We start from the raw sequence: 57,671 nt of genomic DNA on the forward strand, positions 1-57,671 counted from the left end.
CGCCGTTTACTGGGGCTTCAGTTAATGCCTTCGCTTACGCTAAGCACCTTCCTTAACCTTCCAGCACCGGGCAGGTGTCAGACCCTATACAGCATCTTTCGATTTAGCAGAGTCCTGTGTTTTTGATAAACAGTCGCCTGGGCCTCTTCACTGCGGCCACCATTGCTGATGGCGTCTCTTCTTCCGAAGTTACGAGACTATTTTGCCTAGTTCCTTAGCCACGACTCACTCGAGCACCTTAGGATTCTCTCCTCGACCACCTGTGTCGGTTTTGGTACGGGTTGCTTCACTTCGGCTTTTCTTGGATCAGATTACACTACAGCAGCTTCGCCCGAAGGCTAGGCCTTGACTATTCCGTCAGTCTCCAGCAGCTACATCCAACCGTCCCCTTTTATTGTGAGCAAGTATGGGAATATTAACCCATTGTCCATCCACTACCCCTTTCGGGTTCGCGTTAGGTCCCGACTAACCCTCAGCTGATTAGCATGGCTGAGGAAGCCTTGGTCTTTCGGTGAGCAGGTTTCTCGCCTGCTTTATCGTTACTTATGCCTACATTTTCTTTTCTATCCGCTCCACAATACCTCACAGTACTGCTTCGGCGCAAATAGAATGCTCTCCTACCAGATATATCTAAAATATAAATCCATAGCTTCGGTAATATGTTTATGCCCGATTATTATCCATGCCGGACCGCTCGACTAGTGAGCTGTTACGCACTCTTTAAATGAATGGCTGCTTCCAAGCCAACATCCTAGCTGTCAATGCAGTCCAACCGCGTTGTTTCAACTTAACATATATTTGGGGACCTTAGCTGTTGGTCTGGGTTCTTTCCCTCTCGGACATGGACCTTAGCACCCATGCCCTCACTGCCGTAGAACATTTATTAGCATTCGGAGTTTGTCAGGAATTGGTAGGCGATGAAACCCCCGCATCCAATCAGTAGCTCTACCTCTAATAAACTTATATACGACGCTGCACCTAAATGCATTTCGGAGAGTACGAGCTATCTCCCAGTTTGATTGGCCTTTCACCCCTACCCACAGGTCATCCGAAGACTTTTCAACGTCAACCGGTTCGGTCCTCCACTCTGTGTTACCAGAGCTTCAACCTGCCCATGGGTAGATCACAAGGTTTCGCGTCTAATCCTACTAACTATGCGCCCTATTCAGACTCGCTTTCGCTCCGGCTCCGGTACTTAATACCTTAACCTCGCTAGTAAAATTAACTCGTAGGCTCATTATGCAAAAGGCACGCCGTCACAGCATTACGCTGCTCCGACCGCTTGTAGGCGTACGGTTTCAGGTTCTATTTCACCCTTCTATTCGAAGTGCTTTTCACCTTTCCTTCACAGTACTTGTTCACTATCGGTCTTTCAGGAGTATTTAGCCTTGGAGGATGGTCCCCCCATATTCAGACAGGATTTCACGTGTCCCGCCCTACTCATTTATCATCTTAATATGCCTTTCGAGTACAGGATTATCACCTTCTATGATTGTTCTTTCCAGAACATTCCTCTAAACATAAAAAGACTTTTGGGCTAATCCGCTTTCGCTCGCCACTACTTACGGAATCTCTTCGATTTCTTTTCCTCCGGGTACTTAGATGTTTCAGTTCTCCGGGTTTGCTCCTCTTGCGAGGTGACATATCTTCAATATGCCGGGTTGCCCCATTCGGATATCTGCGGATCAATTCGTGTGTGCCAATCCCCGCAGCTTTTCGCAGCTTACCACGTCCTTCGTCGCCTCTGAAAGCCTAGGCATCCGCCATACGCCCTTAACGATTTCTTTCCTATTGGTTACTCAAGCGCTTTATGCGCTCGGTTTTCTCTTTGTGATGTCTTTACCGTTAATGTCAATGATCTTAATGTCTTTCTTTTGGTTTAGTAAACAATTGTTGTTGTTGGCTCCAATCGTAACTTTTAAACTAAACCTCCAAAACTGTGGAGAATAAGGGAGTCGAACCCTTGACCTCCTGCGTGCAAGGCAGGCGCTCTAGCCAGCTGAGCTAATTCCCCCTCTAGGTGCTGCAGGCCTTACGCTATAAGCTTTAGGCGTATCGCCTACTGCTTCCAGCTTAATGCTTACCGCTTTAATTAGTAGTCTCGGGCAGGCTCGAACTGCCGACCTCTACATTATCAGTGTAGCGCTCTAACCAGCTGAGCTACGAGACTGTCTTTTAGACGTAAAAGATGATAGACTGATAGATAATAGACTAATTTCTTCGTCTTTCTCTCTCTGCTTTTATCTTCTTTGCCTCTCTCAATCCCTTTACTAATTTCTAGTGGGTTTTGTATTTTTAATATAAATCAACCAAACAAAAAACTAAAGCTATGCTTTAAGTAAGTATTTTGTATCTTACGATACTGATTTTGTTTAACGTCCTAAGACGCTCTAAAATGAGATGTTCCAGCCGCACCTTCCGGTACGGCTACCTTGTTACGACTTAGCCCTAGTTACCTGTTTTACCCTAGGCAGCTCCTGTTACGGTCACCGACTTCAGGTACCCCAGACTTCCATGGCTTGACGGGCGGTGTGTACAAGGCCCGGGAACGTATTCACCGCGCCATGGCTGATGCGCGATTACTAGCGATTCCAGCTTCATAGAGTCGAGTTGCAGACTCCAATCCGAACTGAGACCGGCTTTCGAGATTTGCATCACTTCGCAGTGTAGCTGCCCTCTGTACCGGCCATTGTATTACGTGTGTGGCCCAAGGCGTAAGGGCCGTGATGATTTGACGTCATCCCCACCTTCCTCTCTACTTGCGTAGGCAGTCTCACTAGAGTCCCCAACTTAATGATGGCAACTAGTGACAGGGGTTGCGCTCGTTGCAGGACTTAACCTAACACCTCACGGCACGAGCTGACGACAACCATGCAGCACCTTGAAAAATGTCCGAAGAAAAGTCTATTTCTAAACCTGTCATTTCCCATTTAAGCCTTGGTAAGGTTCCTCGCGTATCATCGAATTAAACCACATAATCCACCGCTTGTGCGGGCCCCCGTCAATTCCTTTGAGTTTCAAACTTGCGTTCGTACTCCCCAGGTGGCTAACTTATCACTTTCGCTTAGTCTCTGAAACTTACATTCCAAAAACGAGTTAGCATCGTTTACGGCGTGGACTACCAGGGTATCTAATCCTGTTCGCTCCCCACGCTTTCGTCCATCAGCGTCAGTTGTTGCTTAGTAACCTGCCTTCGCAATTGGTGTTCTAAGTAATATCTATGCATTTCACCGCTACACTACTTATTCCAGCTACTTCAACAACACTCAAGACCTGCAGTATCAATGGCAGTTTCACAGTTAAGCTGTGAGATTTCACCACTGACTTACAGATCCGCCTACGGACCCTTTAAACCCAATAAATCCGGATAACGCTTGCACCCTCCGTATTACCGCGGCTGCTGGCACGGAGTTAGCCGGTGCTTATTCGTATAGTACCTTCAGCTACCCTCACGAGGGTAGGTTTATCCCTATACAAAAGAAGTTTACAACCCATAGGGCCGTCGTCCTTCACGCGGGATGGCTGGATCAGGCTCTCACCCATTGTCCAATATTCCTCACTGCTGCCTCCCGTAGGAGTCTGGTCCGTGTCTCAGTACCAGTGTGGGGGATCACCCTCTCAGGCCCCCTAAAGATCGCAGACTTGGTGAGCCGTTACCTCACCAACTATCTAATCTTGCGCGTGCCCATCTCTATCCACCGGAGTTTTCAATACCGAATGATGCCATTCAGTATATTATGGGGTATTAATCTTCCTTTCGAAAGGCTATCCCCCAGATAAAGGCAGGTTGCACACGTGTTCCGCACCCGTACGCCGCTCTCAAGATCCCGAAAGATCTCTACCGCTCGGCTTGCATGTGTTAGGCCTCCCGCTAGCGTTCATCCTGAGCCAGGATCAAACTCTCCATTGTATGTTTGTCTGACTCACTCAAAGTTTTTAACGCTTTAGTTTTTCCTTACTTGGTTGTTATATTGTATGTCAATGATCTTTATATCTTTCGCTTTTCAACGAAGCAATCTCTCTGTCAGTGTCGCTCCGTATTTGCGAGTGCAAAAGTAAAACTTTATTTTTTAATGACCAAATGTTTTTGAAGAAAATTTTAAAGTTTTTTAAGTAACCTTAATTCTTCTCAAAACCTCAATCTCTATACTCCTGCGCTCCCTCTAATTGGGACTGCAAAGATACAAACTCTTTTTTAACCGGCAACTTTTTTTACAAAAAGTTTTAAAGTTTTTTTCGTCTGTTTCTTTTTTGAAGTAATATCGTTCCTGCCTATCTAAAGGCGCTTCTGCGCTACTGTTCTACTCTCGTTTTCAGTGGGGCAAAGATAGTAACTTCCTACAACGCAAAACAAGTTTATTGAACATAAATTTTACATTACGGTGATATTTGTTCCTAAAGGACTGGGTAGCAGGGGGAAAAATTTTAAACATTTGTTTGGAAGATCGGGGTGAGAGCGTGGGAGTGTGGGAGAGTTTGAGTGTTTGAGTGTTTAGGGGGAGAGAGGGATGATTCGGGGTGCGGGATGCGAGGATTTGGGGTAACTATGATCAAATAAGGTATATATTATATAGAGACCAAATTATATAAGAGAGCTGACTTTCTTCGACGAAGACTAAAGAGTATATTTATATATAATATAGAGCAATAAGATTTAACTCCTATACCTGTAATTAATTAAAATGTTTCGGCTCAGCTTAGGATGACATGCCTAATACTAACTGTTAAAAGGCCTTAGACATTATACTGGCATTTCACTTCCTTTCAGACTCTCGTAAAGAAGCTTGGATTCCTGCGGAATGACACAATGAGATAGAGATTTAGACTCACTAACCACCTTTCATAGAAATCAGAAATATTGAAAACGCAATACTAATGTTACTGCTCTACCCGGCAATCCGAAACCCGCGACACAATAACCTCAGCCCCTGTACCCTCTTACCCCAAAACCATCATTCATCATTCATCATTCATCATTAACGACTCCTACCCTAGCCCTGATAGTAATGGTTACCCCGCAGCTTGGGTTAGAGGGTGGGTGGGTTTTAGGTGTGGGGGCCTTCGGCTTCGCTCAGGGTGAGAGCGCTGGAATGCGCGGGCGCGAGGAGTATGAATGGATAGCAGGAAATAGCTCCTAATAAAGTTCGAGAGTTGGAGGGTTGGAGGGTTTGAGAGTGGAAAAGTTTGAGGGTTTGGAATGAAGAATTAAAAAACTTATTTCTTTCTGCATAGCTGATTCTTGCTTATAATTCACTTTTTCAACCGCAGTAATAGATGTAATAATGATAAAAAAGGATCAACATTTTTTTTGAATCCTTACATTTGTAGTCCATTCCGGTTTCTAAGGAATGAAATGAGTTTTATATGACAGACAGAAAATATAAGGAAACGGTACATACAGATAAAAACCAATACGAATATATTACGGTAGCCCATGACGAAAATAACGTCAGAATCTATACTTTGAACAATGGATTAAAGGTTTTTCTTGCTCAGAATTTTGATGCTCCGAGAATACAGACCTTCATTCCGGTAAGAACAGGAAGTAATAATGACCCGGCTGATAATACGGGGCTGGCTCATTATCTTGAGCATATGATGTTTAAAGGGACTTCAAAAATCGGAACTCAGAACTGGGAAAAGGAAAAAGAACTTCTTGATCAGATCTCGGCTTTATATGAAGAACATAAAGCGGAACAGAATCCTGAAAAGAAAAGGGAAATCTACAAGAAGATCGATGAAGTTTCCCAGGAAGCCAGCCAATATGCCATTGCCAATGAATATGATAAAGCGATTTCTTCTCTGGGAGCCAGTGGTACCAATGCGCATACCTGGTTTGATGAAACGGTTTACAAAAACAATATTCCGAATAACGAACTTGAAAAATGGCTGAAAATAGAGAAGGAAAGGTTCTCTGAAATTGTACTTCGCCTTTTCCATACTGAGCTGGAATCGGTGTATGAGGAGTTCAACAGGGCGCAGGACAATGACACAAGACTTGTGAGTTATGAACTTATGGATGCTCTTTTCCCGACTCATCCCAACGGGCAGCAAACCACGCTGGGAAAACCGGAACACCTGAAAAATCCATCGATGAAGGCTATTCACAAGTATTTTGATGAATATTATGTTCCCAATAATTATGCTATGGTATTGGTTGGGGATCTTGATTTCGATGAAACGATCCAATTAATTGATCAGTATTTTGGGACTTTACCTTATAAAGAGCTTCCTGCAAAAACACCCATTACTGAACAGCCTATTACAGAAGTTGTAGCCAGAACAGTAAAAAGCCCTACTACTCCACGTACTCAGCTTGCATGGAGAACAGATAGCTATGGAACAAGAGAAGCAATGCTGGCTGATATAGTTGCCAATATTCTCAGCAACAGAGGAGAAGCCGGATTATTGGATTTACACATTAACCAGACGCAGAAGATGCTTTGGGCTCAAGCCTTTTCTGTAGGACTAAGACAGTATGGATATTTCTCCATTGTTGCGGTTCCTAAGGAAACACAGACTCTGGAGGAAGCAAAGAATATGGTATTGGATGAAATTGAGCTGATCAAGAAAGGAGATTTTCCGGACTGGATGCTGCCAGCCATCATCAATGATTTCAAACTTCAGAGAATGAAAGGTCTTGAAACCGCCGAAGGCCTTGCCACCAATCTTTACGATTCTTATATAAAAGGAAGAACCTGGGAAGAGGAACTGAATGAAATGGATGAGTATGCCTCTTTCACCAAAGATGACGTAGTGAATTTTGCCAATGAGTTTTTCAAGGAAAACTATGTGGTTGTGAATAAAGAAAAAGGGGTAAACGACAAACTGATCAGAGTTGAGAATCCAGGTATCACTCCTGTTAAGATCAACCGTGATACGCAGTCAGAGTTTCTGAAAGAGATTTTAGCGGATAAAACTGAGGATATCAAGCCTGAATTTATTGATTATCAAAAAGAAATCGTTACAGATCAGCTTAACGGAAAGAAATTAAGTTTCGTAAAGAATAAATACAACGATATTGCTCAGGTACATTTCATTTTCTCTTTTGGAAGTGATCATGACAGAGATTTAGGGGTTTCAACTCAGCTTCTTCAGTATTTGGGAACTGATACCCTTTCGCCGGAGGATTTAAAAAAGGAATTTTTCAAAATCGGAATCAGCAATGATTTTAAAACAACGAACAATCAGCTGACCATCTCGCTGAGCGGACTGGAAGAGAATATAGAAAAAGGAATTGCCCTTCTGCAGCATTGGATGCGAGATGTACAGCCTGATCAGGAAATCTATAATCAGTTTGTGGGAACAGTACTGGAAAACCGTCAGGCCATGAAGAAAGATAAAAACCGGATTATAACAGCCCTGAACAATTATACAAAGCTGGGTAGCAACTCACGTTTTACGGATGTTATTTCTAAGGAAGAGCTTGAAAACAGCAGTGCTGAAGTTTTTACAGACAGAATGAAAAAGCTTTTCCAATATCCTTATCAGGTATTTTTCTATGGTAAAAATTTTGAAACCTTTACAAAATACATTGGTGAATACATAGAACCTGAAAGCCTTCAGATACCAGCTGCCAAACTGTATCCGGAACCGGCAACCGGAGGAAACGTGTATTTCATCAACTATGATATGGTTCAGATGGAAATGAGCAAGATTGGTAAAGGAAACAAGGTGAACCCGCTTCATTTTGGAAAAATCAATGTTTTCAATGAATATTTTGGAAGAGGGTTATCTTCCATTGTTTTCCAGGAGATGCGGGAAAGTAAAAGTCTTGCCTACTCTGCTTATGTTTCTTATGCCGCGAACTCGGAACTGAACCATCCCGATTATGTAACGACCTATATCGGAACCCAGCCTGACAAGCTTATGATCGCTGTAGATACCCTGAATGAACTGATGAACGAGCTTCCGGAAGTTCCTATTCAGTTTGAGAATGCCAGAAATGCAGCTTTGAAACAGATTGCTTCAACAAGGGTTACCCGAAACAATATATTCTTCAATACCTTAAGACTGCAGAAATTAAATATCTATCATGATTTCAGAAAAGATATTTATGAACAGATCCAGCACTTGGCATTTGAGGATATCAAGCATTTTTATCAGACAGAAGTCAAATCAATACATTTTAACACCGCTATTATCGGCAAAAAAGAGAATCTTGATATGGAAGCTGTCAACAAAATGGGGATATTTAAAGAAGTAAGTCTGAAAGATATTTTTGGACATTAAAAAACAAACCGCCTGATCATTCTATCGGGCGGTTTGTTTTTTTATAAGTAATGAATGATAATTGATCACGTGTAGCTCATCCTTCATCATTCATCATTCATCATTCATCATTCTATTACGTCATCATGCAATCTCCGTCACCATCCTGATAGTTTGGGTTAAAATGACCGGGAAGCAATTCCAAAAGATTTTTATGAAACAGGTACTCCCTTTTAAAATCACGTTCATAGATAGGGGAAAATACTTTTGACTGTTGTATTTCCCTGTTTAGTACGGTTTGATAAGAAGTAAAGCCTTTTACTTTATGACTCACGATGAAATACTGTAAAAACCGGATAACCTCATCGAAATTACCGTCCGTAAAAAGGTAAGGTATTTTAAGATAGCCATCACGGAGCTGCAGCAGAAAACAGGATGTAATCTTGTTATTTTTATTTAAAATTTTGATCCAGAAATATTTAAAGCTGTCGGCAAAACTTGAAAACAGGTATTTTTCATCTTTTTTGCCTTCCAAAACCCAGGGATTTTCTATAAAAGAATTGATTTCGTCTGCATTGCGCATCCCGGGAAACCTGTTCATAAAATCTGCACTTTCTTTGTCGATGTGATCCAGAACTTCATATTTAAAATCTGGTTTTGGTGCGGCCAGGTTCTTTATTGAGATCACTCCATTGGCGGCAGCATCCAGAATTTGAAAAAGAGGTTTTAACGGTTGTGTTCCCGGTTTCTTTTCAGGAATCATTTTGGTGGCATCGGTTCTGAAGTAGTAGCGTTTGCCATCTTTGGGAAAGACATATTCAAAAACACCCATAATATTGTAGAGTGCTTCTGCTTCTTTGGTAAATTCTGTAATGGCAATCCGGCCTTCGTATTCTTCAAAAACTTTTTTCAGCAATGCTTTCGCCGGTCTTTTTTTTCTGTATTCCGGGTTTACATACAGGGTACTGAGCCAGGCATAGCGGATTTCTTTTCCATCAATGATAAAACAATCCGGAAAACATCCCACATAACCGATCAGTTTTTCTTCATAAAAAGCAAGAATGAGAAGTGTATCATGATCTGATGCTTTTGGATTCTGAATATGAGACAGCGCACGGTGTCTAGTAACCGGAAGGAAATCATACTGCCGGAAAGCTCCGGAGGATATAAAATCTTCCAGTTCTTTTCTATTGAATGTTTTCAGCGTTATCATTTTCTCACAATCGTATTTTTATTCATCAGGCTTTTCAATCTGAAGTAAGCTGTTTCTTTTTTCAATATCTGTGCTCCGCTCTCTCCCATTTCCATTGGAATTCTTTGAAAGTTTCTCTTCACACTGTCCAGTTTTATACCGGCACACCCAAAGCTGCAGTAGATCTCTTCATTTTTATAAAGTTCATCAAAAAAATCTTTCTTTACTTCAAAATCGGTAAAAGGGAATGCAAAACTTTCGTACAAAAAGCCATTTTCTTTTAAATAGGCAAAAGTTCTGTCGGTTGTTGTCATTTGTTCTTTCAAAGACAAATCGCCATATTTGGGATGATCCCAGCTGTGCGAAGAAATTCCAAAACCTTTACGGGTCAGTTCCTGTAATTCTTCTGTATTTAAGTAAGGTTGATATTGTTTTGAATAGGCTTTAAAATCTACCTCAAGTTTTTCACCAAGCTGATCCAGAATTTCTTTTTCCTGATAATTTATGGATAAAATTTTCTTTTGTAAAACCCTTCTATCCAAATTTTTCAGCGACAGGATAAAATAAATTTCGGGATCTATGGTTTTTATTTTTTCAGCAGCATCGGCAAGAAGGCTCGCTTTGCATCTGAACATCATCTCTTTATTGTCTATGAAAGCCGGATTGATAAAATTACAGGCATATATTCCTTTTCGTTCCAAAATGGGAGCCGCAATATCGTAAAACTCTCTGAAACCATCATCAAAAGTTAAAAGGGCAATTTTTTTTGAAGGTTTAAAGCTTCCGGCCCTATAATCCTTAAACTCCTGCCAGTTCACAAACTGAAAATTACTGGCCATGTGATCCAGATCGTCTTCAAATTGCTGAGTAGTCTTATAACGGATCACATGTTTTAAATGAGGAAGTTCTTCGTCGGAAACACTGTGATAAAGAGGCAGACAGTAATCCAGCGGAAATGATTTTCCGATATTCCCAGTTTCAAAAGCTGCCAAAACATTGATGATCCTTTCTTTCATCCTATTGTAAATAAAAAAGAATCTATTCAAAATTAAATTCAAATAGATTCTTAAAGGTATAACTTTTAAAATTATTTTATGATCTTCATTTCATCAACAAGCCATCTTGAGTCTGCGAACTTATCAATGATGAAAAGGATATATTTTGTATCTACCATGATGTTTCTGCTGAAACGCGGATCATAGTTGATATCACTCATTGTTCCTTCCCACTGTCTGTCGAAATTCAATCCGACAAGGTTTCCGTTAGCATCAAGAGCCGGGCTTCCTGAGTTTCCTCCGGTTGTATGGTTGGTAGCAGTGAATCCTACAGGAACATCACCTGTTTTATCTTTATAGATTCCGAAATCTTTTTTGTTGTAAAGATCAATCAGTTTCTTTGGAACATCAAATTCGTAATCTCCGGGAACATACTTTTCCATTACTCCTGCAAGGTGAGTCTGGTATCCGTAAGAAACGGCATCTCTAGGAGTGGAACCTTTCACTTTACCGTAAGTTACACGAAGCGTTGAGTTGGCATCCGGGAAGAATTTTCTGTCTTTATCCGTCTTCATCTGCTGCGCCATGAATTTTTTCTGCAAAGCATCAATTTTTGCCTGCATTGAAGTGTATTGCGGATCTGCAGTTTTCATATAGGTTTCTTTCATCGAAACATATAATTGATAAATAGGGTCTTTCTTTAAAGTTCTGATCAGTTTATCCTGATTAGAAAATGCTTTATCAATATCAGCAGTTAAAGTTCCTCCGTTTACAGCAGTTCTTCCTGTAATGACAGAGTTTTTAGACATATCTTCTACAACAGGAATATTAGCGTTCTCATCTTTATATTTGCTGAATCCTGCCGGTAAAAACTGTGGTGCTGTTTTATTAACGTACAAAGCCAATAGTTTTGCAGTTACTTTTGCATCAAGCTCAGCACTGTAATCTTTATAGAAAGAAGTTAATTTCGTTTTCAGCTTTGATAGTTCTTTTTCATCCATTCTTCCTGCTTCTACAGACGCAACGAAATCATAATAATCACCAGCTAATTTCAAAGTCTCCGCATTTTTGATTACTTCTGTATAGTAAGCGTTGTTTAATGCATAAGGAGCCTGATCGTTGTACAGTTTATTCAGCTGATCCAAAGTAGTCTTGATCTCAGGATTTTTAGCGACCAAAGAACCTTCATACATTACTTTCTTTTCTACAGCATTGGATTTTTTCAATCCTTCTACTTCACCGATCCATTTTTTCCAGTAGTTGGCTACTGAAGCATATTTTGAAGCATATTTGATACGGGTTTCATTGTCAACACGCATTTTTTCGTCCAACGTTTTCAGAGCCACATCACGTACCGCAATTCTTGCAGGGTCAATATCTTTCATGATCTTCTCTACAGCGATTGCAGGAAGGTATTCTGTAGTTCTTCCCGGGAATCCGAAAACAAAAGTAAAATCGTTCTCGTTTTTATCTTTGATAGAAACCGGTAAATAGTGCTTTGGAACGTATGGTACATTGTCTTTTGAATATTCTGCAGGTTTGTTGTTCTTGTCTGCATAAATTCTGAACATCGAGAAATCTCCGGTGTGTCTCGGCCAAACCCAGTTGTCTGTGTCGCTTCCGAATTTACCGATGCTTTGAGGAGGAGCTCCTACAAGACGGATATCTTTATACGTTTCGATGGTATAAGCATAGTATTTGTTTCCATAATACATTGGTTTTACCATGATCGACTGGTAAGATTCAATTTTCTGAGAGTTTTTATACACCTCAATATTGTTGTTGATCTTTTTAGTAAGTTCAGGTTCTGTAAGATTGTCCGTACCTTCTAAAATAGGATCAGTAACTTCTTTTATATCTACAATAAAATCTACTTTTACTCCCGGATTAGGAAGTTCACCTTCTGTATTTTTTGCCCAAAATCCGTTTGAAAGAAGATCATTCTGAACGGTAGAGTGTGCCTGAATCTGCCCAAAACCACAGTGATGGTTCGTTAAAAGCAATCCTTTAGGCGAAATAATTTCTGCAGTACATCCGCCGTTAAACTGTACAACCGCATCTTTAATGCTTGGTTTCTGAGGATTGAAAATATCTTTTGCAGAAATCTTCATTCCTAAATCCTTCATTTCCTTTTCATTCAGCTCTGTAGGAATCCACATTCCTCCATATTGTTGCGCAAATGCCATTGCAGCTGGCAAAAGAAATACAGATAAAAGTATCTTTTTTGTCATAATCAAAATTTTGCCCCAATTTACAAAGAAAAATAGGAACAGGCTTTATAAAACGGGTGGAAAAGTTACTAAGAGTTCGTTTTTGGAAAATAGTGATGGTCAATAGTGAATCTTGCTTCACAAGTGAATAGTGAATTTTTATAATCAAACAGTAAGTAAATTCATTAAAAATTGACAAGCGGAGCGAATTGACTATTCACCATTGCTCAATCTGCTGTTCAATGTTCTTCTGGCTCAATTTTTGTTGATTGGAAGTAACTTTATTATTAAAAACATCCTTAAATTAATTATTATGATGAAAAGTAAAATGCTCATGTTGGGAATGGCATCAGCTCTGTTCCTTGCTTCATGTTCTAAAAAAGAAACCACTGAAACAACAGCGACTACAGATTCTGCTACGGCTGTACAACCTGTTGCTGCAGACAGCATCACTAAAGCTACTCCTACAGCTGCTGGTGATACGTCTGAAAATGCTCTGGACTGGGCCGGAACTTATGAAGCAACAGTTCCTTGTGCAGACTGTCCGGGAATCAAGACTTCTTTAACATTGAATGATGATAAAACATTCAGTATCACGGAGGAATATCTTGAGAGGAATTCAAAAAATCAGGATAAAGGCACTTTTGAATGGGATGCTACAGGAAGCATGATTACTTTAAAAGGGAAAACAGCCCAATATAAATATAAAGTGGGTGAGAATATGTTGATCCAACTGGATATGGAAGGAAAAGAGATCGATGGCCCTAACAAAGATCTTTATGTATTCAAGAAAAAATAAAAATAAAGGCTCCGGCCTTTATTTTTTTGCTCTTTTACGGTCTAAAACTGATACGCTTTAATTTTCGGATCATCCACCAGACTGCTGATGACTTCCTCATGATGGCTATTTTTTCCGGTAAGCCTCCATATAACGGTAAAGCTTTCCTGGGAATATTGCTGTTTGAGCATCTGATATCTTAAATGATTTTCTTTAAATATATTTTCACAATATTTAATATCCTGCGAGTCTGTTACGGCAATTTTGTATTCCCTTACTTTATTATAATTATCAATAAAATTCTGGAGATAAGTCAGGGCACTTAAAATAAGTAATACCAACGTTGTCCCCAACAATGCAATATAAACATAGCCGGAACCTACAGCCATTCCAATAGAAGCAGTTGCCCAGATAGTGGTTGCTGTGGTAATCCCTTCAATTTTATTATCGCCTTTGAAAATGACTCCTGCGCCCAGAAATCCGATTCCTGTAATAATATTGGCGGCAAGACGATCCGGATTTTCCACACCTATTTTTATAGAAAGTATCGTAAAAAGGCAGGCACCGAAGCAAACGAGAATAAAGGTCCTGAGACCGGCCGACTTATTACGGTATTCACGTTCAGCACCAATAAACAGTCCTAGAATAACTGAAATAAGGATCAGCAGCAATTCATTTTTAATAATATAATGGTCCTGAAGAAAATCCATCTTTTATAATTTAAACAGAGAATAAATTTACAATAAATCCTATTAAGGAACTATCTTTGCTGAGGAGATTTTGCGTTGCTGCCCCAAAAATTTGTTTCACGAAAAACTTTTGTAATGTTACATTTTAATTGCGGAAATTTTCTTGTATAAAAGGGATATTCATCAACACGGGAAAATGTCACTTAAAAAAAATCAAAAAAAATAATACTTATATACAATTATGGATAAAGAAATTTCACACTTCTGGTTAGGATATTTCAAGAATGAAGAAGATTTTTATAGCTTCATAGAAGAGGATGAAAACTACTATATAGAGGAAGAAACTGATGATCAGTATGTTTCCAGGTTTGCAGAATCACAGAGCATCAAATGGTTTGATGATGATTTTATAGAATATGGTTTTGAGGATGAAAGCCTTAGTCTTTATGATAAGTTTGCAGAGTATTCTTATGCTGACCAATGGCTTCCGGTTCTGGAAAACAAATTAAACGAACTCAGTCTGGATACGCCCGTAAATGCTATTATTTTTGCGACAAGATTTGTGATTCCTAATCCGGTTTCTGTAGAAAATGATGATTTTTCACTGCATTATGTGGGAGAAATAGAATACGATATTTAATAACCAAAGCAAAACTGCTTTCTCAACACCGGCAACAAGTGATTTCATGAGACGTGTGATCACTTGTTGCTATTTTTATACCTATAATGAGGATGAAATAAGGTTACATTAAAAAAATAAATCTATTTTAGCATGTAATGAATTTATATTCTACTCTACAAATCGGAGATTATCATATTAATCATTGTGAAGATGATCTTCTCATCAAAAAAATCAGTTCTGATAAGATTTTGTGTGCTGTGATGGATGGATGCTCTACAGCTATGGACAGTCATTTTGCGTCAACACTTACTGGAAAGATTTTACGTAAAATCATTATTGAAAACGGTTACAAGGCTTTATATGAAAAAGGCAGCCAGCAGAGTCTGGAAGAAGAGCTCAAAAAAATCATAAAAGGTTTATTCAATGAACTCAAATTTGTAAAAAATCATCTGATGCTGGACGAAAAAGAGTTGTTATCTAGTCTTATAATCCTGGTTTACGACATCACAAAGGACGAAGGATTCATCCTAACCATTGGTGACGGAGTTGTCTGTATCAATGGAAATATCACAGAATTTGACCGTAATAATAGACCGGATTATTTAGCTTATCATCTTTATGAAGACTTTGAAGAATGGTATCCCCGTCAGTCTCAGAAATTATTTTTTGATTGTCTGGATGATGTTTCCATTGCTACTGATGGTATTTTGAGCTTTTCAAAAATTAAAAAAACGAATTCTGAAGAAATGATCAATTTTGCTGAATATTTAATGATAGACCGTCAGAATAGCGAAACTGAAGAAATGCTTAACAGGAAACTAAAGCAGTTGGAACATCAATACGGAGTAAAACCTACAGATGATTTAGCCATGATAAGAATGATAAAATAATCCAGATATTTGAACATCATGAAAGAATTCAAACTTAATCAGTTCTACTCTTTTCTGAAGAGGTGGCTCATTATTACCATCTTTATTTCAGTGGTTACATTCTTACAATTTTACTGGTCAATGGGAACCCTTTCAGAACGTGTTTCAAGCGGCTGTATAGACTGTTCATTTTTTGAAGATGCGGTGTATATATCCCTTATAGCCGGTGGGTTCTTATCAATTGTCTTTTCTCTGCTTTTCTTTGTTAAAAAGATTGTCTTCAAGGCTTCAGTCGAATTCCTGTTCCTGATCTTTGTCTGGTTATTTTGGAACTACACCCTATTTGTAGACAGGGAATCTTCCTGGAGTACTTACGACTTCAATTCAGAAATCCAATATACAGTTTCACTTTCCTTTCTTCCTGTTACCGTACTGGGATGTTTATGTGTCATAATTTTACATTATCAGGAAATAAAAGCTAGATTTGTATCTTAAAAAACAAACCATTGAAAAAAATCTTTTCTACTTTACTTTTTGCTTCTTTAATTGCTTATTCATGTAACAAAACCAAAACACAGACTCCGAAAAACTCTTCGGGCATTATAAAAAAGGATATGGCACCAGTTCAGAAGGAGCAGTTGACAGCAGGAAAACAAGTCTCAGATTTTGTATCCAGTCAATATGAAATTCAATACGAAACCGAAGGTGATCTCAACCAGGACGGACTTCCTGATAAAGCATTGATTCTTAGAAAAAAAGACGACACTTTAGCACAGAGAACCATGATAGTCCTTCTAAAGAATCCTGACAAAACATACCGGTTATTTAAAAGTTCTGAAACCGTTCTTCCCGATGAATACAATGAATCTGGCTATAAAATACACGATCCTGAAGACATCAGTATTGAAAAAGGAACATTGAATATCAATCTCTATGATATCGGACCTTATGGTAATCAGTTCAGTAAATTCAAATATGTGAATGACAACCTGATTCTTACCTATATTGAAACGTATAATATGGGTGCGGGTTCCCACTCTGCCCTCTATTATGAGCCTATGAAAGGTAAAGTAATACTGGAAACGGTAAATACCATGGAACAAGAAATGCCATCAGAAACTAAAAAAGTACAGGTAAAAAAAGAAAGATTTTTATTTGAAAATGTTTCTCCTGATGATGTTGTCACCAATGTTTACAATTCTGTAGAACAAGAGTAAGCTGTCCAGTTCTAACAAAATAAAACTTCCGCCTACAAGACGGAAGTTTTTTATTTAAAGTATGATTTACAGTATTGATTAATGTGCTTCTAACCAGTTATCTCCTACTCCAATTTCTACCAATAGCGGAACCTGTGTTTTTAAGGCACTTTCCATTTCAGTTTTGATTAGTTTTGAGGCTGTATCAATCTCATCTACCGGAGATTCGAACACCAATTCGTCATGTACCTGAAGCAGCATCTTTGTTTTAAGCTGTTGCTCTTCAAGTTCTCTGTCTATTTTAATCATGGCAAGCTTTACAACATCTGCTGCACTTCCCTGAACTGGTGCGTTTACAGCATTTCTTTCCGCATGACCTCTTACCACAAAATTATTGGAATTAATATCTTTCAAATGACGTTTTCTTCCTAAAATAGTTTCAACATATCCTACCTGGCGTGCTTTGTTCACCTGCTCAGCCATGTACTCCTTCAGTTTCGGATAGGTTTCAAAGTAAGCTTCGATCATCTGTTTGGCTTCTGTACGGGATAATCCGGTTTGTTCTGCCAAAGCAAAAGCTCCTTGTCCATAGATAATTCCAAAGTTTACGGTTTTAGCCTGACTTCTCTGAGTTTTGGATACCTCAGCCAAAGGAATTTTAAAGAGTTTTGCGGCGGTAGAAGCGTGGATATCTTCTCCATCCTGAAAAGCTTTGATCATATTATCCTCTCCGGAAATCTCAGCAATCAAACGAAGTTCAATCTGTGAATAATCGGCAGAAATAATCTTCTTTCCTTCTCCGGAAACAAATGCTCCACGGATCTGCTGCCCTCTCACCGTTCGGATCGGAATATTCTGCAGGTTAGGGTTTACACTCGCCAAACGGCCTGTAGCAGCTGTAGTCTGTGAGAAGTTGGTATGTACTCTGTTATCTTTTTTCTCAATCTGTGAAGGCAATGCATCCACATAAGTTGATTTTAATTTCTGATAGGTTCTGTATTCCAGGATATGCTTGATAATTTCATGTTTTGAACTTAATTTTTGAAGCACATCTTCTGATGTTGCATATTGCCCTGTTTTTGTTTTCTTCGCTTTTGGATCGAGCTGTAATTTTTCAAACAGAATCTCTCCCAGCTGCTTCGGTGAATTCATATTGAATTCTTCTCCTGAAAGTTCAAAAATCTTTGTTTCAAGCTGTTTCAGATCATTCTCAAGGTCAACACTTTCCTGTGCCAACCATTTTTCATCCAAAGAAATCCCTGAAAGTTCCATTTTTGCAAGTACTTCCATCAGAGGCATTTCAATGTTAAAGAAAAGCTCTTCCAGGTTCTCCTTTTTCAGCTGTGGTGCGAATAGCTCATACAACTGGAAAGTTACATCTGCATCTTCTGCTGCATAATCTGTTTGTGTTCTCAGATCAGCATCTCTGAAATTCCCCTGTTTTTTCCCTTTTTTTCCGATAATGGTTTCAATGGATACCGGTTTATAGTTCAGATATACTTCTGAGAGATAATCCATCCCGTGTCTTCCGTCCGGGTTCAGGAGGTAGTGGGCAATCATGGTATCAAACATGGCGCCTTTCACGGTGATGTCGTATTGTTTTAAAACTTTGTAATCAAATTTAAGGTTGTGCGCTACTTTCAGCAGGTCTTCTTTTTCGAAAAACGGTCTGAAAATCTCCAGGGTCTGCAACACTTCTTCCTTGTTTTCAGAGAACGGAATATAGTAAGCAAGTCCTTTTTTATAAGAGAAGCTCATTCCTACCAGTTCTGCTTCAAGCTCGTTTAATGATGTCGTTTCCGTATCGAAACATACCACTTTCTGCTGCAGCAGATTGTCAACCAGTTTTTTCTGTGCTTTCGGGTTATTGATAAACTGATACAGATGATCATTATTCTCAATCGTAGACTTTGTAGAAGTTGCCTGATCCAGTTCCTCAAAATTGGCAAAAAGATCAAGCTGCATAACCTGTCCTTTTACTTCGGTTCCGGCCGGAGTCTGTTTTACTTCTACTTCACTTACAACCACTGTTTCTACAGCTGCAGGAGCGAAAGCCCTGTAAAGGTTTTCGTATAGTCTTCTGAATTCTATTTCGTCAAAGACCTCTTTTACTTTTTCAAAATCCGGAGTTTCCAGGTCGTATTGTTCCTGATGGAATTCTACAGGAGCATCACAGATGATAGTGGCTAATTTTTTAGACATAATACCACGTTCTGCGGAAGCTTCTACTTTTTCTTTCAGTTTTCCTTTCAGTTTATCCGTATTGGCTAATAAATTTTCAATGCTGCCGAATTCTTTCAGGAATTTCATAGCAGTTTTCTCTCCTACTCCTTCCAATCCAGGAATATTATCTACTGCATCTCCCATCATGGCAAGGAAATCAATCACCTGCTTAGGATCATCAATCTCATATTTTGCCTTTACTTCTTCTACTCCTAAAATTTCAATGTCACCGCCTTTTAAACCTGGCTTATAAATTTTAATTTTATCCGTAACCAGCTGTGCAAAATCTTTATCCGGTGTCACCATGAAGGTGGTGTATCCTTCTTTTTCGGCTTTGCATGCAATAGTCCCAATGACATCATCGGCTTCATATCCTTCTACCCCAAGAATCGGGATATGCATTGCTTCCAGAATTTTGTGGATATATGGAATCGCAATTTTGATTGCTTCGGGAGTTTCGCTTCTGTTGGCTTTATATTCTGAGAAATCATCAGTTCTTACACTGGCCTGTCCAACATCAAAAACTACTGCCAGGTGTGTTGGTTTTTCTCTTCTGATCAATTCGATGAGAGAATTGGTAAAACCGAAGATGGCAGAAGTATCCAGACCTTTGCTGGTGAGTCTCGGATTCCTGATTAATGCGTAATATCCTCTGAAAATCATCGCATAAGCATCGATGAGAAACAGCCTTTTATCTTGTGTTGCGTCCATATTTTGAATAATGAACAAATATAAGAAAATAGGAGTAAAAGTTGATAGTTTGAGGAAGGGTTTCGGGGTATCGGGATGCGAGGTTCGGGATGGGGTTAAAAAAACAAAACAGCATACCCGAAGGTACACTGTTCCTTTTTTTATTTAAGTTTATGGGATTATTTACCTGAAGAAGGCCATAGTCCTGCGTACTGAGAAGTACCGTAATCAATGGTTTCAGCACTTACTACGAAGCTGATCAGCATACTGTTGCTGTCTACTGCATCGAAATCTACTTCGTGCTGGATTACGTATCCGTTCTCCCATTTCAAAGTGATCAGTGTTCCTTCTTCGTGAGATTTGTTGAAAGTGATCTCTCCTACTGTCGGCTTGTATTTACCGTTTAGTAAGCTTTCAAGGATGTCTGACTTTTCAGTAGCTTCTACTGTCACCTTGATTAATGCATTGGAAGGATCTGATGCTACACGTCCTGAAACGTCTGTAGATCTTGATACACTGTAGTTCATTTTTAACAGTTTCTGCCCTTCACCGTTGTTGAATTTTAAGATTCCTCTTGAATTTCTTTCTGCCATGATTGTAAATTTTAATCGTTAGTAATAAATTGTAATTCAATAATTATATAACAAAGATAAAGCCCCTGGTTTTGAAAAAAAAGCAATTGAAAGGAAATCTGAAAAAGTGTCGTAATTGTACGATTTGATGTCGTAGTTCTACGATTTATTGTCGTAATTCTACGACATTAGATTTAAAAACAGAATATAAATACCTTATAACAAATATATTAAGGGCATAAACAGAAATTTATTATTACACCTTCAAGAGATATATTACTTTGATATGATTTTAAAAATTCTGATCCTGTTAAATAAAAAACAGAACAGCGTCTCTTGTCCGCTGTTCTGTACCAATTTTATTTTTACTAAGATGATGAATAGGCTTATTTACCTGCTGAAGGCCATAGTCCTGCGTACTGGGAAGTACCGTAGTCGATGGTTTCAGCACTTACCACGAAGCTGATCAGCATACTGTTGCTGTCAATAGCATCGAAATCTACTTCGTGCTGGATTACGTATCCGTTCTCCCATTTCAAAGTGATCAGTGTTCCTTCTTCGTGAGATTTGTTGAAAGTAATTTCTCCTACTGTCGGCTTGTATTTACCGTTCAGTAAGCTTTCAAGGATGTCTGATTTTTCAGTAGCTTCTACTGTCACCTTGATTAATGCATTAGAAGGATCTGATGCTACACGTCCTGAAACGTCTGTAGATCTTGATACGCTGTAGTTCATTTTTAACAGCTTCTGTCCTTCTCCGTTGTTGAATTTTAAGATTCCTCTTGAATTTCTTTCGGCCATGATTGTAAATTTTAATCGTTAATATTGTTATTCAGTGATTGTGTTAGCAAATATAGAAGCTCTTTACGGCTTAAAAAAAATTTTGAATATAAAACTGAAAAAGTGTCGTAATTCTACGATTTATTGTCGTAATTCTACGACAATGGATTTAAATACCAAACTAACACGCTAGTTATAAACACGTTACATAAAAAACAGAAAAACTTTGAAAATTAAAATATTTCATACGTCAAAGACAAAAAATCGTCCGGAATAATCGGATCATAAACACTGTCATTTTCCTTTAACCCTGTTTAAATCTTCATGATAAAGATTTTCTCCGTAATTTTTTTTGAAATTCACTGATAGCTTGTCTTTAGAACTTAAAGATTCATACTGTCTTATTCTAAGTTTTGCTTCTTCTATTGTGTCTTTGTTATACGGGAACGCTACATTATATTGATCAACCAGCTGTTTTTTAATTCCCAATAATTTTTGATAATAAGGAGAGTCTGGCAGATTACGGTCACTTTTCTGCTTTTCCTTATACTGAATATAATCTGCCATTGGGCAAAGGTCTGTTCCTTTTATTTTAGGCAATCCTCCTTTGGACAGAAAGTATTCTGCCATATCCAGATCATCCCTGGCTGCACTTTCCATAATGTTGCTTCCGTTATAAGAAACATTATTGATGTCAGCGCCATTCTGAAGTAAGTAATCAATCATTTTCTTTTCGGTACTTTCCTCACCTCCAAGGGTCATTGCATCAGATAACGGGGAATTCCCTACAGCTGGGTTAGGACTGGCTTTATATTTGAAAAGTAATTGCAGCATTTCGTAATTATTAAGTGCTACAGCATGATTCAGAGGAGACTCAAAACCTTCATGAGGTATTATAATATTGGGATCAGCTCCCAGCTCTAAAAGCTTTTCCATAGCTTTCAAATCTTCAATAATAGAAGCATACATCAGTAAGGTATACCCTGTGTTCTCCTGTAATTTATTGATATCAATATTTTTTTCCTTAATAATTTCTTCCATGCCTTTCAGATCTCCATCAAACATTTTCTGGGCAGCTGATAAACCGTCTCCTGTAAACATTCTTGAAGGAGGATATTGATTTCTATTTTCGTTTTTACGCGACCTAAGATTAAAATCTGAACAGGAAAAAAGTGTCATGATAGAAAGTATTATTAAAATAAATGGTTTCATATTATATATTATTAGCTACAACATCAGTATTTATAGTGGCCAGCATCGCCTGAAACGCATCGTTGTATGCGCTATGTCCGCTTCCAATGGTTTTTAGGCCAAGCCCTTCATTATCCTCAATGTACCCGAAGATTTCATTCTGTTCTCCCAGCGCTCTCGGAACACCTCCTGTAAGACCTCCGAAAATTGCAATTTTGTTGAGCCCCGGAATTCTGGATAAAGCCAATGTAGAGAGCAGACCTTCCCTGTTATTTTGCAGCCCGTTAAGAATATCATTACTTGTACTGTAATTGATAATTCCGGAAGTTGATTTTACGGCTCCTTTTTTATCGAGATAATCGAGTGTATTACCATGTACTCCTCTTGCATTGAATGTATATCCCGGAAGTCCTGTGTAATAGGAAGCCATGGCACTGTTTCCTCCTCCTAATGAGTGTCCGGTAAATTTCACTTTTCCTCCGGTCGCATTATCCATTTTTTCCGCAAGCATTCTCGTTTTTTCTATCTGAGGCGTTGCAAAACCAAGAGCCTGTCCTCCATCTTCGATGAACCAGTCATGATAAAACTGCATTCCTTTAGGTTCTGAACCTCTGAATGCCACAAAATAATCTCCTGTTTCTTTATTATAATACAAAGAGGAAAAGAAGCCGTTATCTTTATTGGTATTGAAATCTTTGCTGGTTAACACGCCCGGACCGAACAGCTTGTCCAGCTCAGCCTGATCATCTGTATTGATTCGTGTGTACCCATCAATACTGGTATTCTTCCCGTTATTATCCTCGTAAGAATCCTGGGCCATTCTACTGGCAATAGAGGCTTCCTGCAGCTGGGCAACAGGTAAATGAAAGGTGATTTTACCTCCTATGAAACAGTGTAGACTGGAATTTTGCAACAGAGGTTTTTTATTTTCAATTTTTACTTTTGGATGGGTATTTTGCCAGTCGCTTCCCTTGCATAGAAATGAACAGATATTGAGGCAGTCATCTATGAGGGCACTTCCTGCCCAGGCGGCTGCCGCTAAAACAAAAAGCCCACCGGAGAAAGCTGCCGCTACTGCTACCCCTGCTAATGCTCCTGCCATCATCATTTCAGGACAGATAAAATTGTCTTTAAAACGGTCCTTTTCCGTGGCCATCAGCTTAGCTCCTTTTTTCAATTTTACGGAAGACTGGGAACTGACTCCAATTCCTATAAGTCTTCGGCCTTTACTACAAGTAAGCGGAGTATCCTGTGCGATATATAATTGACTCATAGTGATCGTATTAATTGTTATTTTTCACTTAACCTTATATGGTACCTGCACACATAGATCATCTTTTCATTCAGTTCTTCTTTCACATGAAATATGACCTCTGATAGTACAGAATCTTCATTATAAATATACTCTCCCTCGATGGCATACTTATATTCCAGAGCATTTCCGAGCGTTCTCTGATATTTATCTTTATAAATACTTTCAAAGCGGGACTGATTTCCTTTACTTTTTCCATCCAGTTTCACAGTGAAGCCTCCTTCTTTGTTTTTTAAAATTTTATACGAGGAACTATAATCAAGTTCTTCTCCCGGAAAAAGGGTTGACAAAGCTGTTCTTACAGGAATTTCATCTGTAAAACTTCCCCCGCTGAATGCCGGTAAAGGATAAAACATGATCTGATACAAAAAGTTTTGTCTGATATTACGATCTATATTGTTAAATTCTTTATCATAGATCTGAATAAATACCTTATAACTTTCTTTTACCAGCTCAAAAAAATGCAGATCCTTCTTTATCTCTTCCCACCTGCTTACAATTTCACCTTTATTGGTTACTTCGTGGATACTTTTATCCGTATTTAAAGATAATTCAACAACCTCAGTCGCTTTATTTATTTTTTCAAGAATTTCATAAAATGGCTGCATCTGCCCGTCTGCCTGAATATATCGCTGGGTAGAAGACTGTATGGTAATATGATTATATTCTCCCGGTATTACTACCCAGTCTTCTTCTATTTCCGTCTGGTTGGCTTTTCCTGTCCCTAAAGTAAGATAGGATTTTATATTGATATTATATTCTCTTTTTTTGTACCAGGCATATTTGAATCCTGCCAGCTGGTCATTTTTTTCAACTTTATTCGGTTCCAAAGTCATGTTTTAATACGTTTTAGAATATATTCGCGGCATCAGTTGATATCAACATTACTTCCGGTAATAAATATATCTCCTGTAGCATTCATTGAAGTGACTGCTTTACTGTGAATACTCAGGTTATCCTGTGTTACCAGTAATGCATTTTTTAATGAATTCAAATCCAGCATTCCTTCTTTTGCAGATATAGTAATCCCTTCTTTAGTGATTGTGATACTGTTTTCACCAACTCTTAATTCAATTTTTGTTTTTCCTTCCAGAGCAATATTTCCGGCTGCGTCCATTGTCAGGACTGAATTGGCTGCCCCGCCTTCTTTTCCTCCGACATTAATAGAATTTGTACTGCCGGCATTTACCGTATTATTATTTCCTACGTTAACCGTTTTATTGTTATTGGCATTCGTCTGGGCATTTCCAGCCCCGTCAAACTTCATGTTGGCCCCGCCCTGATCCGTCAGAAATACAGAGCCTTCACCATCATTTAATTCTAATTTATTTCCACTTCTGCTGCTCAGGCTTTTGATATTGTTACCGGCTCCGCCACCGCCACCTATTCCCCCATGGAACATTCCTCCCATCACAAACGGACGGTCCGGGTGCTGATGTACAAAATTGACAATAACCTGGTCTCCCACTTCCGGAACAGCCATAAATCCTCTGTTCTTATTTACTTTATCACTGCTTCCTGCATCCGGGGTCATTACGCGGACAAATTCAGTAGTATCAGGTCCGCTTTGCCAATCGAACTGCACACGTACTCTTCCCTGATTTAAAGGATCTGTATTTGAAATCACTTTTCCAAACTGGGCTTCTGCTTTGGGCATCTGAAATTCGGGACGAGGAATAAATCCTGTATCTGCTGCAATTGCTTCAAATTTGCCATCATAATAGCCTCTGGCATCCACTTCGTGAGAAACTTCAATAATCATCAGTTTTGTAAAATAAGAGGTTTCATTACTCTCTGTTTTACGCATTTCGATATCTGCGATACATCCCGGATATAAGAAAGGAACTGTTGTAGTTCCCGAAGTAACGAAAACTTCTGCAGCCTTGCTTCCTGCGGTTCCCTTCTGGGAAGCATTAATATCCATAAAGGAAGATGCTTTAATAGGCGCCACTCTCAAAGAAGGAGTGGTAAAAGTTTTTTCTGATATTTCGTAAGCACGTCTTGCAATATCTGATGTATGGTTAATTTTTGAACTGCCAGCCGTCAGCTTTTCATTTTTGCTGCTGTTGTAGCCATAAAAAGTAGGACTTACATGCTGGGCCTTCATTTTGATGGCAATATCACTTACACTGCTTCCATAAGTAAGCCTGACAGGTTTCTCCTGAGGCGGCAGCTTTCCAAAGTGCAGAACTTCTCCATCATAATAAAATTGCTCTCCATAAGCTTCTGCCATTCTTGCGAGATAATTATAATGGGTTTCTTCATACTGTGAGCTGTACGATATATTTCCATGCTGGGCATCTACTCTGAAATCAAATTTATGCTGTCCCAATCCTTCTTTAATTACCTGATCAGCAATACTGTTCAGACTTACAGGCTGGTTCCCTCCAAAGCTTTGAATATGAGGGGCAGCATCCAGAAGTACAGTTGGACTGTAGCCTTTGATCATAATATTTCCAAGGCTTCCTTTTTCCTGGCTGAAGCCTACTTCTGTAACCACTCCTACAAAATTACGTTCGGCTCCTTTCTCAATATCTTTATATTTGAAAACAACTGTGATTCTCTTTCCTAAAAACTTCTGAGCTTCTTCCAGATTGTGATTTTCCGGTTTACCTAAAGTATCATGAGCCAGTATCAGACTGAACTCATGGTGTCTGGTAGCACTCTGTACCAGCTTAAAATGCTTGAAATGATTAATGATCTCACCTTCTATGATTACATCAAGCTTGATAACCCGGTTGATTCCTGCTATATAGCTCTGAGAAATTGCTTCTGCATTATGTATTTTTGAAGTAGGCTGTTTGGCCCATACTTTTGTCTCAACAACGGAAGGGTCGTTAGAAACCAGCGTTTGATTCAGAAACTTTCCTGTTTCCTGTGCTGAATTTAAATGCTGTGCAGTTTCTGCTGTCTTTTTTATTTTATTCCCTGCCTCGTTTACCTTTTCATCTGCTTTCGTAACCGCATTTTCCTGCGCAGTTTTTTTGATCGTCTCTGTATTCTGGCTGGTAGATTGCTGAGAATTCTTTACTCTAATTTTATCATCTTGAAACATAGTGTTACGTGTTTTTAAGTTAATAAATGTTGAATTGATGCTGTAGGTATCATTACAGGCTTTGTAAATTCCAGATATTGGTTTCTGTAAGGATTATTTATCTGAAACTTATTGTAAAGCAGAAAACAGAACAGCAAACTTTTACAAGGGCTGTTCTGTACCAATTTTATTTTTACTAAGATGATGAATAGGCTTATTTACCTGCTGAAGGCCATAGTCCTGCGTACTGGGAAGTACCGTAATCAATGGTTTCAGCGCTTACTACGAAGCTGATCAGCATACTGTTGCTGTCGATAGCATCGAAGTCTACTTCGTGCTGGATTACGTATCCGTTCTCCCATTTCAAAGTGATCAGTGTTCCTTCTTCGTGAGATTTGTTGAAAGTAATTTCTCCTACGGTTGGCTTGTATTTACCGTTCAGTAAGCTTTCAAGGATGTCTGATTTTTCAGTAGCTTCTACTGTAACTTTGATCAAAGCGTTGGAAGGATCTGATGCTACACGTCCTGAAACGTCTGTAGATCTTGATACGCTGTAGTTCATTTTTAACAGCTTTTGTCCTTCTCCGTTGTTGAATTTTAAGATTCCTCTTGAATTTCTTTCGGCCATGATTGTAAATTTTAATCGTTAATATTTTGTGATTCGGTGATTGTGTTAGCAAATATAGAGGCTCTTTTCCGCTAAACAAAGCATTTGAATGGAAATCTGAAAATTTGTAGTAATTCTACGATTTCTTGTCGTAATTCTACGACATTGGATTTAAAAAACCTACCACAAACCCTATTAACAAAGGATTTAACTCATTAAAAAGAAGTATAAAAAATCAATAATTTTCCACATCATTGAGAAATATTAAGATTTTATTAGTAAAAAATCGGTCTGTTTTTAACAGATTGTACCATAAAAAAAGCAATCAGTTTGGCTGATTGCTTTTTTATATCGTTGATATATTTTACTGCTGAATTTTTCCTCCTTCTTTTAGGGAGCGAACCAATATTTTATTTTTCCTTAGCAGAAAGTCCGGCATCAGATCCATCGGAAGATAGAAGGGGCTTTCTCCTTTTTTCTGAAGCTCTTCCATAATTCCGGGATTCCAGGCAAGAATTTTATCCACTTCTACATTCAGTTCAGCGGCGACAATGTTCAGGTTGAAACCTGCATTAATCTCTGTTTCCGAAAGCGCTGCAGCAGTCTCTTTCCTGTCTCCCTGGAAGAAAATCTTGTTGATTCTTGCAGAGTTATAATTATTCAGTACACTCTGAAGTTCTCCTGTGGCATAGCATGCATTAAGATATTTCTTTACATGATTAATGGTTTCCCCCGGAAGGTATTTATAAAATTCATGGTATTGGGTAGAACCTGCAGCTTCCATCGCTTTGGCAATATTCCCTTCTCCGCAGTTGTAAGCAGCGACTACTGTCACCCAGTTATTGTACTTTTTATAAAGATTACTCAGTGAAATAGCAGCTGTTTTGGTACTTTTATAAATATCGGTACGTCCCTGCTCGGTAAGTCCGTATTGGTTGGCATGTGCTGTCATAAACTGCCAGATCCCTACTGCTCCGGCTCCTGAGGTAATATTTCTGTCAAAATGGGATTCAATCAGGGCCAGGTTTCTCAAATGTTTGGGAAGACCTTTCTGAAGGAGTAACTGTTCAATAAATTCTACAAGATCTTTATTGGCATTAATAATACCCTTATACTTCTTCACACTGCTTTCCGAGGTGTCGGAAGCAGCAAGAAACTGTCCGTTGATCATAATCACGGATCCTAATAATAGAAAACCTGTAAAGATATTTCTGACAATTGTTTTCATTTTAATTTTATTTATAAGCAAAAGGGTAAAAGCTGGCTGCAAATACCCTTTGCTTTATACTTAATCTACTTTCCAGCTTAGTTTTTCTTCGTCTTTATTCCAGTCTACATGAATAGTCTGGCCGGATTTTACTTCTTCTCTCACAATCATTTTAGAGATCGGTCTTGCAAGCTGTGCACGGATGACTCCAGAGATCTGTCTTGCTCCATATTTGCTGCTGAATCCTCCTAATGCAAGATTTTTAACCGCTTCATCAGTAATTTTTAAAGCAATTCCCAATCTTGTTAATGAAGTATGAAGTGACTTCAGCTGAATGTTAAAGATTCTTTCTGCAATGGATTCCGTGATCGGTGCAAAAGGAATGATTTCTGTAATTCTTGCCAGAAACTCAGGTCTGAATCGTCCGGAGTTTGACATAATCTGCATCAGTGAAGATGATTCCGGAATTTTTCCTTCTTCGAACTGTTTTACAATTTCTTCACTTCCGATATTAGAGGTAAACAGGATCAGTGCATTGCTGAAATCTCCTTCCTTACCTAATTTATCATGAACTTTTCCTTCATCCATAATCTGAAGGAATACATCAAAAACGGAATGGTGAGCTTTTTCAATCTCGTCAAATAACACAACGGTATAAGGCTGTTGTCTGATTTTGTTTACCAGCATACCACCCTCTTCGTATCCTACGTATCCCGGAGGCGCTCCGTATAGCAAAGCTGCGGAATGCTCTTCTTTAAATTCTGACATATCAAAGCGTACCATGGCTTTCTCGTCATTGAACAGTAATTCTGCCATTGATTTCGCCAGTTCTGTTTTACCGGTTCCGGTAGGTCCCAGAAGGAAGAAGGATCCGATAGGCTGTCCCGGTTTATTCAATCCGCTTCGGTTTTCAACAATAGCGTCGGAAAGGATTTTCAATGCATGGTCCTGTCCTACGACTCTGTTCAACAGAAGAGATTCCATATTCAGGAGTTTTTCTTTTTCCTGAGCCTGGATTTTTCCGATCGGAATATTGGTTTTGGCGGCCATTACAGCAGCAAGCTCCAGTCTGTCTACTTTTTCTCTTTTTTTGGCGGCATGCTGTAAAAGTTCTGCGTAAGTATCTTCAATAATCTTCTGGATCTGATCTACGGGCATAGAGTTGTCGATGGACGGCTGCTCACTCAGTGATCCCCAGAGAATCGGACTTATTTTGTCTCTCAGCAGGTTGTAAGTCCAGATCAGTTCATCCGCTTTATCTTTGCTGTCGGCATATTCTTCTGTTAAAATCGCATCATAACTTTCTTTCCAGCTTTCAAGTTCTTTTTCGGAAAGTTCATCAAGCATTTTGATGGCTGCCATTGTTCTGTCTAATAAGTCAATAGCGGCATCCGGTAATTTTTTACCTTTGGCATATCTTTTTGCCAGACGTACACATTCGGGAAGGGCAGTTTTTTCCACTTCAATACCATGGTGTTTTTTGTAGCCTTCCAATAGGACATCAATCATTTTGACACAGGTCTTCTCATCCGGTTCAAGAACGGTTAACACTTCAAAACGACGGTTGAAAGCCTGTTCCGGCTCTATAATTTTTCTGTATTCTTCCTGCGTTGTAGCTCCGATTACGGTAATTTCACCTCTCGCAAGTTCAGGCTTAAGGAGATTAGCAACATTTCCAATACTTCCTTTCGGGTCTAAAAGGGTGTGGATTTCATCAATAAAGAGAATGGCTTTTTCAATTTTCTTACATTCATTGATTACTTTTTTCAGGCGGTCTTCAATTTCACCTTTATAAGAAGTTCCCGCCAGTAATGCTCCGGTGTCCAGTTCTAAAAGGGTACCGTTTTTAAGCATTTCAGGAACATTTCCTTTAATAATTTCTGTAGCAAAACCTTCTACCAAAGCTGTTTTTCCTACTCCCGGCTCCCCGATGATGATCACATTCGGTTTGCTTCTTCGGCAAAGGATTTCCACCAGCATTCTGAGTTCTTTGTCCCTGCCGATGATATTTTCGATTTCTCCTTTTCTCGCCTGCGCCGTTCTGTCTACACAATAGCTTTTAATGGAAGGAAAGGAAGAGTCTGAATAATCTGCTGAACCATTTGAAAATAATGATGAAAAATCTCCTTCTTCTGAAACAGTAAACGGAGTATCTTTTCTGTACAGATTGAAGATCTCATGTTCTCTCAACGGAAGTGATTTTAACTGTTGAAGAGAAAATACAACCTGTGGTTTTACAATGGCTGTCAGAATACAGATAGGAGTAATCTCATCCAGTCCAAGCTTTAAACGGATATCATCAGCTTCTTCAATAAGGGTATCTACCGCTTCATCCTGTCCTACTTCATCGGGAAGATGGCTGGTTTTCGGATATTCTTCGATACGAACATCTGCCCATTCATAGAAATAACCCGGATCTTTATCTATACTTTTCAGGAATTCATTAAGGCCGATATCTTTATGCATTAAAGCCTGCAGGATATGCGGGCCTCCATAAGTTCCATTATAGTTTTCCTTCGCTATCGACTGAGCAATATGAAATAGTTGCTTTACTGTTTCGTTGGTTACTAGTACTCCCATTTATAATTTTCTTATATTAATATATTTGCGTTCTGTTTATTATGCAGATTTGATGATTTTGATCTTTATTTTTCATTCATTTTACCAAGACATAAAAAATCGTTCTTTTTGTGATGCTAAAATTAATTATTTTATTCTAAACGATATAAAGATAGTTAATTCTTCAATTAGAGAAGTAACAACGGTGTTTTTTGTTTTAAGACTGATTTTGAAGGTCCATTTTTATGGCAAATTACCCCCCTACTTGAATAGTATGGTTAAGTTTTTATTGAAAATGATAGGATTCACCATTTTCAAGATAAGGTTTGTAAGCTCTTAACCATATTCCAGTTTCCATATATTTTGCAATCCCCGTTTTACTATCAACCCATATTCCACTTGTTGAAGCTTCTGGAACTTTCGGATGAAAATAAGAGGTAAAAACATAATTATTGTCTATTATAAAGAAGCTATAAGATTCAGGTTTCTTATTATTTTTTATAGCAAAAGCTGCTTGAATCTGTTTTGCTTCGTCAGGTTTTATGTTTGCAGTATTAATAAAATCTTCTGCTTCCTTAGTCTCATAAAGAATTACTTTATGATTATCCAAAAATTTTTGCTCTTTACTTTTGCATCCTAACAATGAAAATAAACTACATATTAATGCCATGTAAATTAATTTTTTCATAACTACCTAATTTATAAAAAGAATCTCCATGATAAATACTTATTCTGTATACAGCTTTAGAAGCAGAAAAGATTTCTTTTCTTTCCTATGGAGTTTCAATACATCTGTCATCATCTTTTTCTTAGAATTCTGTATAGTAATCTTTTCAAATTCATTAGTAATTTTTGGAATCATTGTCTTTTGTAATTCCTGCGATTGAAATTGAGTAAAAAAAACTAACCCAGCTAATATTATTATTTTATTCATAATATTCTTTTTGTACATTGATTGTTTTTCAATAATACAGTGTATATGTTAATGACATTCAAAATGTAATTCCCACTGTTAGTTCATAACTAAAAAATCAATTGTTTATAAATTCTGACTCTCTTCTTGAAATTACTTTACCGGAAATACCATCCAAAATTATATTTTCAACACGATTCGACTTCTTTAACCATTCTATTTCCCAAATAGGTTTTTCATTTTCTATTCTTCTTGAAATTATAGTATGAAAACCTGTACTTTGTAATACCGGACCTTTTGTAATGGGAATAGCTTCTTTTTCACAGAATTTTAAAATATCTTCAAATGTATATTTGTAAGGCTTATCATAATCAATCTCTTTAATCAGCTTTCCATTTTCATCAAAACCATACCAAATTCCTTTTTGAAAAGGAGCTCCCCAAGGAACATTAAACATGATACCTTTATCTTTTATATTTCCACTGGTGTAATAAGATTTAGATATCATAAAATAGGAATCTTTATATGATTCGGTATAATATTTACCAGAGTTTGCCATACTCATTTCAATATAGTTTCCATTGGGCAGAAACTCTCTTACAACATCAGTTTCTTTTTTTGTTGATTTACTAAATTTATCTATATCAAACTTTTCAAATTTGTTACTAATTTTAGGGATCATTGTCTTTTGTAATTCCTGAGATTGAAATTGAGTAAAAAGACCCAACCCAACTAATATTATTATTTTATTCACAATATTTTTTATAGGTTATTGTTTTTTTACATTGGGAAAAATAAAAGTATAACAGTAAAAAAAAACTTTTAATTTCATAATTTAAAAGCTACTTAACTTCATCAAAAAAAAGCTGGTTATACTTTTCTATCGTTTTATCATCTGAAATATTATTAGCTTTATAAAAATCGTTTTTTGGCATCAATGTTTTCATAAATCCATGATGCTTAACCACATCTGATTCTCTTCCGATATAAATAACATTTATACTATTATTTTCTTCATTCAAATAAATATGATTAATATGATCATTTGCATTTCTCATTACATTTTCAAATTTCAATATATTAACTAATGAATCTTTATAAGAAACATAAAGTTCATAGGTAGCACCTGCTTCCGTTTCTGCATTTATGTCATATTCTTTTCCTAAAAACAATAATGTATTTTCAGTTTTTGCTCCTCTATCATCTATCTTTATGATATTAATTTTAGTATTCTTCAATATATCTTCTTTTCCAAATACTTTAAATGTTTGTTCATTCATTTTTGTACAAGCTACAGTAGTTATTAATAATAATTGTAAGAAAACCTTAACGATGGTTGTTGAAAATCCCTTGATGTGTTGATTTAATAAGTTTTCCATTTTTATAGCAATTCATATTGTTAACTTTTAAATATCTTACCATACCAGCCGTTCTTTTTTCATCAAGGCTTCTTGCTAAATTAAATGCTCTAGTAATCTGTTCATAAAAGTATTAGCAATTATGGGTTATAAAAAGGTACTGTATTCTTTTGAAGCTCTTTTCCTGTTTTACCATCCAGAATGACTTCTTCTATTTTGTCGCCAGCAATTTGATGAGAAATCCGCCATACTTTTTTGCCTTCCAAATCTCGTTTTAGTACTCTTGTCTGATAACCTGAATCATGATAGCCTTTTGGGAGATTAATTTTATTTTTTTCGCAGTATGAAATAACATTTTCAGGTTTAAAATCGTAACCTTCATCCGTGTTTTCCTTCTTCACAAGTTTACCAGATTCATCATAGTAAAACCATATGCCTATTTCAGTACCATTATTGAACGTAATTCCTTTTTCCTTAATTTTCCCAGTCGGGTAATATAGGACGGTATGACAAAAAATATCATCTTTCTTGTATACCTGTTTTATAAATCCATATGATTGTTTATCCTCTAAGACAGTAGCATTATTAGACTTTAAAATCAAGGTTCCTCTTACAGAATTTTTTTGAAAATTTTCAATATCAAATTTTTCATACTTATTGTCAACAATTGGTATCATATACTTATCTATTTTTTGAGACTGGCATTGTATAAATATACTCAACCACATTAACATTATTATTTTATTCATAACTATCTATTTTATAGATGAATTGGCTTTTTTCCATTGCCAGTAATATAATGAACATCGCTTATTATCATTTCCTCCATGATGCGAATAGTCCAGTAAATTATCTGTCTTTTTATATTCATAAGTATATAACGCATGAGAAGACGCTTCTTTATTGGAAAATGTATGGGCTAAATTCATAGAATGAAGAAACTCATGGGCTGCAGTCTGATCATTTTTGCTTTTAAATACCACTACATAATCCGCTCCATAATTTGAATAGCCAGAGACATGTCCTCCTCCTGCATTGTAACCATGTTCTGCAAAATAAAAAGCTTTGAAATGCTTAGTATATTTCTTGGGATAGACTTTTTCCAATTGAACTTTCAAATAATCCTGCAATTCTTTTCCACTGCTCTTTTTATCAGAATCTACTTCTCCATTGGTTACAAAATCAACAAAATTTTTGTCTGTCGTTAAATCTAATTCAACAATATCAGAGTCATTAGATAACTTGATATATGCTTGCTCGAGATACTGATTAATCCTATTTTTCTCATCATTTATTGAGGGCTTTTCTTCTTTTTTTGAAGATATAGCGGGAGTTTTTATTTCCACAAATACAACATCTTTTTTCTTTTGTTTAGTATTATCATTTGCCCAGACATTTAGTTTTCCTACAATAGCCTCAATGGTTTTCCCATCTTCAGTTTTAAAAGCTTTTAACTCTATAGTTTGGTTACTTGTAAACTCCTTTATGCATTTGATTGTCACTTCATAATCATTCAAAGATATTTTCTTTTTCCCTTTTATCTCTATTTTATTTGGAGTAAAAGTAAAATAATCAGACTTTGTAAATTCCAAATAATCAGCCTCCTGTTGAATTTCTGCAAAAAAAGTGATCTTAACTTCTTTATCTTTTATAATGGACAACCATGGTATAAAATATTCTTCCGGAATATCTTTTCCAGTATTTTTATCTTTTTTCGTTTTCCATAAAATAGAGAAAGGATTATATTCTTTTTTAAGGTTATTAAACATTGTTTCATCAATCTTAAAATATCCCTTATATTTATTACCATCTTTTACTTTCGTAGTAAATTTAGCATCCTCATACTGATAAGCTATAATATCACTAAACTTTTGATCATTAAAAAGACTGGTATCACCTATTCTCATCCAATCAAACCCAAATTCTCCTTTCCATCCCTTATTAGGTCTGAACTGAACAATAAGTTGAATGGGCTGAGGAGCTAATGGAGGAGATTGTGGCGTATTATGACTCACTCCTTTATCATTACCCTTTTCAGAAATCCATTTCATGGCACGTGAAATAATACTCTCCTGAGAATACATATTATGATTTTCATGAGAGATTTTGTTGTAGGTGCCTTTTACAATTCTCGTTCTGCTCATAATTAATAGGCTTTAGATCTTTCTCCGCTGTTGTTTTGTACTTCTTGCTGGGCGTGTTTATTGATGGAAGCATTGGAGGTAATGTTAATTTCTTTTTCAGAAATTTCATTTCTTTCCTTCTTTGTTTCGCTGTATACATCTCCTTCAATAATTTCAGTAAGTTTACCCGTAATGAATGTACTTACATTTCCTATAACCGAAGTAAGTTTCATAGCGCCTACAGTCTCAGTATTATTTAATCCGATACTATCAGACTTATTCATTCCCACCGTCGTCGTCATATTCTCTCCTACATTAATATTCATATTCTTACAGTTCAGGGTCATGGTTTCCGGTGCCGTGATATTGATATTACTGCCCGTCGTATCCAGATGGATCTCATTGCCGCTTTTGTCTGTAATAATGATACTTTCATCTTCTGTGAAAACGATTCTGTGGCCGCTTCTTGTCTGAATAGATTTCACACGGTTTTCAGCTCCTCCACCAAGGCCTACTCCGCCATGAAACATTCCTCCCATTACAAATGGTCTGTCCGGATGACTGTGTACGAAATTAACCATCACCTGATCGCCTACCTCGGGAATAGCTACATAACCACGATTTTGAGTGATCTGATCGGTTCCTCCTGCATCGGGGCTCATTACTCTTACAAAGTGAGTGGTATCATTCATCTGCCAGTCGAATCTTACCTGAACTCTTCCCTGTCCTTCCGGATCAGTATTGGAAATTACCGTTGCAATCTGTGGCTGAGCAGCCGGTACCGTAAATTCCGGTTTGGGCAGAAAACCCGTGTCTGCTGCAATGGATTCGAAAGTTCCTGTGTAATGTCCGATCGTATCAATTTCATGAACGGCTTCTGTCACCATAACCTTCGTAAAATAAGATGTTTCACTGCTGTCCGGTTTTCTCATATGAATATCAGCAATACATCCGGGATGCAAAAAAGGAACGGTTGTAGATCCGGAAACCGAAAATACATTAACCGCTTCACTTCCTGACGCGCTTCTTTGAGAATGCTCCACATCCAGGTGTGTTGTTGCTTTAATAGGTGCAACCTGCAGTGCCGGAGTTTTATATATTTTATTGTTATGGCTATATGCTGTACGGGCCAGATCACTTAAATGGTCAACCGGAGTTTCCCCGGAAGTCAGTTTTTCATGTTTACTGCTGTTATAGCCATAATACTGAGGTTTTGTATGAACCGCTTTTAGTTCTACCCTGATATGATCCGCATTGCTCCCATATAATAATTTTATAGGTTTATTTTGTGGAGGAAGCTTTCCAAAATGCAAAACTTCGCCATCATAGTAAAATTGTTCTCCATAAGCTTCTGCCATTCTCGACAGATAATTATAATGGGTTTCGTTATACTGGCTGCTGTAAATGATCTGGGAATAATCATTGGTATCGACTCTTATATCAAACCGTTCTTTATCTATTCCCTGCTGTATTACTTCTTTGGCTATGATTCCCATATTAACGGGCTGGCTGCCGCCAAAGCTCTGGATATGCGGAGCACCGTCCAGCAGGATCGTCGGGCTGTATCCGGAAAGCACAATATTTCCCAGACTCATTTTTTCCTGACTGAATCCTACTTTGGTAATAACCCCAACAAAATTCCTTTCCGGACTTTTCTCAATATCTTTGTAGGAAATAACAGCTGTAAGACGTTTTCCCAGAAATTTATTGGCTTCCTCAAGGGTATGGCTCTGCCGGTCTCCCAATGCATCGTGAGCGAGAATAAGGTTGAATTCGTGATGGTGACCCGCTTTCTGTTTAAGAGTGAAATGCTTATAGTACTTAATAATTTTACCTTCTACAACCAGTGATAATTTGACCAGCCGGTTGATCCCTGCGTGATGATTCGCGGATATCCCGTCCGCATTCTGAGATGGACGGAAAGAAGATCCTTTGGTCTTTGATTCGGTTTTCATATGCTTTGTGTTTGTGTTTAGTATTAAAGATAACAATATTTTATATAACAGACATTATATAAACACGTTATAAAATAAAATTCTCAGGTTATAATTTTTCTTTCAGGCAAAAAAAGACCGTCTTAAATAGGGACAGTCTTTCTTCTTATGAATGTTGATAATGTGTGTCAGTATTTAGCTGGATGGCCATAGCCCGGCGTATTGAGAAGTACCATAGTCTATTGTTTCAGCACTGATTACGAAGCTGATCAGCATACTGTTGCTGTCGATGGCGTCGAAATCTACCTGATGCTGGATTACATATCCGTTCTGCCATTTCAGTGTAATCAATGTTCCTTCTTCGTGAGATTTGTTAAAAGTAATCTCTCCTACAGTCGGCTTATATTTACCGTTCAGCAAGCTTTCAAGGATATCTGATTTTTCAGTAGCTTCTACTGTAACCTTGATTAATGCGTTGGAAGGATCTGATGCTACACGTCCTGAAACATCTGTAGATCTGGAAACGCTGTAATTCATTTTTAACAGCTTTTGCCCTTCTCCATTATTGAATTTTAAGATTCCTCTTGAATTTCTTTCGGCCATGATTAGTAAATTTAATCGTTAGTAATATTTTGTGATTCGGTGATTGTGTTAGCAAATATAGAGGCTCTTTTCCGCTAAAAAAAACTTTTCCCTATAAATCTGAGATTTTGTAGTAGTTCTACGATTTATTGTCGTAATTCTACGACAATGGATTTATCAACCTTACGATAACAACCATAAATACAGCGTTTTAAATTATTTCTCTTTTTTTAGATAAAAAATAATTTTACACATCAAAGAGAAATAATGAGGGTTCAAAGTTTAAAAATTTAAGATTTAAGGTTTGTTGATCTGTCTTTATACTACAAAAAAAGCAGAAGTATATACTCCTGCTTTTGATATCATAAAAAATGTTTTTAATGCTTTGTGTATTCCGGTTGTTCTGTTGGAATTCTGGATGGAGTAAAGTACTCATTAAGCCAGTAGAAAGTCTGTCCGTTCTGCTGAATTTTTACAGCCGGGTTGTTTCTGTTGGCAAGCATTCTGTCTGCTAAATTTTTATAGTGCTGGAAATAATTTCTTACTGTTTCACTAGGAACTACTTTTGATTTTTTCCAACCTTTCAGCTTATATTTAGCCATCAATTCTTCTTCAGAAAGATCAAATCCGGTACTCATTCCGATCGCATAAGACATTGGCAGCTCATAAAGTGCTCCTTTATCTAAGAATTTTATCGTAGGATTGTACTTCTTCAGTAATTTAACATACTCTTTAATAGCTCTTCCCTGATTAAAATCTGCACGATCTGCCTGAGTATTTCTGTATACTTCCGTGTAGAAAGCTTTTAAGTTATCATATTCCGATTCAGAAATAAGGATTCCCTTTTCTATTGCCGGAGTAAAATCTTTCAGATCTTTTGGAATATATCCTTTTACAAGGAATGGGCTTCCATAGTTGATCAGCTGTGCGGCAATTCCTGCAGAAACCGGATTGGTAAGTCCTGGATACAGATATTTATATTTTAAATCCACATCTGTTCTACCTGCTCCTACGGATGAATGGAAGTATTCATTAAGAGATTTATCAATAGTCTGATTATCCAGAGTAACCTGTGCAATAAGGCTGTCAACAGATTTTTTCAGGAATCCCGGAGTCGTAATGTCTCCTTTCTTAGGGAAAATAACGAATCCCTGAGACATACTCTGTTTAGGGTAAGCTAAAGAGAAGAATCCTGTATCTCCTTCCACAAGGCTGAAATTATTCTTGGTAAGCACATCATTTTGGTTGATGATCTTTTGTTTTTTAAGTTCAGCAATATTTTTGGCTGTATTGGTAACCACATTTTCCGCCATCAATACAAAATCATTGTAGGTATCTGATGATCTTGCACTGGTCTGGAACATGATCAGTCTTGCCTGAGCCTGGGTAAGAGAACTGATTACACTGTACATATTTCCGCTTTGGTTGGCAGAAGTTCCTACAGTAACAACGATATTGGTTTCATCAGGAACGTTTGAAAGAAGGTTTCCTGCTGCCGTAAGAGCCTCTCCTACCGGCTGATAACCGCTATTGCTGGCACAGTTCATTTCATTCGTTTTCTGATCAATAAATGATGAAATCTTACTGTAATCTGTGCTTAAGCTGGATACAGAAACATTATCTCCGCAAGGATTGTTCTTGTATAAAACCGCTCCATATTTAACATTGCTAAAATAGGAAGGCTTTTCAAACCTAAGCTGAAGATCCTGTAACAATGATTTTACAATAGGTGCATAAGGCGCATTACCGGCACTTACATCTAATGCAAAAACAATATTAATGTTTTTATCTTTTTCCGTGATCTCTCTGTAACGGTCGAAATAAATCGGTTCACCCAGTACATTGGATACGAAATTCTTACTGTAATCTAAAATATTGGTGAAATATTTTGTCTTGGTATCAGGTGTTGGAGCCTCTTCTAAAGGAAGATTTACCGGGAAGATATTTTCCAGCTGTGTTCTTTTATTGACATCGGTAAGAAGAATAGCTGTTTTGTTGGACGCATCTGATGCTGATCCACCCGGATGCCCTTCATGAATTCCCAGCGTTGTATCGGTAATTCCTGTTGTATTTTTAAGTCTGATAGCGGAACGTTCTCCCCAGGTGGAGATTACATTGGAGCTTACCCAGCCGTAAAGTCCTTTATTGATACTGTCCATATCAACAGATGGTTTTTTACCTACCAGAAAACGTTTATTATTTTCGGCCATTTTGTACACATATACAATTTGTCCGTTAGGAATTTTTACATTGGCTGTTTCAATAAGGCTTGGTGAGTTGAACACCATAATAGAGTCGTTTTTATAGTATCTTTCAGCATTTCTGATGACTTCGCTGTTATTAGGTACTACTGCCACTCTTACAGGATAACCTGTCTTTTCACTTTTTAAAGCGTTATTCCAGAGAAGGAGATCAGACTCCTGAATCCAGCCATATGTTTTGATCGATTTTGACGAAACTTTCTTCATTAAAGCATCCGGAACATATTCCGCTACTTTTACCATTCCGTCTCTATGTTTTAAAACCATTAAAGGTTCAAGGAATTTTACTTCTTTGTAAGACTTCTCATCATCTTTATCCAGATAAGCCGTATTTCTTGACCGGTCTGAAATAACGATCCATGGCACTGACTTTTTCGGATATCCGTTAACGACAGGGGATGCATCCACCTGCCCATACTGTGAAGGCTCCGGGGTTTTCTTTGACGGCAGTTTTACCTGACAACTCGTCAATAATACTGTTAACCCTATATAATATGCTGCTAGAGGAAATTTATTTTTCATCCTATTTAATCTTTTTATGATTGGTACATCCGTAAGACCGGATGAAATTATTTGCTTTGATTAATATCTACTTTAGTTACACAGTTCTGTGTGTCGTCCAGGTTTACTTTTACCGTCTGAATCACTGTATTCTTGTCAAACTGAAGGCCTGCACAATACATGTAGAAGTTATTCACTTTGCTGTCATTTACTTTTACCACTGTATTTTCATTGTTACACAGATAGGTTTTCAGCAGGTAATTGTAGTGCATATTGAAACTGTTTCCGTTGGCAATCTGCTGCAGGTGATATTTAAAATCATTATCTACTTTGGCATAAGAGTCTTCCACTGAAACTTCATCTTCAGCAAGAGCATCATAAGCAGGAAGAATTTTAATACGGTGATAAATAGGATCCTGGCTTTGTTCTGTGTAAAGAGTCACCAGATACTCTCCAGGTTTTTTATAGGAATAGATGGTAAATTTGTCCTTAGCATCTGTATTTCCGGACTCACCGAATTTCCATGCAAACTGTTTTGCATCAGAAATAGCACGGAAGGTCACATTTTCATTTTGCATTGCCTGACTTACGGCTTCGATAGTTGTTTTTGCCGTTGCAGTATCTTTTGGTTTCTGAACGCTTCTTGCGCTTACCATTACAGGGAAAGATTTCGTGTACTTGTTGTCGACGATCAAAATCACCTGATAATATCCCGGTTTATTATAGAAGTGAATACCACTGTTTTTATCTGAAGTTGTCCCATCTCCGAAATTCCATCTTTTGGTTTTGGCAAACTGGGTTTTATCTTCGAATAAAAGCGTGTCTCCTACCGCCAGTGAAGACGGATAAACCACCCCAACAATATCATCTGCTGAATGTATTACCTTTTTCTGCAGCCACAGAGCAACCAATGCTGCGATCAGCAAAGTTGCAATAACACCGATAATAATGTTTTTCTTGTTCTTTTGAAAATAATTCATAGTTAGTAATTGTGATGTGTTTTATGTATGTTCCTAGTATTTATTTGCTTACTGCATTCTTGCTTTCAGATCCTGCTCGCGCTGATAAAGCTTATTCTGCTTATCTTTAAATCCGATTCTGCATTCATCCACCTGTTTCTGGAAAATTTTAATGTCTTCAGAAGTTGTTGAAATGACTTTTTTGTCATCAAAATACATTTTATAGAATTTCGCGATCTGCGGATAGGCATCTTTACGGATATCCACAACGTCTGTACTGTTGAAATAGCTGTTAAGGTCGTTAACGCCCAGCTGGATATTATTTTCGATAAAAGGCTGGGGTCCGTCGTCGGTAAGTTTGGTGATCATGGTATAGGTACTGTCCATGATAGGAAGAACAACTTTCTGATGTTGTTCAAATTCGGCTTTCTGCTCAAGATTCTGAATACCTCTTACATCTTCATCAGAAAAAGGGGATTCAAATCCTTTCAGAAAGATCACTCCTAAAAATAACATGGCAGTCACCAGCATCAGTATTAAATAAAAAAACTGATAATGCCTTTCTTTTTTCGATAATGTGATTTGTCCTTGCATATCTTTTCTTTTTATCTTCTCCTTCTACTTCCTGTAAAATTTCTCGTAGGGTCTTTCCGAAGTTCGTTGTTGGTTACTTTAATCTTGCCCATGCATTCATCAAGATCCCGTAAAACGGTCTTTTTCTGATACTCTACTTCGATGATCTTTGCTTTTAAAGTCATCATCGGTACAATCTGCTTCATCAGTACGGCATAATGTTTAAAGCTCTGCACACTGTCTTTACCCATAATATTTTTGGCATCTCTCACATTATCCATAATACTGGTTCTCAGAAATACCTCATTCTCCACCTTATTGATGCTAAGCTGGTTCATTTTGTCGTAAATATCATCAATGTGATCCTTAAGCACGTCACTTCGAAGCATCAGTTCTTTATACGCTTCAGCTTCACGGCTGATTCCTTCCCGCTGTATATCATAACTCTTAAAAAAGAGAAATAAGCAAGCAAAAGATACAACCGACAAAACGACAAATGACAGAATAAACTTCCAAATGCCCGTTCTGACGTCAGATTTGTTTAATTTTTTTTCCCTGTTAGAAGACATAATTTGCGATTTGTTTGGCCTGTGAAAATATAAAAAAAAAATTTTATGCACAATACGTAATTTCCCCAACCCTGTTTCGTGAAAACCCTGATTAAATTAATATTAATTTTCACTTTGATAAGTTTTTCATAAATTAGACCTCTGAATTTTAAATATCATTCGCCAAATCGATATTAAGAATGAGTAAAATATTATCTAATACCGTACGTTTTTCCATTGCTGACAGTGATTTTTATTTTAAAAAAATAATGATCAAAACACTTATGGAAAATCCTTTCTATATGCTTCTGAATGATTGTAACAATGGGCATGAGCTGGTAAACAGAATCTACAGAAGACAGGAAGATGTGTTCATTATTGAACTCTTTATGCCGGTATTAAGTGGAATTGAAGCTATTAAGTATATCAGAAAAAACAATACTGAAACCCCTATTATTACGTATTCCGGCACTTATCAGGAAGATATGGCGGAAATCCTTTCAAAGATTCCCAATATCTATTACTGTCAGAAAAAAAGCACCATTATAAAGGATATTATTAAAGGAAGTATTGCGTCTGACGACTTCGACTATCAGGCTTATTCCAAAGAATGGGAACAGCAGCCGCTTGCCGTACAGGAATATATGGACAGGCAGAAAAAAGGACAGGAAGAACTTTCCCCATCTGAAATACAGCTCATGAGGTTCTGCTATGAAGGATTCAGCAATAAAGAAATTGCAGAAAAGCTCAATCTCAGTACCAGAACAATCGATACCTATATCAACAGACTTACTGAAAAGCTGGGATTGAAAACCAAACTTCATCTTATCCGCTTCTGCGTAGAAAACGGATATTATAATTCCAGTTTATAAAAAAATCTGATTTCAATTGAAAAATTCAATTCCGGACGGATGGTCAAGGGCAGATAACGGATCTCAAAAATAGTATGCTAAAGACCATAAAGTGCTGCCAGACCTGTTATAACCAGCATTTATTAAATTTTGTTCATCAATTTTTTGTACCTTTATCCGGTTACATTATTTTATTGTTAAATTATCACCATCCTGCCTTAATATAGTGTATACATAAAAAGTCCAACTCTTTGAATAAAAATATTTTGCCACTAATTTGCTAGTATTCAATTTTTTTAACTAAATTTGCACACCTAAAATTTAAAATTAAAATAAGGAAATGACAAAGGCAGAATTGGTAAACACCATCTCAAATAAGTTGGGAACAGAAAAGAATGAAACACAGAAAGTTGTAGAAGCTTTTATGCAGGAGATCAGAACTTCTATGTATAATGGGGATAACGTTTATCTAAGAGGTTTTGGATCTTTTATCATTAAAACAAGAGCTGCTAAAACAGGAAGAAATATTTCTAAAAACACTGCAATTGAGATTCCTGCTCATAACATTCCTGCTTTCAAACCTTCAAAATCTTTTGTTGAGAAAGTAAAAACTAAAGTTGCAGTAAAATAAGAACATTAACTGAATATTAACTAGTTACTAAAAAATTAAAATTATGCCAAGCGGAAAGAAAAGAAAAAGACACAAGGTTGCGACTCACAAAAGAAAGAAAAGAAGAAGAGCAAACAGACATAAGAAAAAATAATCTCTTTTTCTCGAGATTTACAATATAATAATATAGTTGGTGGATTTAAATTTTTAAAGTTCACTAACTATATTTTTGTTTGCAACTATAAGATTCCGCGGAAAACGGAGGGTTTCAAATATTATTTTAATAAAAATATAATGGTTTTCATTCAAAATCCTTATATTTAATAGATGAATTAATCGATAAAAAACATCCACTTCCTATAATCTTAACAATTTTATCTTATTAAAAAATGAAGAAAGAACTAATAGTTTCGCATGAAGATGATCTTACAAAGATTGCGCTGCTGGAAGACGGAAGACTATGTGAACTTCATGAGCAAGAAGACAAAAGCGATTTTATAGTTGGAGATCTGTTTATAGGAAAAGTAAAAAAACTTGCCCCAAACCTGAATGCAGCATTCGTCAATATCGGATATGACAAAGATGCATTTCTGCATTATCAGGATCTGGGACCTCAGTATCTTACGTACAGAAAGTTTTTAAAAGATACTATTTCTAAAAAACAAAGCACTTCGAGCTTAAAAAATTTCGAGATACAACCCGAAATAGACAAAAACGGAACGGTAGACAAAGTAATTGCCAAGGACGATCTTGTTCTGTTACAAATTACCAAAGAACCTATTTCTACCAAAGGTCCAAGAATTTCTACCCAGATTTCATTAACAGGACGTTTCCTGGTTTTAATTCCTTTTGACAATAAAGTTTCTATTTCCAAAAAAATCAGAAGCTCTGAGGAAAAAGAAAGACTGAGAACCCTTATCGACAGTATTAAGCCTGAAGGATTCGGAGTGATCATCAGAACAGTGGCAGAAGGAAAAAAAGTAGCCGACCTGCATAATGACATGAACCAGCTGGTTCAGAAATGGGAAAGTACTTTCAAAAACATCCAGAGAAATAAAGTTCCGTCTAAAGTTTTAAGCGAAGAAGACAAAGCTTCAGCTATTTTAAGAGACAATTTTAATCAGGACTTCGTCAATATCATTTGCGATGATGAGCAAATGGTGAACGAAATGAAAAATTACATTGAAGTAATTGCCCCTGAAAAGAAAAATATTGTCCAGTTTTATGATTCCCATATTCCACTTCTGGAATATTACAATGTTGAAAAACAGCTTAAACAGAGCTTCGGAAAACACGTCAACATTCCGAGTTCCAAAGGAGCCTATCTTGTTATTGAGCACACAGAAGCACTTCACGTAGTGGACGTCAACTCCGGAAACAATATTACAACCGGAGCAGCTGTCAACAAAGAGCATGCACTGAAAGTGAACAAAATGGCTGCTACAGAAATCGCAAGACAACTTCGCCTCCGCGATATGGGAGGGATCATCGTTATCGATTTCATAGATATGCCGAATTCTGATCACAGAAGAGATCTTTACGAGCATCTTAAAGAGGAAATGAAGCGCGACAAAGCACGCCACAAAATCCTTCCTCCAAGTAAATTTGGTCTGATCCAGATCACCAGACAGAGAAACCGTCCGGAAAAACAGATCGACACCAAAGAAGAAAACCCGAACAAAGACGGAGAAATTGTAGCTCCTATTGTTATCGTAGAAAGAATGGGTGAAACCTTAAGAAATATCCTGCAGAAAGAAAAAGGAAAAATCTACCTGCACGTACACCCATTTGTGGAAGCCTACCTTACAAAAGGCATTAAAAGTATCCAGATGAAATGGTTTATCAAATACAAAAAGTGGGTAACCATTGTTCCAAGGGATTCTTTTAAATATTTAGAATACAAAATCTACAATGCCAAAAAAGAAGAATTGATAGAATTCTCTAATTAAAAAATTTAAAACCTTCAGTTTTCTGGAGGTTTTTTTATTACCTTTCTTGCTATAAGTTTCGGCTAAAGCCAATAGATGTTTTTTGTTTATGTAGGCGGGCTAAAGCCCACCCCTATTGAATTTTAACAGCAAGATCTTTTATCTTTTATCTTTTATCTTTTATCTTTTATCTTTAAAATATGAAAAACCACCATTACAAAATGAACATCCAGTGGACGGGAAACCAGGGAACAGGAACCAGCGGTTACAGAGATTACGGGAGAAGCCATACTATTTCAGCAGAGAATAAAGTTGTAATTGAAGGATCATCTGATCCGGCATTCCGTGGCGACCGGACGAAATATAATCCTGAAGAAATGTTTTTATCTTCACTTTCCTCCTGTCACATGCTTTGGTATCTTCATTTCTGTTCTGAAGCAGGCATTATTGTTACAGATTACACTGATGAAGCAACGGGCATCATGGCAGAGACAGCTGGTGGCAGCGGCCACTTCACAGAAGTAACTTTGCATCCTAAGGTAACTGTTGCAGCAGAATCCATGAAAGAAAAAGCAGAACAGCTTCATCATAAAGCCAACGAATATTGTTTCATTGCCAATTCCGTCAATTTTCCGGTACAACATCTCCCTGTTATTTCAGTTAAATAATTACCCTGTCAGATTAAGGGTTTAAAGCTTTAAATCCTGATATTTCACAGGTTAATTAATGTTAAGGCATTTATTTCTTCGAGATATATTGCTAAATTTGAGCTATGGAAAATTTTGGAAAAGATTTATTGAGAAAAATAAAAAGCGTGGAACTTCCCGGTGAGCACGCCCATGGAGTATTTTCACCTCCCTACCGCCCCGTTTTTACATATGATGAAGTATTGTCAAAGAATCCCAAATTTGCGGCGGTTAATATTGTTTTATATCTGAAAGACAACGAGTGGTATTTTCCATTGATCCAAAGGACAATTAATGAACACGACAGACACAGCGGACAGATATCTCTGCCCGGAGGAAAGCGTGAGGAAATGGACAGGGATTTTGCTGAAACGGCAGTTCGGGAAACCTCCGAAGAAATCGGAATAGATAAACATTATGTAAGAATCATCAGGGAAATGTCTCCGATTTATATTCCACCAAGCAATTTTTATGTCTATCCCTATATTTCTTATACAATAAAGAATCCTGCTTTCGTTCTTCAACAGACGGAAGCTGTGGAAACCATAGAATTTCCGATCACTTCCTTTTTAAACCTGTCGGACACCCCGGAAATCATGGCTTTGCCAAGTGCGGGCGGACATGAAGTGCCCGTGATTAATTTCAACGGATACATTATCTGGGGAGCTACAGCGATGATATTAAGTGAATTCAGTCAGTTGCTGAAAAAAATGTAACTTTGCACTACCGTGTTTAATTGAGAGATGGCGAAGAAAAATATTTTCACCGATGCATTCGGAACTCCTTATTTTTTGAAAAGGTTTATTATTTTTATTTTAGGAATTGTATCTTACAGAAGATTCAATGGCTTTAATAAGTTAAAAATAACCGGTACAGAACACCTTGTGGATCTTCCGGACTCTAACGTACTGTTTGTATCCAACCATCAGACCTATTTTGCAGATGTGGCGGCCATGTACCATGCCTTCTGTGCTGTGAACAACGGATATCTCAATACAATAAAAAACCCGATCTATCTTTTGAATCCGAAGATCGATTTTTACTATGTGGCAGCAGAGGAAACCATGAACAAAGGTATTCTTCCCAAAATTTTCAAAATTGCAGGAGCTGTAACGGTAAAAAGAACATGGAGATCTGAAGGGAAAAATGTAAACAGAATGGTGGACATGAGCGAGGTAGATAATATTATGAAAGCATTGGACAATGGCTGGGTAGCTACTTTCCCTCAAGGAACTACATCGGCTTTTGCACAGGGACGAAGAGGAACTGCCAAACTGGTAAAAAATCAGCGTCCTATTGTAATTCCAATCAAAATAAACGGATTCAGAAGAGCTTTTGATAAAAAAGGACTCCGCGTAAAGGTAACCGGTGTAAAACCTACGATGGAATTCAAAGCTCCTTTGGATATTGATTATGATAATGAAAAAGCACCGGAAATTTTATTGAAAATTATGACTGCCATTGAGCAGACAGAAGATTTCAATCTATTACACAGTTATGATGAAGAACTTAAAGCTAAAAAATTAGAACAAAAGGATTCAAATAATTAAAGTAAATAGAAAAATTATGAAAAAAATACTTGGAGTATTATTCGCAATCATAGTATTAGTTTCATGCAACAGCCAGAAAGTATATTCGGATTTTGATATCAGTTATTCGAAAAGCGGAGGCTTTGCTCCTGTCTATGAAAATCTTCTGATCAAAGGGAATAATGTACACTACTCTTTTGAAGGCCAGGGAAAAAAATATAAACAGGATTTTAAAATTTCAGATGAAGATTTAAAGAAACTGGATCAGGTTCTTTCTCAGAATAATTTCAGAAGAATACAGGAAGACCGTAAAAAATTGTACGACAATATTTCAACGTCCATCAATGTCAAGAAAGGTCCCAATGAAGGCAGTAAATCGGATGCGAGTATGATCATTCCGAATTATCAGACCAATTGGAACAATATTCTTGAAGCTTTCCAGCAGATCATTAATATTAATGTTAAAAAACAGTAAATACAATTGAAAACCCACTTCATTGCCATTGGCGGAAGCGCCATGCATAATCTCGCCATCGCATTAAAAGACAAAGGATATCAGGTTACAGGTTCTGATGACGCTATTTTTGAGCCTTCAAAGACCCGTTTGGAAAAGAAAGGAATTCTGCCTCAGGAAATGGGCTGGTTCCCGGAAAAGATTACTCCGGATATTGATGCTGTTATTCTCGGGATGCATGCCCACCAGGATAATCCTGAACTGGCAAGAGCAAAAGAACTGGGCCTGAAAATATATTCTTACCCTGAATTCCTGTACGAACAGTCTAAAAACAAGACAAGAGTTGTTATTGCAGGATCACATGGTAAAACAACCATTACTTCAATGATTCTTCACGTTTTGAATTTCCATCAGAAAGATGTGGACTTCATGGTAGGTGCACAGCTTGAAGGTTTTGACTGTATGGTAAAACTGACTCAGGATAATGATTTCATGGTACTGGAAGGTGATGAATACCTTTCCTCTCCTATTGATCTACGTTCTAAGTTTTTACTGTATCAGCCGAATATCGCTTTAATGAGCGGCATCGCATGGGATCATATCAATGTATTCAAAACATTTGATGATTATATTGATCAGTTCAGAAAGTTTGTAGCAAGCATTACGGCAGGCGGAGTTCTTGTGTATAATGAAGAAGATCCGGAAGTAGTGAAAGTAGTGGAAAATGCAGAAAATTATTTCAGAAAAATCCCTTACAAAACTCCTGAATACGAAATCAATAATGGTAAAGTATATTTAAAAACTGAAATGGGAGATGTTCCGCTTTCTGTTTTTGGAGCACACAACCTGCTGAACCTTGAAGGTGCAAGACATATCTGCCAGCAATTGGGTATTATGGATGAGGATTTCTATGAGGCAATCATGAGTTTCAAAGGAGCTTCCAAGCGTCTGGAAAAAGTGGAAAGAGAAGATAAGGGAATCCTTTACAAAGATTTTGCCCATGCACCAAGTAAGGTAAAGGCTGCGGTAAAAGCCTTTGCAGAGCAATTTAAAAATAATAAGAAATACGGATTCCTGGAGCTTCATACCTATTCCAGTCTGAATCCGGCTTTCCTTGAGCAATATGATCATGCAATGGACGGTCTGGAGGAAGCTGTAGTTTTCTATTCTGAAGATGCCTTGAAGATCAAGAGAATGGAACCTATCTCTCCTGAATTTATCAAAGAAAAATTCAAGAATGAAAAGCTAAAGGTTTTCACGAATGCTGAAGATCTACACGCCTACTGGAATACATTGGATAAAACAGATGGTGTTTATCTCATGATGAGTTCCGGAAATTTTGGTGGATTAGACTTAACAAAATAAATAAAAAGCTTCAGAAATTCAATCTGAAGCTTTTTTATTACGTATACTAATTATCATTCAATTTTTTGTTATTGGTCAGTTCGATACTTTTTATGGAACCTATCGGAGCTATTTTTATCGTTTTATTTCCTTTAGCAAGATAAATATAATACATACTGTTGGATCCTATCAGATGTACCTGATCAAAGCTTTCATCTCCATAGTTTAATTTATAGTCATATTTAAGCTTATTCTCCTTGATCTTCCTGGTGAGCCCAAGACCTTCCCCCCATCCTATTCCTACAAAGAAAGACAATAACATCATGGCAAGAAATCTCACAAACATATTGGTAAAATGATTCTCAATAGCTTCTTTACTCATGTTTTCATGTTCTTTAAGAGATGCCATTTGTAATGCCCAACGTTTATTTTTATTAGCTTGTTTCGATAAAAAAGAGGGAAAAGCAAATGAAAATACAACAACCCCAATCAGGGCAATCAATATAATAGGATGAGCTGTTAAAGTAGCAATCGGACTTATCAGAATGTCCATGATTGTTGAATACTTGAGAATATTGATATTGATCTGATAGTAGAATACACTTTCTTTTAGTATTCCCATTATGACGAGAAAAAGATATCCGAATGGAAGTGATCTCTGAATTCCTTCTGAATATTTCATGGATATATTGGCTGGTTTTAGTTTTTATATTTCACGAAAATAGAAAATTACCAGCAAATGGAAAACATATGGATCTACATTTCACATTCTTTGATCAGTTTCTTTAAAATTTCCTCTGTAGACTGTTCGCTGTACTGGTGAATAGACTGTCCCACCCAGATTCCTGCAAACTCTGGATTTTGCAGAGCTTTAGCTGCTTTTCGTAAGGCATTGGTCAGTTTGTTCTGATAAGGATATGGTAAAATATATTCTGAATTTTCAACCGTTTCTATAAATTTGTTTTTCACTCCTCTTGCATACCGCCCGGAAAAGCTCTTCGTGAGAACAATTTCTTCTTCTCTTACCCTTTTCAATCTTTCTTTTTCAAAAGGCAATAAAGCGCTTTCCTGAGAAGCCAGCAAAAGATTACCCACCTGAAAACCCTGGGCACCTAAGTCTTTAACGGCTTGTAATGTTTTTGCTCCATAAATTCCTCCCGCATAGATCAAAGGAACATTTACCTGATCGTAGATCTGTGACAATAAAGATAATCCTCCGATCTGAGGAATATTTTCAGATTCAAAACTACCTCTGTGGCCACCAGCTTCTATTCCCTGCACACAAATAATATCAATACCGGATTTTTCAAGCAACAAAGCTTCCTTCACAGAAGTACAGGTACCAATAAGAGTCACTCCGTTTTCATGTAATTTCTGAATACTTTTATCATCAAGATTTCCGAATGTAAAGCTTACAATTTTACATCCTTCTTCAATAATGGCATCAACCTGTTCATGATAGCTGTTGACACTGATTTCTTCGATGTCGGGAAGATTTACTTCTATATTATTTTCTCTGGCCAGCTCTTCAATAAACTGCTTGGTTTTGCTATATTTTTCTTTTAAATCGTCCGTCACTTCAGGAATGTGATGGACAAATATATTGGCAGCAAACGGCTTATCAGTCAGTTCTTTTGTTTCCCTGATCAATTCCACAGAATGATCTGCCGAAAGATCAGCCAGTGCCAGTGATCCCAGACAGCCTGCTTTTGCAGCGGCAACAGCCATTTGTACAGTACTTACCCCAAACATCGGAGCCTGAATGAGAGGATATTGTATTCCTAGTTTTTTACTGATTGTATCGGGCCAGAACATAAAAAATTATTTTAATTAAAAGGTACAAAAAATAAGAGCACCTCATTTTCAACAGGATATGATATTCCTCACCCTGAATGAAAATACAATTCCCACAGATCACACGAATGTCACAGATCGTAATCTGAACTAGTGAAAACTGCGGGAATATTTTGATTCTTTATTTTTATTAAATATCTGCTACAGAATTTAGCATTTTTTGTTCCCATTCAGGATCTTTAGGATCAAAGAACAATCTTTTTCCAGTATCTAAAGAACGGACAACATTCATTTCATCTTCTGTCAGCTCAAAATCAAATACGTTAAAGTTTTCTTCAATTCTTGATGGTGTCACAGATTTTGGAATCACAACGAAACCTTCCTGAAGGTGCCATCTCAAGATTACCTGAGCTACGGTTTTACCATATTTTTCGGCAATGGCTTTCAGTTCAGGATTGCTTAAAAGATTAGCGTTACCATTTCCCAGCGGGCTCCATGGCTGTGTTATGATATTATTTTCTCTGTCATACACCTGCAGTTCTTTCTGCTGAAATACAGGATGCAGCTCAATCTGATTGATAACCGGTAAAACAGTTGAATTTGCTTTTAATTCTTCAAGTTTTTCGACGGTAAAATTACATACTCCAATTGCTTTGATCTTCCCCTCCTGATAAAGCTCTTCCAAAGCTTTCCATGTTCCCAGAAAATCTCCATACGGCCAGTGGATAAGATACATATCAAGATAATCCATCTGTAATCTGTCCAATGTTCTCTGAAAAGCGCTTTTCGCCTTTTCGTATCCATGATCCTGAACCCATACTTTGGAGGTGATAAACAGTTCGTCTCTGTTTACACCACTATTTTTTACGGCTGTACCTACTGCAGTTTCATTCTGATAAATAGCAGCGGTATCGATCATTCTATATCCTGTCTGAATAGCTTTGATTACTGCATTTTCACATTCTTTCAGATCTTCCATCTGCCATACTCCAAATCCTAAGGCCGGAATATCCACACCGTTATTTAATGTTACCACAGGTTGTCCTGTATAGGTTTTCTTTTGCATAAATCTTTATTTTAATGATTAATATAAAGTGATAAACAAATTTGCAATAAAAAATTGAAAATTCTGCCTACCATTTTTACTGTTTCTGTTAAAAAATTCTTATTCATAAGGTTTAAGATGATGTATAAACTACCCGTCTTTTTGCTTCACAAAAATCCACCTCTTCAGAGAAGGGGAATGTCTGTAGTCGATAAAACCTACTATGTTCACTTCTAACTTCTAACTTCTAACTTCTAACTTCCAGCTTCCAGCCTCAAAATTCACCCTTCTCCTGGCATCTCACCTCTATTTTCCCTATTTTTGCTCAAAATTTAAAAATCATGTCACAACATATCAGATTGGCTACAGCAGAGGATTATCCGAGAATTATGGAAATATGGGAATCAGCAGTAAAAGCAACACACGATTTTCTTGCTGAGGAAGATTTCAATTATTTTAAAGAAGTCATTCCAAGAGACTATCTTCCTAATCTGGAAGTGTATTTAATTACTGAAGATCATGAAACTAAAGGATTTGCTTCCGTAGCAGAAGGCAACCTGGAAATGCTTTTCATCCACAACGATACACGTGGAAAAGGCTATGGTAAAACACTTTATCAGTTTATGAAAGAAAAAACCGGACTGACCAAAGTAGATGTCAATGAACAAAACCCTCAGGCTATCGGTTTTTATGAAAAAATGGGTTTCAAAAAAGTCGGAAGATCTGAAAAAGATGGTTCAGGAAAAGATTATCCACTTATTCATATGAGTCTGTAATGGAAGATTTCACTTTTCATCAATTAAATTTCGATTCGGAAATTCCCTATCATCTCCTGTTATTGGCGGATGAAACCAAGGAAGCGATTAATCAATATATTTTCAATTCCGATATTTATCTTTTGCATAACGGTACTGAAAACATTGCAGTGATGGCATTGTACAGAAAAAGTGATACTGAACTGGAAATTAAAAATGTTGCCGTCATTGAAAGCTACCGTAGCAAAGGAATCGGAAGTATCCTGATGAACAAGGCTAAAGAAATTGCCAAAGAAAACCACTATAAAATACTGACTGTCGGAACCTCGGATACGGGATTCCAACAGATCAGATTTTATGAGAAAAACGGATTCATCAGAAGTGGAATTCTGAAAGACTTTTTTATTAAAAATTATCCTGATCCAATCTATGAAAACGGTTTACAGATGCGCGATATGGTTGTCTTAAGCCATCACCTGGCGGAATAAACCTTTAATGTGTTCTATTTCAGCCTGGTAATTGGTTTTCTTACGACATCCGAAATACAGTGTGTTTTCCAGTTTCTTTTTTCCTTCCCAGATCAGCTGTACTTCACCGCTTTCGATATCATTCCTGCAAAGAAAATCAGGTACAACAGCTAATCCTGTTCCTCCCTTCAGACAGCGGATAATTGAATTCAGGTTGGGAACGATATAATTGGGGCGGAAATTCGGTTTATGACCAAAATTTAAGGTCCAGAACTGGAAAAGGTGTTCCATATCTCCGGTGGTTCCATACCATTTTTCATTCTTCAGCCACTCTTCAATCTGCTCTGCATCTTTTGTTTTCAGCACTTTATTGAAAGCTGCTTTATCTACATCTTTCCCTCCGACCAGAATAATTTGTTCCGAAGAGAAGGCTTCATGCTCGATATTGGGTGAAGACCCTTTTTTAGGAGTAATGATAAGATCGAGAATTCCTTTATCCAATTGATCCAGCATTTCAGGATATTCTCCAAAACTGATGATCAGATTAAAAGGTAATGAAGAAACATATTGCTCCAGAGTAGTCTGAAAAGTCTCAAAACACATCCCTACACTGATGGTAGGTGTATGTTTCTCTGTAGATTTCTGAAAATTCTTTTCTACATCTTCCAGCTTAGTGAGCGGTTCAGCAACTGCATTAAACAATACTTTACCACGCTCTGTCGGAATCATTTTTCTACCGGTCCTGTCAAACAGCTTGTAACCCACATAAGCTTCCAGTGAACTTAAGTGGAGGCTTACTCCCGGCTGTGATATGAATAAAGCATCAGCAGCACCCGTCAATGTCCCGGTTTTATAGATCGCCTTAAAAGTACGATACCATTCTAAATTAACCATGACTTAATTATTAATATTATAATGCAAAGTTACAAAATAATTATAATATTAATACATTTTCATTCTTAAGAAACGAAGCATAATAATCCGGAATCCCGCTTTCATGTATCTGTCGGACAGTTTCATCAATCGGATAAGATAACTGTACAATTTCAGGGGTGATTTTTTCTTCATCCAAAGTCAGTACCAGATAAGAAGCCAGTCTGTTTTCTTCTTTGGAGCGGCCTACAGAACCGCAATTAACGGCCCATGTATTATTTCCGAACTGTTTTTTAAATGATAAATGGGTATGTCCCATTACGATCAGATCGGCTTTTGCCCATTCCAGCATAGATGTAAAAACCTCATCATTTTCTGATTCATACAAATAAGTATCATTGCTTTCAAGACTGGAATGAACCAGCTGGATGTTCCAGTGCTTTTTACCTGTTTTGTAATTTAACTTTAAGTGAAAAGGCAGCCCGGAAAGAAATTTTTTATTCGGTTCTGTAATATGTTTTTTAGAATGATCTATCGCAATGAATCTGGCATTCGTCTCTTCTTCTGAATGCTTAGGCAAAGGAACAACAGGAATATCAAAAGCAATTCTTTCATCATGATTTCCCATCAGACATGGAATGTTCAGACTTCTTATTTTTTCTATTACTTCATTTCCCCAGGGCGCAAAATCTACCAGATCTCCCAGGCAGAATTTTTGGCTTATTCCCCTCTGCTCAATATCCTTTAATACCACTTCCAGTGCAGGAAGATTTCCATGCACATCACTAAAAACAGCTATCTGTATCATTGTCCTTCAATTTGTTAGGCAAATTTACCTGTCGGAAAATAATTCCGGTTCAGGGATTATATGATATTTTACCATGAAAGGGGAAATTGTCAATCGTCAATTTTTGCTTCGCAAAGTCAATAGTGAATGATTAACTGCTGATTAGAAATACCTGTATATACAAACAAATCGGCTGCACTTAATCCAGGACCACGTACCCCAAAACTCGTAAAAAATTCACAAGCGAAGCGTATTGACCATTGACCATTCACATATATAACCTTACCTCCAAACTATAATTTAAATAATAATTCCCTATAATTTATATTATTTTTATTATACAATAATCTGATCTAACTTTGCAGAGTAAAATTTAAACAATCATAAAAAAATGAAAAAAGTACTAATCATCAACGGAGGACAGAATTTCGGACATTCCGGAGGAAAATATAATCAGACTATCGCAGACAATACATTAGCCGTTCTTAAAGAATTTGAAAATGTAGAAGTAAAGATAACGAATGTAAGTGAAAATTATGACAAACATGAAGAAGTGCAGAAGTTTGTCTGGGCAGATTACATCATTTACCACACTCCTATCTGGTGGTTCCAGCTTCCGAACGGATTGAAAAAATATATTGACGAAGTCTTCACGGCAGGTCATGCAAAAGGAATTTATATGAGCGACGGAAGAAAGGCTGAGAGTCCTGAAATCAACTATGGTACAGGAGGAATGCTTGGCGGGAGAAAATATATGTTAACAACAAGCTGGAATGCTCCTGCAACTGCTTTCACACTTCCCGGAGAATTCTTTAATGAAAAAAGCGTGGACGAAGGTCCTTTATTTGGATTCCACAGAATGAATGCCTTTGTTTCAATGGAAAAAATGGAAAGCTTCCACTTCCACGATGTGGAGAAAAACGCCAATATAGAACGCGATATGAAGCTTTACAAAGAACATGTGAGAAATGTTTTTGAAAAAGAATTAAGATCTGAACTGGTATCATGAAAAAAATACTGATCACAGGTATTACCGGCTATATAGGCGGAACTATCGCAAAAAAACTCCTCGACAGGAATTATGAAGTGACAGGACTAGTTCGTAATGAAACCCATGTGCAGGAACTGGAATCATTAGGAATCAAAACCATTGTGGGAAATATTCATGAGGAAGACCTCATCAGAACAGCGGTTTCTGATATTGATGCTGTGATCCATAATGCAGATTCAGCAGATGATGCGTATGCAGCAGATAACTTTATCAAAGCTCTGGAAGGAAGTCAGAAAACCTTTATATTCACTTCAGGCTCTGCCATTTTTGGTGGAAAAGAGAATGGTAAAAAAAGTGACTTTATATTCAGAGAAGATTTCCCTTTGCAGCCAAGACTGGAAATGGCATCAAGAGTATTGATCAACAATTACGTCCTGCAATCTGCCAGCAAAGGCATACGAAGTATTGTTATTGTTCCTACCATGGTTTACGGAGAAGGTTTAGGAATTAAAAAAGACAGCATTCAGATTCCGGCTCTTATCAACTTTTCTAAGGAGAAAGGGCATGGAGTTTATTTTGGTGAAGGTGAAAATATCTGGTCCAACTTACATATTGAAGATCTCGCAGATCTGTATGTACTCGCATTGGAAAAAGCAAAAGGAGGCTCTATCTATTATGCAGAAAACGGTTCATCTTCTCTGAAAAACATTGCAGAAAAGATCAGTAAAAAATATAACTTACAATCAGCTAAATCATTAAGCATACAGGATGCGGTTGACAAATTTGGTCCTGCAGGAGGTTATTTCGGTTTTGCATCCAACAGCAGATGCAGTTCAGATAAAGCTAAAGCAGAACTGGATTGGAAACCT

General features: G+C 37.3%; 48 protein-coding genes, 2 tRNA genes and 2 rRNA genes (2 of these 52 only partly in view). 18 read left to right on the forward strand and 34 right to left on the reverse strand.

What is annotated here, in order from left to right; genetic code table 11:
- The 4 genes from AB1278_RS18605 to AB1278_RS18620 all read right to left on the reverse strand — a co-directional run.
- Positions 1 to 1,787, reverse strand: a 23S ribosomal RNA gene (locus AB1278_RS18605) (it extends 968 nt beyond the left edge of the window).
- 153 nt (positions 1,788 to 1,940) lie between these two features.
- Positions 1,941 to 2,014, reverse strand: a tRNA-Ala gene (locus tag AB1278_RS18610).
- An 82-nt stretch (positions 2,015 to 2,096) separates the two neighbouring features.
- Positions 2,097 to 2,170: transfer RNA gene (locus AB1278_RS18615), tRNA-Ile, on the reverse strand.
- Between the two features lie 223 nt (positions 2,171 to 2,393).
- A 16S ribosomal RNA gene (locus tag AB1278_RS18620) occupies positions 2,394 to 3,910 on the reverse strand.
- Together the 16S and 23S rRNA genes with 2 tRNA genes alongside form the textbook arrangement of a ribosomal RNA operon.
- Before the next feature lie 1,454 nt (positions 3,911 to 5,364).
- Here AB1278_RS18620 and AB1278_RS18625 point away from each other — a divergent pair.
- Positions 5,365 to 8,232 (forward strand): M16 family metallopeptidase, encoded by a 2,868-nt coding sequence (locus AB1278_RS18625; RefSeq protein ID WP_202843177.1) that lies wholly within the window; start codon positions 5,365 to 5,367, stop codon positions 8,230 to 8,232.
- 115 nt (positions 8,233 to 8,347) lie between these two features.
- Here AB1278_RS18625 and AB1278_RS18630 read toward each other — a convergent pair whose 3' ends face one another.
- The 3 genes from AB1278_RS18630 to AB1278_RS18640 form a co-directional block, all read right to left on the reverse strand.
- A complete protein-coding gene (locus AB1278_RS18630; RefSeq protein ID WP_429816281.1) occupies positions 8,348 to 9,424 on the reverse strand; it encodes a GNAT family N-acetyltransferase in 1,077 nt (358 codons plus the stop codon).
- Entirely contained in the window at positions 9,421 to 10,419 is a 999-nt protein-coding gene (locus tag AB1278_RS18635; protein ID WP_429816284.1) for a polysaccharide deacetylase family protein, read from the reverse strand. The genes AB1278_RS18630 and AB1278_RS18635 overlap by 4 nt, the downstream gene beginning before the upstream one ends.
- 71 nt (positions 10,420 to 10,490) lie before the next feature.
- Positions 10,491 to 12,629 carry a S46 family peptidase gene (locus AB1278_RS18640; protein ID WP_202843186.1) on the reverse strand — a complete coding sequence of 713 codons (2,139 nt, stop codon included), beginning with the start codon at positions 12,627 to 12,629 and terminating at the stop codon, positions 10,491 to 10,493.
- Between the two features lie 292 nt (positions 12,630 to 12,921).
- Between AB1278_RS18640 and AB1278_RS18645 the strand changes: the two genes are divergently transcribed.
- Positions 12,922 to 13,407 carry a copper resistance protein NlpE gene (locus AB1278_RS18645; protein WP_238349695.1) on the forward strand — a complete coding sequence of 162 codons (486 nt, stop codon included), beginning with the start codon at positions 12,922 to 12,924 and terminating at the stop codon, positions 13,405 to 13,407.
- Positions 13,408 to 13,448: 41 nt separating this feature from the next.
- On the opposite strand, the gene AB1278_RS18650 is transcribed toward AB1278_RS18645, so the two are convergent.
- Entirely contained in the window at positions 13,449 to 14,096 is a 648-nt protein-coding gene (locus AB1278_RS18650; RefSeq protein WP_202843188.1) for an MgtC/SapB family protein, read from the reverse strand.
- A gap of 220 nt (positions 14,097 to 14,316) precedes the next feature.
- Between AB1278_RS18650 and AB1278_RS18655 the strand changes: the two genes are divergently transcribed.
- The 4 genes from AB1278_RS18655 (at position 14,317) to AB1278_RS18670 (ending at position 16,783) form a co-directional block, all read left to right on the forward strand.
- Positions 14,317 to 14,715, forward strand: coding sequence for an immunity 22 family protein (locus AB1278_RS18655; RefSeq protein ID WP_202843190.1), 399 nt, complete (start codon positions 14,317 to 14,319; stop codon positions 14,713 to 14,715).
- A gap of 137 nt (positions 14,716 to 14,852) precedes the next feature.
- Entirely contained in the window at positions 14,853 to 15,587 is a 735-nt protein-coding gene (locus AB1278_RS18660) for a protein phosphatase 2C domain-containing protein (protein ID WP_202843192.1), read from the forward strand.
- 18 nt (positions 15,588 to 15,605) lie between these two features.
- Positions 15,606 to 16,061, forward strand: a complete 456-nt coding sequence (locus AB1278_RS18665) for a hypothetical protein (RefSeq protein WP_202843194.1) — start codon at positions 15,606 to 15,608, stop codon at positions 16,059 to 16,061.
- Between the two features lie 11 nt (positions 16,062 to 16,072).
- Positions 16,073 to 16,783, forward strand: a complete 711-nt coding sequence (locus AB1278_RS18670) for a hypothetical protein (protein ID WP_202843196.1) — start codon at positions 16,073 to 16,075, stop codon at positions 16,781 to 16,783.
- A gap of 78 nt (positions 16,784 to 16,861) precedes the next feature.
- Here AB1278_RS18670 and polA read toward each other — a convergent pair whose 3' ends face one another.
- The 21 genes from polA to tssO all read right to left on the reverse strand — a co-directional run bounded on the left by polA (position 16,862) and on the right by tssO (position 42,709).
- Positions 16,862 to 19,696 (reverse strand): DNA polymerase I, encoded by a 2,835-nt coding sequence (gene polA, locus AB1278_RS18675; protein WP_395972664.1) that lies wholly within the window; start codon positions 19,694 to 19,696, stop codon positions 16,862 to 16,864.
- A gap of 158 nt (positions 19,697 to 19,854) precedes the next feature.
- Positions 19,855 to 20,268 carry a type VI secretion system tube protein TssD gene (gene tssD, locus AB1278_RS18680; RefSeq protein WP_062675327.1) on the reverse strand — a complete coding sequence of 138 codons (414 nt, stop codon included), beginning with the start codon at positions 20,266 to 20,268 and terminating at the stop codon, positions 19,855 to 19,857.
- A 365-nt stretch (positions 20,269 to 20,633) separates the two neighbouring features.
- Positions 20,634 to 21,047, reverse strand: coding sequence for a type VI secretion system tube protein TssD (gene tssD, locus AB1278_RS18685; RefSeq protein WP_053328223.1), 414 nt, complete (start codon positions 21,045 to 21,047; stop codon positions 20,634 to 20,636).
- A gap of 273 nt (positions 21,048 to 21,320) precedes the next feature.
- Positions 21,321 to 22,238, reverse strand: coding sequence for an ankyrin repeat domain-containing protein (locus AB1278_RS18690; protein WP_429816293.1), 918 nt, complete (start codon positions 22,236 to 22,238; stop codon positions 21,321 to 21,323).
- A 1-nt stretch (position 22,239) separates the two neighbouring features.
- Complete coding sequence (locus AB1278_RS18695) at positions 22,240 to 23,490, reverse strand: PAAR-like protein (RefSeq protein ID WP_343643205.1); 1,251 nt, start codon at positions 23,488 to 23,490, stop codon at positions 22,240 to 22,242.
- 17 nt (positions 23,491 to 23,507) lie between these two features.
- On the reverse strand, positions 23,508 to 24,365 hold the full coding sequence (locus AB1278_RS18700; RefSeq protein WP_343643206.1) for a hypothetical protein: 858 nt from the start codon (positions 24,363 to 24,365) through the stop codon (positions 23,508 to 23,510).
- A gap of 32 nt (positions 24,366 to 24,397) precedes the next feature.
- The gene (locus AB1278_RS18705; RefSeq protein ID WP_429816297.1) at positions 24,398 to 26,584 is read right to left on the reverse strand and encodes a type VI secretion system Vgr family protein; all 2,187 of its coding nucleotides are present in this window, start codon (positions 26,582 to 26,584) and stop codon (positions 24,398 to 24,400) included.
- A gap of 193 nt (positions 26,585 to 26,777) precedes the next feature.
- Positions 26,778 to 27,191: a type VI secretion system tube protein TssD gene (gene tssD, locus AB1278_RS18710; RefSeq protein ID WP_053328223.1), complete on the reverse strand. Its 414-nt coding sequence runs from the start codon at positions 27,189 to 27,191 to the stop codon at positions 26,778 to 26,780.
- 343 nt (positions 27,192 to 27,534) lie between these two features.
- Positions 27,535 to 28,398, reverse strand: coding sequence for a lytic transglycosylase domain-containing protein (locus tag AB1278_RS18715; protein ID WP_110011671.1), 864 nt, complete (start codon positions 28,396 to 28,398; stop codon positions 27,535 to 27,537).
- 60 nt (positions 28,399 to 28,458) lie between these two features.
- A complete protein-coding gene (locus tag AB1278_RS18720) occupies positions 28,459 to 30,957 on the reverse strand; it encodes an ATP-dependent Clp protease ATP-binding subunit (protein ID WP_202843210.1) in 2,499 nt (832 codons plus the stop codon).
- 265 nt (positions 30,958 to 31,222) lie between these two features.
- Positions 31,223 to 31,624 carry a hypothetical protein gene (locus AB1278_RS18725; protein WP_202843212.1) on the reverse strand — a complete coding sequence of 134 codons (402 nt, stop codon included), beginning with the start codon at positions 31,622 to 31,624 and terminating at the stop codon, positions 31,223 to 31,225.
- Positions 31,625 to 31,967: 343 nt separating this feature from the next.
- Positions 31,968 to 32,603, reverse strand: a complete 636-nt coding sequence (locus AB1278_RS18730; protein WP_202843214.1) for a PepSY domain-containing protein — start codon at positions 32,601 to 32,603, stop codon at positions 31,968 to 31,970.
- A gap of 88 nt (positions 32,604 to 32,691) precedes the next feature.
- Positions 32,692 to 33,228 (reverse strand): hypothetical protein, encoded by a 537-nt coding sequence (locus AB1278_RS18735; RefSeq protein ID WP_123278824.1) that lies wholly within the window; start codon positions 33,226 to 33,228, stop codon positions 32,692 to 32,694.
- A 119-nt stretch (positions 33,229 to 33,347) separates the two neighbouring features.
- Entirely contained in the window at positions 33,348 to 33,956 is a 609-nt protein-coding gene (locus AB1278_RS18740; RefSeq protein WP_238349696.1) for a hypothetical protein, read from the reverse strand.
- Between the two features lie 6 nt (positions 33,957 to 33,962).
- Complete coding sequence (locus tag AB1278_RS18745; protein ID WP_238349697.1) at positions 33,963 to 35,291, reverse strand: hypothetical protein; 1,329 nt, start codon at positions 35,289 to 35,291, stop codon at positions 33,963 to 33,965.
- A 62-nt stretch (positions 35,292 to 35,353) separates the two neighbouring features.
- Complete coding sequence (locus AB1278_RS18750) at positions 35,354 to 37,285, reverse strand: type VI secretion system Vgr family protein (RefSeq protein ID WP_429816304.1); 1,932 nt, start codon at positions 37,283 to 37,285, stop codon at positions 35,354 to 35,356.
- A 174-nt stretch (positions 37,286 to 37,459) separates the two neighbouring features.
- Positions 37,460 to 37,867, reverse strand: coding sequence for a type VI secretion system tube protein TssD (gene tssD / locus AB1278_RS18755; protein ID WP_062675339.1), 408 nt, complete (start codon positions 37,865 to 37,867; stop codon positions 37,460 to 37,462).
- Positions 37,868 to 38,223: 356 nt separating this feature from the next.
- Entirely contained in the window at positions 38,224 to 40,629 is a 2,406-nt protein-coding gene (tssR, locus tag AB1278_RS18760; protein WP_429816308.1) for a type VI secretion system protein TssR domain-containing protein, read from the reverse strand.
- Between the two features lie 47 nt (positions 40,630 to 40,676).
- Positions 40,677 to 41,588 (reverse strand): PKD domain-containing protein, encoded by a 912-nt coding sequence (locus tag AB1278_RS18765; RefSeq protein ID WP_110011661.1) that lies wholly within the window; start codon positions 41,586 to 41,588, stop codon positions 40,677 to 40,679.
- A 48-nt stretch (positions 41,589 to 41,636) separates the two neighbouring features.
- Positions 41,637 to 42,161, reverse strand: coding sequence for a type VI secretion system transmembrane protein TssO (locus AB1278_RS18770; protein WP_110011660.1), 525 nt, complete (start codon positions 42,159 to 42,161; stop codon positions 41,637 to 41,639).
- An 11-nt stretch (positions 42,162 to 42,172) separates the two neighbouring features.
- Positions 42,173 to 42,709 carry a type VI secretion system TssO gene (gene tssO, locus AB1278_RS18775; RefSeq protein WP_395972643.1) on the reverse strand — a complete coding sequence of 179 codons (537 nt, stop codon included), beginning with the start codon at positions 42,707 to 42,709 and terminating at the stop codon, positions 42,173 to 42,175.
- A gap of 179 nt (positions 42,710 to 42,888) precedes the next feature.
- On the opposite strand from tssO, the gene AB1278_RS18780 reads away from it, so the two are divergent.
- The 8 genes from AB1278_RS18780 (at position 42,889) to AB1278_RS18815 (ending at position 50,111) form a co-directional block, all read left to right on the forward strand.
- Positions 42,889 to 43,560 (forward strand): response regulator transcription factor, encoded by a 672-nt coding sequence (locus AB1278_RS18780; protein WP_047429454.1) that lies wholly within the window; start codon positions 42,889 to 42,891, stop codon positions 43,558 to 43,560.
- Positions 43,561 to 43,879: 319 nt separating this feature from the next.
- Positions 43,880 to 44,170 (forward strand): HU family DNA-binding protein, encoded by a 291-nt coding sequence (locus AB1278_RS18785; RefSeq protein ID WP_002984212.1) that lies wholly within the window; start codon positions 43,880 to 43,882, stop codon positions 44,168 to 44,170.
- Positions 44,171 to 44,538: 368 nt separating this feature from the next.
- Positions 44,539 to 46,098, forward strand: coding sequence for an Rne/Rng family ribonuclease (locus AB1278_RS18790; RefSeq protein ID WP_110011658.1), 1,560 nt, complete (start codon positions 44,539 to 44,541; stop codon positions 46,096 to 46,098).
- Positions 46,099 to 46,277: 179 nt separating this feature from the next.
- A complete protein-coding gene (locus AB1278_RS18795) occupies positions 46,278 to 46,745 on the forward strand; it encodes an OsmC family protein (protein WP_429816317.1) in 468 nt (155 codons plus the stop codon).
- Between the two features lie 104 nt (positions 46,746 to 46,849).
- Positions 46,850 to 47,479, forward strand: a complete 630-nt coding sequence (locus AB1278_RS18800; RefSeq protein WP_110011656.1) for an NUDIX hydrolase — start codon at positions 46,850 to 46,852, stop codon at positions 47,477 to 47,479.
- 27 nt (positions 47,480 to 47,506) lie between these two features.
- Positions 47,507 to 48,313, forward strand: coding sequence for a lysophospholipid acyltransferase family protein (locus tag AB1278_RS18805; RefSeq protein ID WP_062675350.1), 807 nt, complete (start codon positions 47,507 to 47,509; stop codon positions 48,311 to 48,313).
- Positions 48,314 to 48,329: 16 nt separating this feature from the next.
- Positions 48,330 to 48,767 (forward strand): hypothetical protein, encoded by a 438-nt coding sequence (locus AB1278_RS18810; protein WP_202843226.1) that lies wholly within the window; start codon positions 48,330 to 48,332, stop codon positions 48,765 to 48,767.
- 6 nt (positions 48,768 to 48,773) lie between these two features.
- A complete protein-coding gene (locus AB1278_RS18815) occupies positions 48,774 to 50,111 on the forward strand; it encodes a UDP-N-acetylmuramate--L-alanine ligase (RefSeq protein ID WP_343641527.1) in 1,338 nt (445 codons plus the stop codon).
- Between the two features lie 46 nt (positions 50,112 to 50,157).
- Here the strand turns inward: AB1278_RS18815 and AB1278_RS18820 are convergent, their stop codons facing one another.
- The 3 genes from AB1278_RS18820 to AB1278_RS18830 form a co-directional block, all read right to left on the reverse strand.
- A complete protein-coding gene (locus AB1278_RS18820) occupies positions 50,158 to 50,772 on the reverse strand; it encodes a hypothetical protein (RefSeq protein ID WP_202843230.1) in 615 nt (204 codons plus the stop codon).
- Positions 50,773 to 50,846: 74 nt separating this feature from the next.
- Positions 50,847 to 51,905: an NAD(P)H-dependent flavin oxidoreductase gene (locus AB1278_RS18825; RefSeq protein WP_202843232.1), complete on the reverse strand. Its 1,059-nt coding sequence runs from the start codon at positions 51,903 to 51,905 to the stop codon at positions 50,847 to 50,849.
- Between the two features lie 169 nt (positions 51,906 to 52,074).
- The gene (locus tag AB1278_RS18830; RefSeq protein WP_202843234.1) at positions 52,075 to 52,950 is read right to left on the reverse strand and encodes an aldo/keto reductase; all 876 of its coding nucleotides are present in this window, start codon (positions 52,948 to 52,950) and stop codon (positions 52,075 to 52,077) included.
- Between the two features lie 320 nt (positions 52,951 to 53,270).
- On the opposite strand from AB1278_RS18830, the gene AB1278_RS18835 reads away from it, so the two are divergent.
- Complete coding sequence (locus AB1278_RS18835; RefSeq protein WP_202843236.1) at positions 53,271 to 53,705, forward strand: GNAT family N-acetyltransferase; 435 nt, start codon at positions 53,271 to 53,273, stop codon at positions 53,703 to 53,705.
- Complete coding sequence (locus AB1278_RS18840; protein ID WP_429816325.1) at positions 53,705 to 54,172, forward strand: GNAT family N-acetyltransferase; 468 nt, start codon at positions 53,705 to 53,707, stop codon at positions 54,170 to 54,172. Before AB1278_RS18835 ends, AB1278_RS18840 begins: the two co-directional genes overlap by 1 nt.
- On the opposite strand, the gene AB1278_RS18845 is transcribed toward AB1278_RS18840, so the two are convergent.
- On the reverse strand, positions 54,149 to 55,045 hold the full coding sequence (locus AB1278_RS18845; protein WP_202843240.1) for a LysR family transcriptional regulator: 897 nt from the start codon (positions 55,043 to 55,045) through the stop codon (positions 54,149 to 54,151). The two genes, AB1278_RS18840 and AB1278_RS18845, sit on opposite strands and share 24 nt — an antisense overlap.
- Positions 55,046 to 55,085: 40 nt before the next feature.
- On the reverse strand, positions 55,086 to 55,832 hold the full coding sequence (locus AB1278_RS18850; protein WP_429816327.1) for a metallophosphoesterase family protein: 747 nt from the start codon (positions 55,830 to 55,832) through the stop codon (positions 55,086 to 55,088).
- Positions 55,833 to 56,202: 370 nt separating this feature from the next.
- Between AB1278_RS18850 and AB1278_RS18855 the strand changes: the two genes are divergently transcribed.
- Both AB1278_RS18855 and AB1278_RS18860 read left to right on the forward strand, forming a co-directional pair.
- Complete coding sequence (locus tag AB1278_RS18855; RefSeq protein WP_202843244.1) at positions 56,203 to 56,820, forward strand: NAD(P)H-dependent oxidoreductase; 618 nt, start codon at positions 56,203 to 56,205, stop codon at positions 56,818 to 56,820.
- Positions 56,817 to 57,671, forward strand: partial view of an NAD-dependent epimerase/dehydratase family protein gene (locus AB1278_RS18860; RefSeq protein ID WP_202843246.1) — the 5' portion only. Its footprint extends 30 nt past the window's final position; the window shows 855 of its 885 coding nt (coding positions 1–855); the start codon lies at positions 56,817 to 56,819; the stop codon falls past the right edge of the window. Before AB1278_RS18855 ends, AB1278_RS18860 begins: the two co-directional genes overlap by 4 nt.

The organism is Chryseobacterium sp. NRRL B-14798, from assembly GCF_050470705.1.
GTDB classification, from domain to species: Bacteria; Bacteroidota; Bacteroidia; order Flavobacteriales; family Weeksellaceae; genus Chryseobacterium; species Chryseobacterium cupriresistens.

Excerpts from the sequence above, each read along its gene's own strand:
- AB1278_RS18625 (WP_202843177.1), top strand. The coding sequence starts at position 5,365 with ATGACAGACAGAAAATATAAGGAAACGGTACATACAGATAAAAACCAA.
- AB1278_RS18630 (WP_429816281.1), bottom strand. The coding sequence starts at position 9,424 with ATGATAACGCTGAAAACATTCAATAGAAAAGAACTGGAAGATTTTATA.
- AB1278_RS18635 (WP_429816284.1), bottom strand. The coding sequence starts at position 10,419 with ATGAAAGAAAGGATCATCAATGTTTTGGCAGCTTTTGAAACTGGGAAT.
- AB1278_RS18640 (WP_202843186.1), bottom strand. The coding sequence starts at position 12,629 with ATGACAAAAAAGATACTTTTATCTGTATTTCTTTTGCCAGCTGCAATG.
- AB1278_RS18645 (WP_238349695.1), top strand. The coding sequence starts at position 12,922 with ATGATGAAAAGTAAAATGCTCATGTTGGGAATGGCATCAGCTCTGTTC.
- AB1278_RS18650 (WP_202843188.1), bottom strand. The coding sequence starts at position 14,096 with ATGGATTTTCTTCAGGACCATTATATTATTAAAAATGAATTGCTGCTG.
- AB1278_RS18655 (WP_202843190.1), top strand. The coding sequence starts at position 14,317 with ATGGATAAAGAAATTTCACACTTCTGGTTAGGATATTTCAAGAATGAA.
- AB1278_RS18660 (WP_202843192.1), top strand. The coding sequence starts at position 14,853 with ATGAATTTATATTCTACTCTACAAATCGGAGATTATCATATTAATCAT.
- AB1278_RS18665 (WP_202843194.1), top strand. The coding sequence starts at position 15,606 with ATGAAAGAATTCAAACTTAATCAGTTCTACTCTTTTCTGAAGAGGTGG.
- polA (WP_395972664.1), bottom strand. The coding sequence starts at position 19,696 with ATGGACGCAACACAAGATAAAAGGCTGTTTCTCATCGATGCTTATGCG.
- tssD (WP_062675327.1), bottom strand. The coding sequence starts at position 20,268 with ATGGCAGAAAGAAATTCAAGAGGAATCTTAAAATTCAACAACGGTGAA.
- tssD (WP_053328223.1), bottom strand. The coding sequence starts at position 21,047 with ATGGCCGAAAGAAATTCAAGAGGAATCTTAAAATTCAACAACGGAGAA.
- AB1278_RS18690 (WP_429816293.1), bottom strand. The coding sequence starts at position 22,238 with ATGAAACCATTTATTTTAATAATACTTTCTATCATGACACTTTTTTCC.
- AB1278_RS18695 (WP_343643205.1), bottom strand. The coding sequence starts at position 23,490 with ATGAGTCAATTATATATCGCACAGGATACTCCGCTTACTTGTAGTAAA.
- AB1278_RS18700 (WP_343643206.1), bottom strand. The coding sequence starts at position 24,365 with ATGACTTTGGAACCGAATAAAGTTGAAAAAAATGACCAGCTGGCAGGA.
- AB1278_RS18705 (WP_429816297.1), bottom strand. The coding sequence starts at position 26,584 with ATGTTTCAAGATGATAAAATTAGAGTAAAGAATTCTCAGCAATCTACC.
- tssD (WP_053328223.1), bottom strand. The coding sequence starts at position 27,191 with ATGGCCGAAAGAAATTCAAGAGGAATCTTAAAATTCAACAACGGAGAA.
- AB1278_RS18715 (WP_110011671.1), bottom strand. The coding sequence starts at position 28,398 with ATGAAAACAATTGTCAGAAATATCTTTACAGGTTTTCTATTATTAGGA.
- AB1278_RS18720 (WP_202843210.1), bottom strand. The coding sequence starts at position 30,957 with ATGGGAGTACTAGTAACCAACGAAACAGTAAAGCAACTATTTCATATT.
- AB1278_RS18725 (WP_202843212.1), bottom strand. The coding sequence starts at position 31,624 with ATGAAAAAATTAATTTACATGGCATTAATATGTAGTTTATTTTCATTG.
- AB1278_RS18735 (WP_123278824.1), bottom strand. The coding sequence starts at position 33,228 with ATGGAAAACTTATTAAATCAACACATCAAGGGATTTTCAACAACCATC.
- AB1278_RS18740 (WP_238349696.1), bottom strand. The coding sequence starts at position 33,956 with ATGAATAAAATAATAATGTTAATGTGGTTGAGTATATTTATACAATGC.
- AB1278_RS18745 (WP_238349697.1), bottom strand. The coding sequence starts at position 35,291 with ATGTATTCTCAGGAGAGTATTATTTCACGTGCCATGAAATGGATTTCT.
- AB1278_RS18750 (WP_429816304.1), bottom strand. The coding sequence starts at position 37,285 with ATGAAAACCGAATCAAAGACCAAAGGATCTTCTTTCCGTCCATCTCAG.
- tssD (WP_062675339.1), bottom strand. The coding sequence starts at position 37,867 with ATGGCCGAAAGAAATTCAAGAGGAATCTTAAAATTCAATAATGGAGAA.
- tssR (WP_429816308.1), bottom strand. The coding sequence starts at position 40,629 with ATGAAAAATAAATTTCCTCTAGCAGCATATTATATAGGGTTAACAGTA.
- AB1278_RS18765 (WP_110011661.1), bottom strand. The coding sequence starts at position 41,588 with ATGAATTATTTTCAAAAGAACAAGAAAAACATTATTATCGGTGTTATT.
- AB1278_RS18770 (WP_110011660.1), bottom strand. The coding sequence starts at position 42,161 with ATGCAAGGACAAATCACATTATCGAAAAAAGAAAGGCATTATCAGTTT.
- tssO (WP_395972643.1), bottom strand. The coding sequence starts at position 42,709 with ATGTCTTCTAACAGGGAAAAAAAATTAAACAAATCTGACGTCAGAACG.
- AB1278_RS18780 (WP_047429454.1), top strand. The coding sequence starts at position 42,889 with ATGAGTAAAATATTATCTAATACCGTACGTTTTTCCATTGCTGACAGT.
- AB1278_RS18785 (WP_002984212.1), top strand. The coding sequence starts at position 43,880 with ATGACAAAGGCAGAATTGGTAAACACCATCTCAAATAAGTTGGGAACA.
- AB1278_RS18790 (WP_110011658.1), top strand. The coding sequence starts at position 44,539 with ATGAAGAAAGAACTAATAGTTTCGCATGAAGATGATCTTACAAAGATT.
- AB1278_RS18795 (WP_429816317.1), top strand. The coding sequence starts at position 46,278 with ATGAAAAACCACCATTACAAAATGAACATCCAGTGGACGGGAAACCAG.
- AB1278_RS18800 (WP_110011656.1), top strand. The coding sequence starts at position 46,850 with ATGGAAAATTTTGGAAAAGATTTATTGAGAAAAATAAAAAGCGTGGAA.
- AB1278_RS18805 (WP_062675350.1), top strand. The coding sequence starts at position 47,507 with ATGGCGAAGAAAAATATTTTCACCGATGCATTCGGAACTCCTTATTTT.
- AB1278_RS18810 (WP_202843226.1), top strand. The coding sequence starts at position 48,330 with ATGAAAAAAATACTTGGAGTATTATTCGCAATCATAGTATTAGTTTCA.
- AB1278_RS18820 (WP_202843230.1), bottom strand. The coding sequence starts at position 50,772 with ATGAAATATTCAGAAGGAATTCAGAGATCACTTCCATTCGGATATCTT.
- AB1278_RS18825 (WP_202843232.1), bottom strand. The coding sequence starts at position 51,905 with ATGTTCTGGCCCGATACAATCAGTAAAAAACTAGGAATACAATATCCT.
- AB1278_RS18830 (WP_202843234.1), bottom strand. The coding sequence starts at position 52,950 with ATGCAAAAGAAAACCTATACAGGACAACCTGTGGTAACATTAAATAAC.
- AB1278_RS18835 (WP_202843236.1), top strand. The coding sequence starts at position 53,271 with ATGTCACAACATATCAGATTGGCTACAGCAGAGGATTATCCGAGAATT.
- AB1278_RS18840 (WP_429816325.1), top strand. The coding sequence starts at position 53,705 with ATGGAAGATTTCACTTTTCATCAATTAAATTTCGATTCGGAAATTCCC.
- AB1278_RS18845 (WP_202843240.1), bottom strand. The coding sequence starts at position 55,045 with ATGGTTAATTTAGAATGGTATCGTACTTTTAAGGCGATCTATAAAACC.
- AB1278_RS18850 (WP_429816327.1), bottom strand. The coding sequence starts at position 55,832 with ATGATACAGATAGCTGTTTTTAGTGATGTGCATGGAAATCTTCCTGCA.
- AB1278_RS18855 (WP_202843244.1), top strand. The coding sequence starts at position 56,203 with ATGAAAAAAGTACTAATCATCAACGGAGGACAGAATTTCGGACATTCC.